A 55,514-nucleotide genomic window follows, 5' to 3' on the forward strand; every position below is an offset into this window, starting at 1 on the left:
CGCCGGCCGGCCCCCCGCGCGCCCGGCCCCCCCCCCCACCGCCTTTGCACCGGCGCATCTACCGGCGCCGATCCTCCTGGAGGATCGCCTGGCCCGACAGGAGGCTCTCCAGGACCTGGCCGTGCTCGGCGACCGGGGCGCTGAGCCTCTCCAGGGGCTCGGCGTGCGTCCGCAGGACCTGGATCCGTTCGTCGGTCCGCTCATCGGCTCGGCCGGAGACCATGACGCCGAGCGCATCGGGGATGCGCGTCATCGACCGGGGCTGCCCGGCCTGGCTTTTGGGGTGGCGTTCAGTACCCGGGCACGGGCCTGCGGGGCGGAGCGGACCTCCGCGCGGTCCCGGCCGGCGGTCACCGCCGCCGTCGCATTCGTCGCCGAGGCCTCACCGCGCAGGCGGCCGACCTCCGCCTCCAGCGTCAACAGCCGCGCCCGCAGGCCGTCCAGCGCGCTCTTCTTTCCCCATCTCCAGGTCTCTGCCCGGCCGTCCGTGGTCCTCTGACGTGCCGCTACTGCCCATCCGGATGCCTCAGAGCGAGCGTCAGCTCTGCCGGGTCCTGAGCGCGGCGACGCTCCGGGCGAGGTCGAAGGCGGTGACGGGATCGCGTTCGTTCGTCCAGGGTTCCGCGCCGCACCAGGGGCCGATGCGGCGGAACTGCTCCAGTGCGGCGTCGTAGCGTCGGGCCTTGACCAGGTAGTGGGCCAGGAGGTGCCGAGGGTGGTACAGGCTCTGGTCGTCGTCGGGGGCCTGGTTCAGTGATCTGGCGACGTTCTCCAGCAGATCCTTGGCCGTGCGTGAGGACGGGAGGGCCGAGGGGCCGGAGCGTCGGGTGAGTTCGTACAGCGCGTGCAGGTAGACCCCGGCGAGTGGGCTGCCGACCGGTGCCTTGTGCGCGGTGCGTTCGGCGAACTCCATCATCAGCTTGTCCGTGCCGGCCCACTTCGCGCACCAGTACTGGAGGGCCTGGCAGTGGCCCTCGTAGTGGTGCGGGGCACGCGTGACGAGTTCCCTCCAGAGCCGGCGGAACTCGTCGTGGTCGTACCGGAGCCCGCGGGCGGCGGTGACCATGACCACCCAGGGGCCGGGGTCCTCGGGCGCGAGCGAGGCGGCCTTCTGGACGGCCTCCATCGCAGCGTTCAGGCCCACGACCGAGCCTGCCCGGCCCGCGCCGGCTGGGGTGTCAGCCACGTCCGGCTGCGCGGTCAGCCACGAAAGGGGTCTTCCAGGACCGGGATGCACGGGGACAGCAACGGCTCCGCGTGCTCGTCGACCTCGCCCCGGACCATCCGGAGGACACGGACCTCGTTCCCGTGTACGGAGTCCTCGTCATCGCGCACATGCAGCAGGCCGTACGAACCCGGCGCCCGCACGCCGACCTCGCGGAAGAAGTCGAGGATCTCCGGAGCGCGGTGATTCGGCTGGCCCCCGAAGTGGACGAACACCGCGCCGTTCATCCAGCGCAGATCCAGGAGGTAGGGGCTCGCGATCTCGTCGATCCTCCGCTGGATGCCCTCCGCGACCATCCGCAGGCGCGCGTCCTCACCGGCGATGTCGCCGTCGTCGGCGCCGGCGGTCTCCAGAACGTTGATCCAGCCGTGGTACTCGAACATGGCACCGCAGCCTACGGGCGGGCCCGCCGGCCGTGCATCAGAGTTTCGTTCACCCCGATCCGATCACGCGGGCCGCGGGGTGCCGGCCAACCCGCTGCGGCCCGGCGCACCCGCGGATCCGGGTCGGCCAGCAGGGCGGTGGGCGGCTCGGCGAGGGTGGGGTTGGCAGCGGCCAGCGCGCGGACCTCCGGATCGCCGTGCCCGAGGAGGTGCCCCAGCCCGGTGCGCGGAAGCCGCGGCAGCATCAGCAGGTACGCACGCTGACGCGGCGTGGCGACGAAGGCGTCGAGCACGACCCCGGGCGGAGCCCGCGGATGGTTGTACACCAGCAGGTGGCGCACCTCAGGATCGGGGTCCTCGGCCAGACGGTGCGCCAACTCCCCCGGCAGCCGGGCCCACACCGCGGCGACCCGTCGCAGCAGGGGGTGCTCGAGGAACATCTCGCCGACCGGCCCGATGCATTCGGCCGCGTGGCCCACGACCCGGTCGATGGCGGCACGCTGCGGCCAGGTCCGCGGCAGCGGCTGCAGTAGGGCCCGGCTCCGTACGGTGGCGTCCGGGTCCTCGGCCAGCTCCGCCAGCAGCGCCGGATCCGGGTCGGCCCGGGCGGCCACCCGCTCGCGCACCTTCGGATCGGGCCGCGCGCCAGGCGGGCGACGACCTCGCCCGGAGTGTAGGGGTTGGAAGCGAGCGACCACAGGTCGCGCCCCTGCGCGAGGCACCGCTCGGCGACGGTGCGGGAGACGGTGTAGTTGATGAGCAGCAGATGGCGGTAGTGGCAGTCGCGTTCGGGCAGCTCCGCCTCCATCGCCGCCGGGTCCAGGATCCTGCTGTGCTCGCGCGCGGCCTCGGACACCACGGGGTCAGGGTCGCCAGGAGGGCGTCGCGCTGCGCGGGGCTGAGCCACTGTCACAAGCCGGTCGCCTGGGCCCGCAGCTCCGGATTCGGGTGGTGAACCATCTCCCCCGGCGGAATCGATTGCGGGATCTGCCGGGAGAACTCCAGCTCCTGCCGGATCTCGGCGGCGGTGAGCACCTGCCCGCCTTCGTCGTCCCGGGCGGTCAACAGGGCTTCCAGGACGGCGTCGGGCAGCACCTCGGTTCAGCCCAGATGCGGCCTCCGCCCCGCCGCCAGAGCCGCGCGCACGAGGAGTCGGGGTCGTCGACCAGCCGGCCGCGCTGCCCGGGATCGGCGTACCGGTTAGGGGCGAACGCGCGGCGGACCGCCCGCTCAGGGTGCTTCAGCACCGCTTCGACGACGTCGGAGGGAAGGGCACGCTCCCCGCAGAGGACCGGCCAGGCGGCGCGTCCCTCCGGGGCCAGCAGACGCAGCAGGACATCGGACGGCGCGGCGGGGTTGGCGGCGACGCCGCGCAGCCGGGCTTCTGTGAGCGGGGAGGAGGACATCGGGCCATCGTGCCAGCGACCGGAGCCACCGGTCGACGGCTGATCAAGCCGCTGGATTTTCCGCGGAAAATTCCGGCGGGACGAGGCAGATCACTTGTCCGCACTGTCCGCCCGGGCGGCCTCTCGCCGAAACCACTGGTTCGGCAGGCTCCAGCACTGCTTCGATGACCTCACGGCCTTCGTCGCGGAACCCACGTGATTGGAGCGGCTCCGCCGATCGGCTACAGGCCGACCCACAGAGACTGACTCGATGACAGACGCGCATTCCCACGCCAGGCCGAAACGACACGTCTACCTCGATCCCGACGGCTGCGGCGTGGGCTGGATGTTCGTCATCGTGGCGGCGCCCACCGGAGTCGTCTACCAGAACCAGTGCGGCGGCCACGCCTGCGCGCAGTACGAGCAGGAGGGCTACCTCGTCCCGCTCTACGGGGCGGACCTGGACGAGGAGATGAAGGAGATCTTCGTTGGCGAGCTGAACGGATGGGGCGTCCGGGGTACGGAGTGGACACCCGAGGTGCTGGCCCGGCTGCGAGCCGCCGTTGACTCCCTGGGCATCTACGGCTTCGGTCGCGAGGACGACCTCTATCCGCCGTCCCTGATCCTCGACGAATCCCGACTCGCGGAGGCGGCCGAAGCCTGGATCCCGGTCGTCACTCCCGACGGCCCCGGCGTACTGGTCTGGGAGAACTCCGATTAGCTCTGTGGCGCACGGCTTCGTCGGACTGCTCGATCGGGCGACGAAGGCAGTTGTCCCGTTCCGGATCCAGATCCCTCTACCGCTACGCCTGGAGCATGTCCGAGACGGATTCCGTGAACACGCGCACGGCACGGTGTGGCGATGACGGGCTGAGAGGGCAACTCGGTCGGCCGTCGGCGCTGCTCGACCGACTCCGCCGAGGCTGTCGGCTTTCCTGTAGCTGTGGGCGCTCCCCGGCCGCGGGAACCGACCGGCCGATTTTCCGCGGAAAATTCGGCGCCCTCGGACGGGAGTGCCATCGGCTTCCGTGCCACCGGGCCGGCCGACGCGAACGAGATTCCCGTGATGCCCCGGGCCCACCACGGAGAAGCGAACTCACCCCGCATGGACGTGGAAAGGTTGACCACCCGTTCCCGGTTCGATGGTCCAGTCGCGGCGATAGCGTCGGACCGTGGCGGAGCGCGCGTATGACAACATCACGATCGACCTACCCGACTTCGGCGCGACGGTCCGGAGACACCCGAGGATGTTCTTTGGGGCCGCCCCAGGCGACCGGAGCTTGGCGACGCACATCCTGGTCGCTGTCGGGAAGGACCTGCTGCATCCGCCGCCGTCCGTTGCCCCGGCTCCTGGGTTGCGGGCCCGGCTGGAGGTCACTGGCGACCGGGATATGACCGTCACCGTGAACCAACCCGGCGCATGGGAACCCTCGGTCGTGCCCCGCTCCGGCGGGTGGGCCACTGCCTTGCTGGGAGACGAGTGGTAGTCCTTGTGCGCGGCGGCGGCGTTGTCCGCCGAGGTGGCCGTCGCGCGGTGGTGTGGGGAACGGGCGTCCAGGCAGCGCCTTGCAGGGCCCCGACCGCTCGCCGCCGTCCAGGAGTTCCAGCCGTCGGACGGCGGCAGCGGTATGCGCGTGAGCCTCACCCTCGACCCGGCGTACGTCGGGACTGACTTCGTCCTCCCGACAGATCTCGCGGATCTGAACCTGCATGACCCGGACTGCTCCGACTCCCCCGGGACGGGGCATGTCCTGATCCGGGACCATCGGAGCGGCCCGGAGCCGGGGGACGTGCTCCACCGTTGACCCTGCAGGCCGGATGCGTTGCCTGGTCCTTGCCTGCGGGCTCCGGATTTTCCGCGGAAAATTTCGTGGTTCGGGAGCCGCAGACGGCTCACCGGCAAGGGCCCTCGCAGTGGCCGGTCTCTTCGCCGGAAGCCCGCCCCCGGAGACGGCTTCCGGTGGGCTCCGGATTTTCCGCGGAAAATTCTCCGAGCGGATCGCGGTCACTCCCGGCGGACCCGGTCCGGTACCGAGAGGAACGGCAGGTGCTCCGGCTTCCCCTCGAAGTCCACGAGCGTGCTCTCGAGGTAGCGGGCGCACTCCGCGTGCGCCTCGATGGTGAAGAAACCGCTCGGGTCGTAGAAGTCGACGAAGACGGTGTCGGAGACGCCGTTGGGGCCGGTACTCGGGGGTTTCAGTTTCAGCTGGATGTGGTCGGGCGCCGCCTGGGACTCGACCGTCCATCCTTGCGCGGTCAAGGCACCGCGGGCTCGCTCCAGCGCCTCCGCAGCCTGCGGGTGCTTGAGCCCGGTAACCGTCAAGCCCGCGCTGATCGCCGCCGTGCGGGGCTCGTAAGGGGCGGTGTCTTCCAGGTTGTCGAGGAAGTGGGAGAGCCCCCGCCCGTGGCAGTCATAGATGTCGGCCTTGATCCCGAGGCTGTTGCTCAGATTGAGCACCAGCCCGTTCGGCACATCGAGCGAGTCGTAGACGGCCAGTGTCTGGCTGTTCAGATGCTCAGCGGTGGCAGCCGGATCGGCCACCGGGAACGGAGCGCCCTCCCACACCCCGGTGACCTTCACCCCGCCGAGCATCACCGCACCCGCCACCGCGAGGACCGCGAGCGCGCGGGCCGCCCTGCGTCCCCTACTGCCTTGCCGAATGCCATTCCCCATGGTTCGAATCGTGGACGGTCCGTCCCGCCGCTTCATGAGCACCCGTACTCAACTTGGCTTCCGTACCCACTCCCCCACCGGTGCCGTGGCTTCGCATAGGACGGTCTCTTCGTCCTCGCCGACGGCGGCCATAGGCACACACGCGTCGCTAGCTCGTCAGCGCTGCCCGGCCGTACGGAAGGGCGGGATGTCAGTGGCGTCGGGGATGCTCGGTAGCTGCTGTCATCGAACCAGGGGGCCTCATTCAGATGCCGATTCGTATCGCCAGCCGTCGCCGTGGGATGGCGTCACTGACCACCGAATACCCCGGCGCAGAGATCATCGACGTGACGTCCAAGGCACCGGATCCGTGGGTGCGCTTGAGCCCCTTCTACCCGCACGGCGGCATCCCGGTTCCCTACAGCGAGGGAGTGACCAGCCAGTCCGTGGAAGGGATCTGGCAAGCCCTCAAGGTCTTCCAGGACGCCGATGTCGACCCCCTGAGGCTCGAGATCACCACGATGCGAGGGCTGAAGCGGACCGTGCGTCGATACGGACCCGTCCAAGGTCACCGGGCCGGTCTGCACGGTGACCGGCTACTGGCCTACGAGACGGCTCGGCGCCGGATCTATCTGCCCTCCTATCGGTGGATCCTCGAGCACTGCGTCGCCGATCTGGTTGAACTGCTCAGGGAGAAGGAGGACGTCGTGCTCCTGGACTACACCACCAACGGGGACGTCACCGATCACGCGAGCCCGCTCTCCCACGCCGCGCTGATCCAGCTCCACATCGAGGGGCGCTGGCCCGACGAGGACGACGAGGCCGAGGTCTCCACCGTAACCACCGGCTGGATGCCATGAGCGGACCAGTGACGGAGGTTCCGGGGAGCGGGGGGTTCCGTGGGCGCTCGGCCGTGGCCGAGGGATGGTGACCCGCTGATTTTCCGCGGAAAATTTCGGAGGAACGTCGGGCAGCCGAGGGTGGGCCATGATCGACCCCACCAGGCCGACCGGCCGGCCTTGCTTAACGACGGGCGCGGTGCCTGACACCGCAGAGGTGAGAGGGCGTCGCAGCACTGGTTGCCGGGGGCTCCCAGTCCTGCGGCACCCGGCGCTCGGCCGTCCCGAATTTTCCGCGGAAAATCCCGGGCACCGAACGGAGCCGGTGCAGATCCGTCCGGCTGCCGAGCGACAGCCCAGGGCTACCGACACGCCTCGAGCGCGTAGACACGTCAACGACCGCTATCGCCCGGGCTGACGGGAATCAGTTCGCTCTGCTGACCGCGCTCGGATTTTCCGCAGAAAATCCCGGGAGTCCTCGCCGGCTTCGAGCGCGCTGAGAGACCTCCACCGCCTCAGCCTCATCGACCACCTCACCGACAGCCCTCTCGACAGCGTCCGCATCCATCAGCTCGTGCAGCACGCCATCCGGGACACCCTCAGCGGCCCCGAGTTCACCCGCACCGCGCAGGTCGCGGCCCAGGCCCTCACCGCGGTATGGCCGGACGAGGACCACACCGACCGGGACCTCGCCGCCCTCATCAGCACCTACCGGAGGGCGGGCCTCTTCCGCGAGGCGGTCGATCTCGGGGAACGTACGGTGGCGGACTGCGAGCGGGTGCTGGGCTCCGGGCACCGCGCCACCCTCGTCGCCCGTGGCAACCTGGCGAGCGCGTGCAAGGAACTCGGCCTCGTCGATCGGGGCATCGCCCTGAGGGAGCGGACACTCGCCGACCGCGAGCGGGAGCTGGGCACCGATCACCACACCACCGTTACCACCCGCAGCAACCTCGCACTCGACTACATCGAGGCCGGGCGCTTCGACGAGGGCATCGCGCTCGGGCGGCAGGCGCTCGCGGACCGCGAACGGATCCTCGACCCCGACCATCCCGACACGCTCACCACCCGCAGCAATCTCGAGCTCGGATTGAGCCGGACCGGCCGGATCACGAGGCGATCGCGCTGGGAGAGGAGGTCCTCGCCGATCGCGAACGTGTGATCGGGGCCGACCATCCGGACACCCTGGTCACCCGCGGCAACCTCGCCGCCTGCTATCGGGCGCCGGTCGTTGGCAGAGGCCATCGTCCTCGGCCAGCGCGTTCTGGCGGACTGTCAGCGCGTCCTGGGCAACGACCATCCCAGTACCCTTCGAACCAGCGGGAACCTTGTCGCCAGCTATCGGAGCGCCGGCTTCCTGGGGAACGCCATCGACCTCGGCTGACAGACGCTGGCCGACCACGAACGCGTCCTGGGCACGCAGCACCGCCGCACCATCGACATGCGGCACGGATCTCGCGGCCTCTTACGACCAGGCCGGACACCCGGAAGAGGCCGTCATCCTCGGTCGACAGGTGCTCGCCTCCCGCGAACAGTTCCAGGGCACCGACCACCCCGACACGCTGCTCAGCCGCGGGAGCCTCGCTGCCTTCCACTTCCAGGCGGGGCAGTTGGATGACGCCATCGCCCTCGGGACACAGGCCACCGCCGACTACGAGCGCGCCTCCACGGCAGCGACCACTCGATGACGCTCGCGACCCGCTGCAACCTGGGAAGCTTCCACCACCACGCCGGGCACCGCGACGAGGCGGTCTCCCTGTTGACCGACGTCGTCGAAGCCCGGGCCCGCCTGCTGCCTCCCGACAACGGGGAACTGGTCGCCACGCGCGTCAGCCTGGCAGCCGTCCTGACGGCGCGAGGCCGCACCCTCCTACCGGAGGACACGGCCGGTGCGTGGCGCGACGCCGGGGCCGCCGTCCAGACCGTCGGCCCGTGCCTCGCCGACGCTCCCACCGCCTACGGCCCGGCGCTCGCGGACGCCTACCGGCTCGCCGCCGACGCCCTGGCTGTTGACGGCCAGCCCCAGGCGGCTGCCCCACCGCAGTCTCGCCGCGACGGCTCGAGCGGCGGGCAGCGTGGCGCAGACCGGGCTCGCGAAGGGCAGTGGATCGTGAGCGGATCAGTCTGTCCTCGGATTTTCCGCGGAAAATTCCCGTCCTCGGCTCCACATACGGACCGGTGAGCTCCTGACACGGGACGTCCTCGGGCCTCAGACGTCACGGCCCAGCGATCGCCGGCGAACCGGGCTAGTGCTGTGACCGCGAAGGTTCACCGGGTCAGTGACCGCCTCGCTGCCCTGGGGGCGTGTTGAGTCCCATCGGCTGGGCGGTAACAGCCCTGAGGAAAATGGATTGCCTTGGGACCGAGGCCCACGTTGGCTTGGCAACATGACTGAATTGCGTACCGATCGCCTCATCCTCCGTCGATGGCAGGACTCTGACCTTGAACCGTGGGCGGCGATGAATGCCGATCCCGAGGTCCGCGAGCACTTGGGTGACCTGCTGACCCGTGAACAGAGCGATGCCTCCGTGGCACGGTTCCAGACCGAGTTCGACGAGCGAGGCTACGGATGGTGGGCGCTCGAAGTACTGGCTACGGGCGAGTTCATCGGCTTCGCGGGCCTGGACCAGGTGGATGACGGCATGCCGTTCACGGGGGTGGAGATCGGTTGGAGGCTCGCTCGTTCAGCCTGGGGCCAGGGCTACGCTACCGAGGCCGCCGTGGCGGGTCTGGCCTTCGGCCTTGAGGCCCTTGGACTCCCCGAAATCCTGGCGGTAACGACAGCCACCAACCTCCGCTCCCAGGCGGTCATGCGCCGGATCGGCATGACCCGGGATCCCGCTGACGACTTCGACGACCCCGCCGCGCCCGAGGGGCCACTGCGTCGGAATGTGCTGTATCGGATCGCCCGGGGTACGAAAATGTGACGCTCCGCGCTCGGTCGCCTGATCACGCGGCGAGAGCGGGTCTGCCGCCCCAGCGGAGGCCTTTCTCGCTGCGGATGCGGGCGCGTTCCTTGCGCTGGGCGGCGAGGACGTCGGGGTGGCGGGCGTTGGCGTTGCGCCAGCGCAGGTAGCGGTGCAGTGCGCGGGTCTGGACCGTATGGTTCGGGTGGTTGGAGTTGGCGAGCGTGAACTGCCTCAGTGCGCCGAAGTGCGCCTCGATCGGGTTCGCCCAGGAGGCGTTGGTCGGGGTGAAGCACAGGTGGACGTTGTTGTTCTTCGCCCAGCGGAGGATCTTCTTGCCGTTGTGGGCGGAGAGGTTGTCCAGGATCACGTAGACCGGGGCACCGTCCGGACGGGCGGCCCGGATCGACCTCAGCGCGGCCAGCGTGTTCGCGATGCCCTTGCGGCGGCGGTTGACTCCCCACAGGGCGTCGTCGCCGACGGAGTAGCAGCCGTGGAAGTACGTGACGCCGTGGGTACGGTGGTAGGTCGCCGGGAGCCGGTCAGGCCGGCCCTGCTCGGCCCAACAGCTTCCCGCGGTGGGGCGGATACCGAGCGGGCCGAACTCGTCGAACGCGAACGTGCGGTCGGGGAAGTACTCCAGGACGTGTTCGATCCGGTCGAGCTTGGCATCGTACTCGGGGTCGGTGGACTTCTTCCAGGTCTTGGTGCGCTGGAAGGTGACGCCGCGTCGGGCGAGCAGGCAGCGCAGGGCCTCGCGGCCGATCCGGACCACCCGGCCATGGACCTTGCGCAGGTAGGCGAGCAGTTTGCGGATGGACCAGCGGGTGAAGGGCTGCCCGAGCTTGGTAGGTCGGGTGGTGGCCGTCTTGATGACGAAGTCCTCGTCGTCAGTGCTGAGCAGGCGGGGACGGCCTCCCGCCCACTGAGGGCCCAGGCAGGCCAGGCCGACCTCGTTGAACCGGTGGATCACGTCCCGCACGGTGTCCTCGTCCGCCTTCACGAGCTGGGCGATCACCGGGACCCGGTTGCCGCCGGCCGAGGCCAGCAGCATCATCGCGCGCCGATAGCGCACCGTGTTCGTGCTACACCGGCGCACGATCCGCTGTAACTGCTGCCCTTCCTGATCGGTCAACCCCCGGACCCTGACCGGCTCCGCCACCATGCCTCCCCGCACCGAATCGGATGTCCGTCTACATCCAACCGGTTCAGACATTGCCACGGCCAACCCGGCGAACCTATGCGGTCACGGCACTAGCGATTTGCTGAAGTCAAGGAACACGGACATCGTCCCACGCATCGGTTGCTAGGACCGACGAACTGACCGTTGACCGCTGGTACTGGGCACCGTGCTGGGCGTTGAGGGTGCGTCGGCCGTTGTCGGCACTTCTGCCGTGGGCGGGCGATGTGACGCTTCGACTGCGGCTCACGGCCCCGGCGGTTGTTCCCGGGCGGCGAAACGGATCCATGGCCTGTGCCCGTCGTCGCAGTTCCGGGGGTGGGTTCGGTGCGGGCCGCCGCGTACCCGCCGTCGAGCGTGCGCGGGTGTCTACCTCCCCCGCCCCCCTGCCAGTGCCGGGTAGCGCAGCTCCAGCCCGAGCACAGCCGCGGGCGGCTGCTCGTGGTAGCGGACCCAGAACGGGGCCGCCCCCCGCTCCGCCTGGGGGTGGCAGCGGTGGCAGAGGAGGCCGCGGGTGAGGCCGGTGTGCGGGTCGTGGTCCTCCGTGTAAGCGGGGCGGCCGGCCTCTGGGAGCGAGCCGCAGATGGCGCAGCGGCCCTGGTGGTAGGCGAGGAGGCGTTCGGCGGGCCGCTGGCGGTGGTCGTACGGCGGCACCGACCAGGACAGGTAGGCCGGGGCGCCGGCGTTCCAGCGCTGCTCCCACTGCGCCCACAGGCGTTTGCGGACGGCGCAGCGTTCGCAGTCGGCGGGGCAGCCGCCGTCGGCGGGTGGGCAGAGCGGGGCGGTGCCGAGGGCGTGGCGCAGGTCGAGGCGCAGGCGTTCGAGGGGTGGGGCGTCCTGCGGGGCCCAGCCGTCGGGGCCGGGGGGTGGGAGGGGGTGGTCGAGGAGGACGGCGGGGGCCATGGCGAGGCGGTCGGGGGTGACGGTGTTCGGTTCGAAGATGAGTTCCGGCACGCGGGCGGCGATGGCCTTGACGATGCGTCCGGGCATGGTATTGGAGTCCAGGCGCCGACCGTTGCGACTGGTGAGCAGGGGCCGGCGGCCGGTTTCGGGGTCGCGGCCGTCGACGCGGTGGGGGAGGTAGTCGGCGATGGCCTGCCACACCTCGCGGGAGGGCTGATGGGTGATGGTGCCGTCGCCCTTGGGAGCGGGGCAGGTGAGGGTGCGGATCCGGCGGTGCGGGTCCTCCTCGTGCAGGTCCTCCAGGTCGATCCCGACGGCCTGCCGGGGGCGCAGGCCGTCCAGGAGGAGGTGGACGAGCAGGCGGTCGCGGTGCGGGGCGGTGTCGTAGGGGCCGCGGCGGTGGAGTCCGGGCAGGACGTCGTCGGCCGCGTACTGCAGGGCGGCGGCCTGTTCGAGGGTGAGCGGCGCGGTGCGGGGCAGCGCGGTGGGCGCGGGGCGCAGGGCCGCAGCGTTGAACGGTGGTTCGGGGATGTGGCCGGCGCTGGCGGCGTAGGCGTAGAAGGCGGCGAGGGCGGCCAGGCGCCGGGCGGGGTTGTGCAGGGAGACGCGCGGGGCCAGGGGGCGGCGGGAGGGCCGGTCCGGGTTCGGGGGCCGCAGGGCCGGGGCGTACGCCCAGGTGGAGGCCGTCGACTCGTTGGCGTTCCAGGCGCCGATGCCGGTGGTCTCCTCGGTGAAGTACAGCCAGTCCCGTACGTCGGCCTCGTAGCGGATGGGCGTGGTGCCCTGCAGGGCGCGGCCGTGCTTGCCGAGGCCGGCGGCGAGCCACTGGGCGAGGACGTCGTACGGGTCGGGGCGGGTCACCGGGAAACTGTATGCGCGGGACGGGACAGGTTTGTTAGCTTGCCCGCCGACAGGTGGCCACGACCGCGCTGGCAGAGCCGGTCCAGGGGCGGGGTTCGGCCGCGGCGTCCCCAGGTGCGGGCCCGTGCCGGCGTCATCGAGACCCCGGCCTCGTCCTCGGACACCAGCCAGGCCCCGAGCGCCGCCGCTAGGCCTTTACCTGCGGCCACACCTGCTTCTTCCACACCTCGATCGCCCCGTCGTCGCGCTCGATGACCCGGCGGACCGGCTGCTGGCACGACCAGCCGTTGCGTGGCATCAGCTTCCACACGCCCTGGACGGTGTACGAGACGTGGAACCGGCGGCCGATCAGAGTCTTGATCCGCGCCAGCGTCCACCGCTGGTCCTCCCAGCCGTGAGCGAGCGGACCCTTCGATTCCAAGCCGGCCGAACCTCCCTGCCGCCAGGCCTGACGCCACCGCTCCACCGATCGCACGCTCACCCGGAGGTCAGCCGAACACCGTCCTGCACTGCGACATGAACAAGCGCCTCGACCTATCAGGCGTGACCATTCCCGGTCAGCGTGCCGCCGTGAGCGAGCGAGCCGAGGCGGACCCCGCCACCCGCTGAGCAGAATGATCACTCACCCAATGAGTAGACAGTGTCTATGAATGATGGTAGACACTGTCTATGACTGATGGGAGCTCCCTTCGGGAGCGGTTGATCGATGCCGGGGTCGACCTTGTGCTGACCGAGGGCTCCGCGTCCGTGGGCCTGCGGGAAATAGCCCGCCGGGCGGGGGTGTCGCACGGGGCGCCGCGTCGGTACTTCCCCACGCACCACTCGCTGCTCTCGGCTATCGGCCGTCGCGGCTTCGAGGATCTCGCGGCCATGTTCGAGGCCGCGGTCGCCGGCACGACCACACCGCGTGGCCAGTTGGAGGCTCTCGCGCGGGCGTACGTCGGGTACGCACTGGAACGCCGCGGCATGTTCGAACTCATGTGGCGGCACGACCTGCTCGACGGCGCGGCGCAGGCATCGGACCAACCGAGGCTGCGCGAGTCGACCCTCCCGCTGTTCGGACAGTTCACCGGACTCGTCGCCCGATGCCGATCGGAGCGGGATGCCGCGCGACGCGCCGACGGGCCGAACGAGGCCGGACCGCCGCCTGCGGTGACCGCCGCCGCCCTGTGGTCAAACCTGCACGGCATCGCCCAGCTGTGGGCCTGGGGCAGCTTGCAACTCGCCCTCGGCGCCCCACCGCTGGACGGCGACCCCGACGACGACCAACGCGACCGGCTCATCGCGGCAGTTCTGGACGCCCACCTCGGCCCGGTGACCTCATGACCGCACCCGCACAGCGGCAGATTGCACTTCTGGTCAGCGTGGTCGGCGCGGTGATCGTCGCACTGGACGGGACCATCCTGCTCATGGCGCAGCCCGGCATGCAGCGTGATCTCGGCGCGAGCGTGGCGCAGATCCAGTGGACGAGCACCGGCTATCTGGTCGCCGTGGCCGCGTTACTCGTGATCGCCGGGCGCCTCGGGGATCGGTACGGGCACCCGCGCCTGCTGTTCGTCGGCGTCCTCGGTTTCGGGGCTGCCTCGGCCGGGATCGCGCTCGCGCCGGCCGTCGGCTGGGTGATCGTCCTGCGCGCGGTGCAGGGCGGGTTCGCCGCGTTCCTGCAACCTGCGACGCTCGCGCTGCTACGGCTGGCGTATCCCGCGGACCGGCTCGGCAAGCCGATCGCCATCCGCACCAGTGCGATCGCGGTGGCGGCAGGGTCCGGTCCGCTCCTGGGCGGTGTTCTCGTGGCTCATCTGGGATGGCGCGCCGTCTTCTGGGTCAACGTGCCCCTCGCGTTCGTCATCGCCGTCCTCGCCCTCGCCGTACGGACGCCGGCACCTCAACGTGCCGACTCTCCACGGCTCAACCTCACCAGCGCGGGCCTGCTAGCGGTCGCGCTCGCAATCCTGGTCCACGCCTTGGCCGACGTACCCGCGCGGGGGTGGACCGCCGCGCCGACGCTGCTCGAATGCCTCGCCGTCATCGGCATCGCAACGGTGCTCACCTGCCACGAACGCCGCACCACACACCCGATCGTTCCGCTGGCCGTAGCGCGGTCCGTACCGGTGACCGCGTCGATGGCGATCCTGCTGGTCACCACCGCCAGCCTGTTCGGCGCGCTGTTCAGGGCCACCTTCTATCTCCAGGACGTACTTCGACTCGACCCACTCGACAGCGGTCTGCGCGTACTCCCGCTGACCGTGCTCATGGTCCTCGGCTCACCTGCCGCGGTTGCCGCACTGCGCCGGTACGGTGCGCGCCGCACCGCGATCGCCGGTACGGTCCTCGTCGTGGTCGGCGTCGCGGGGCTGTCCCGGCTCGGTCCCGCCAGCACATGGATGGCCATGGCTGCAGCCTTTGCCGCCATCGGTGCCGGGTTCGCCACCGTGATGGTCACCGCCACCGGGACCGTCGTCGGTGACGCGCCGCCCGGGTACGCCGGGGTCGTCAGCGGACTCAAGCAGACCGCCATGAATATCGGGCCGACCCTCGGCATCGCCGTCGCGGCCAGCGCAGCCGGCACGGCTGCTTCAACCATGAGCTCCACTCTGCTGATCCTGGCCGCACTCGCCGCTCTCGGCCTGCTGCCCGCGTCGCGGCTGCCCCGGCGTCAGGCCCACCAAGAAGGAGACGACACGACCGCCTCACGCCCGGCGCAAGCACCAACACCACAGGCAGCACCCGCTCGACACGCAAACAGTTGAGCAACCGCCGAACACACCCAGGCTGATCCGGTCATGTATCAGACCGATCTTCGGTGTCGGCAAACGATGGCAGGCTCAAAGGGTCAGTGCATCACACACCCCGTAAGTGACCATGTTTGGGTGGAAATGCACGTGCGTGACTGTGGTTTCGCGGCGGCTCAGCAGGGGGTCCAGCCAAGGTACGTGCAAAACGGGCCATGACGTGATCTTGAGGCCCTGGTCCGGTCCGCCAGACATGTACCACCGCCGACTGCCATCCGTCCTAGGTATCGGGTTTTCGATCTTCGACCGGGAGCCAGAGTGTGAGTATGCCCGCGCGGGCGGGGGTCGCCCGCGTCGGCTTCGGGTTGGGGTGCCGGTAACGACCGTGTCATGAGCCCCAAATGCGGGTGATCTTTGGTCGTTTGTCCGCGTTGACCTGGGGTTGTCCGGCATGATGCGGGGCCATGGGGCGGCAGCCGGTGGGCATGGACGAGCTGGTGGAGCACTGGACGGTGCTCGATGACGAGGTGGACCTGGTCGCGGGGAAACGCGGCGGGACGCGCGTCGGCTTCGCGCTGCTGCTGAAGTTCTACACCCGGCACGGCCGGTTCCCCCGGGGCCGGATGGACTTCCCGGACGAGGTGGTGGAGTTCGTCGCCCGGCAGATGGGTGTGCCAGCTGCCGACTTCGAGTCCTACCAGTGGTCCGGCAGCACGATCGAGTACCACCGTGCCCAGATCCGCGAGCACCTGGGCTTTCGGATGTGCTCGGTGCAGGATGCGGAGAAGCTGACGGCCTGGCTGGCCCGGCAATGTCGCGCACGCCGAGCGGAATCCGGACCGGGTGCGCGAGGAGCTGCTGAAACGGTGCCGGGAGGAGTTCATCGAGCCACCGGCGCCGGACCGGATCACGCGGATGATCCGCTCCGCGCTGCACACCGCGGAGGAGACCTGGTTCACTACGGTCTTCGCCCGGCTGCCCGAGCTGGTGCGGGAGCGGGTGCTGGCCCTGGCGGCAGTGGCACGCGAAGGCGCCGAGGTGCCCCGCCGGCGTCGACTGGTCGAAGTTCATCGGCCGCCGACTGGAGATCACCGACGGGTGGATGAACAGCGGCTTCCGCCCGGAGAGGTTCTCCGGGACTGTGGTGGCGAACACCGCCGGTACGCCCGAGGGCCACCTGACCTTCGACAACGGATTTGTCTTCGGCCCCGAGTACTGGGACATGTACGACCTGGACCGCGGGGACTGGGTGCGCTTCACCGCGGACGGCTGCGAGTGGTTGGCCGATGACGAGGAAATTCCGGGGGAGTCCGGTCCTGCCGACGGCGCACGATGACCGGCGCAGCAGGCAGGGCTACCGTCTGGGGGCCCGGGATCCGACCTGGGACACCGGGGCCGAGGAGATCGGGCTCTCTGGGTACACCGCATCCAGCAGACTGCGGACAAACTGATCGGGGTCGTCCAGGCCGGCGGCAGCCAACGTGCGGGGACCGTCCGCCAGCAGGTGGAGGATGGCACCGTGCAGGGCGAGCGTGACGCTTGCGGCCCGCTGCGGGGTGACGGGAAGCCCGGCCGCCCGCTGGGCCCGTTCGAAGCCCGTGAAGTCGGCGGTGGCGATCTGGTCGAGGATCGCTGACAGCCAGGGCTTGCGAGCGGCCTCGGTCTGCAGTTCCAGGAAGGCGAGCATGCGGGGGCGCCCCGGCCCGGCGAGGTTCGCGAGCAGCCCACGGAACATGGACACCAGGCCCTCGCGGTCGGTGGGCCCCGCTTCGGAGGCTGTCACCTGTGCCGTTATGGCGTGGTACTGCTCCACACACCGCTCCGCCACCGCGCGCAGCAGGGCATCCCTGGTCGGGAAGTAGTTCTTCGCGGTCCCCAGTGGCACCCTCGCGGCTGCGTCGACGGCCCGGTGGGTCAGACCGCGCCCACCAGCCTCTGCCAGCACCGAGATGGCCGCGTCGCCCAGCAGATCACGACGATCCTGATTCACAGTCAATTCCCTTTGTCTGTCGACACCTTGTATGCGCCACCCAAGTGTGCTACCACAGATGTGGTAGTCGGCAATGCGGCGGCGAGTACCAAAAAGTCGCGGTGACCGCCTATGGGCCCCGCTCAACTGCGGAGGGGCCCCATCCACGCGGACAGTTGGAAGAATGGGAGAACGATGGAAACACGAGACCACGGCGCCCCCTGGGGAGCCACCCGCATGGCGCCGTATGCCGAGACCAACCCGGTTCCCCTGCTTACCCCGGTGATCGACCCCGAGACTCAGATCGCCGTGATCATCGACGGGGCCGGCCACATGGTCGAGCTCGGCAATTACCTGGCTACCAGTAGCCCCTCGAACTCCACAAGCACCAACGTCAGCAGCAGCACGCAGAACTCTACGAGCACGAGTGGTCCGGATAGCTACGACTCCGACAACAACTCCGACTCAGACAACGATTCGGACTCGGACCACAACCCCAGCGGCTGGTGATGACAGACCCGAGTGGGTCGGTGTTGGTACTGACCAACCACCATGACGTGACGGCTGACGTGGTCCTGCGCATCCTCGCGGAACGTCAGGTCTCGGTGGTGCGTCTCGACCCCGGGGTCGACCTGCATGCAGGTGCTGCGCTGACCGCCACATATCGCACAGGCGATCAGCGCGGCACCTTGCGCACGCCAAGCCGAGAAATCGTCCTCACCGAGGTTCGCTCCGTCTGGATACGCCGCCCCTCGCCCTTCCAAGGTCCAAGCGGCCTGGATGAACAAGACCGTCGGTTCGCCGGATCACAATCCCAGTGGGGCGTCGGCGGGATCCTGGCGTCGCTCCCCGGAGCCCACTACGTGAACCACCCATGGGACAACCGGGCGGCGGAGTACAAGCCGGCCCAGCTCGCCACCGCACAGCGCAGCGGTTTCTCGGTCCCCAGCACCTTGATCACCAACAACCCTGACCAAGCGCGGGAGTTCATCGCCCATCAGGCCGGTGGAGTGGTCTACAAGCCGCTATGGAACACCCCGTACAAGGTTGACGGCCAGGCGCAACAGGTGTGGGTGCGGGAGGTGCGGGCGGATGAGATCACGGCTGCGGTGGCTGCCTGCCCCCACCTGTTCCAAGTCAAGGTGGAGAAGGAATGCGACGTACGGGTCACGGCTGTTGGCAACCAGCTGTTCGCGGTCCGGATCGACAGCCCTGATCTCGACTGGCGGCAGCGCCAATCCTTGATGGAGTGCGCCCCGATCGACATCCCCGCCCGGGTCGCGCGCTCAGTTCTCGCCTATCTCGCCACCTACCGACTCGCCTTTGGCGCGTTCGACTTCGCCGTCACGGCTGCCGGCGACTGGTACTTCCTTGAGTGCAACCCCAACGGACAGTGGGCATGGCAACCCGACTCGATCACCGACTCGATCGCCATCGCTATCGCTGACCAACTTCAGAAGGGTCCCGAAACGTGAACCGGCCTGCCATCTGAATGTCGGCCGTAGCCAGATGAGTCGGCCAGAAGTAGGTGAGCCTGGCTTGCTTACTCTGCGGTTGAATGGCGCCGTGGGGGCGGAATTGGTCGATTCCACCCCCTCTCGCAGATCCAATCGGCTCGGCCCGTCGACCTGCCGGAACCGGCCGCCGATCCAATCGAATCCGGTCCACTGTTCCGCCTCCCCGTTCCGCCCCCGCTAGGGTGGTCCGCGGACACCGCTGGGCCCCGCTCGGCCCACCCGGGGAAGGCGAAGAGCACATGGCCGACCGGCTCTACCTGCGGCACTCCACCGACAAGCAGACCGACGCCCGCCAGCGCCACGCCCTGGCCCCGCTGCTGGCCGCCGGCGCCCCCGTCTACGAGGACCCCGCCACCTCCACCCGGCAGCTCTCGCTCGACCGCGCCGGTTTCACCCGGCTGCTGAACGAGGCCGCCGTCGGCGACACCATCCGCATCGCCGACGCCGCCCGGCTCTTCCGCTCGGTGGCGGACATCCTCGCCCTGCGGCCGGTGCTGATCCGCCGCGGCCTGCACCTGCGGGTCGAGTCCGGACTGCTGTCCGGCATCGACCTCGCCTCCGACGACCCCGGCACCAAGATGATGGTGAACGTGCTCGCCGCCGTGCTGGAGTTCCAGCGCGACATGATCTCGGAGAACACCCGCGAAGGCGTCGCCGCCGCCGAAGCCGCCGGCAAGACGCTAGGCCGCCCCGCCGCGCTCGACCCGGACCAGGCGGCGAAGGTGGTCGAGGCGTTCGGCGAAGGCACCGCCGTCAAGGCCCTCGCCCGGCAGTACCAGGTCGATCCGAAGACGATCCGCCGTGTCCTGGATGCCGCCGGAGCCCGCGAACTGCCCGAGCTGCTCGACGTCCTCACCGTCCCGGCCGCCGAGCAGCAGTCGGAGCCGGACCCGGTGATTACCCTCGACCTGCCCGGCCTGCTCGCCGACCACCTGCTCGCGGGCGGCGACGAGACCGTCCGCACCGCGCTCGCCTCCGGCCGGACCATCCGCCGCGGCCAGGGCCACTCCCTCCGGATCACCGCGCCGCTCGAACTCCACCGCACCGCGCTGCAGCAGGCCGCCGCCCTCGCCACCGAATCCGCCAGCTCCGCCGAGCGCAAGGCCCACCGGGTCTACGCCACCCGCATCACGGCCGTGACCTGATCATCAGGGGCTTACCGCTAACCACGTCCTGATTGATCCCCGAAGCACCGAGGTTCCCGGATTCACCCGCGCCAGTGAGCTGCTGGACGCCGTGGCCCCGGACTTCGTGGTCGTCGCCGTCCCGCACCACGCCGGCCGGGAGGTCGTCCAGGAATGCGCCGCCCGAGGCGTCCACGTCCTCAAGGAGAAGCCGTTCGCCACCTCCGTGTGGGAGGCCCGGGATCTCGCCCAGGTCTGCCAGGCCGGGCAGGTCGAGCTGATGGTCACCCTCCAGCGGCGCTTCAACCCGATCCACGCGAGCGTCGCCGGGATGCTGGACCAGATCGGCACCCCGTTCCTGATCGACGGCCAGTACACCTTCCACACCGACGACCCCGGCGCCGGCTGGCGCGGGGACATCCGGCAGGCCGGCGGCGGCTGCATCATCGACATGGGCTACCACCTCATCGACCTGCTGCTGTGGTACTTCGGCCTGCCCAGCCGGGTCGTCGCCGAGTTCTCCACCACCGCCGTCCCCGGCGGCGGCTACGACGCGGAGGACACCGCCGTCATCCAGCTCGGCTACGACACCGACCTGTACGGCTCGGTGCTGCTGTCGAGGTGGGTGGCTCCGAAGACCGAGCGCCTGCACGTGGTCGGCACCCGCGGCTCGGTGCTGCTGACCAAGGGCACGGTCCAGCGCCTCGACCTGCACGGCGCCGTGGTGGAGGAGCTGACCCGCCCCCACGCCCCGGCCTCGGCGGCGACCGCGCAGATCGACTACTTCTGCCGGGTCCTGGATGGCGAGCGGCCCAACACCTCCGGCCCAGACCAGCACCTCGCGCACGCCGCCTTCATCGCCTCCTGCTACCAGTCCAAGGCAGCGGGGCGTTACATCGACCCGAAGGAGATGCTGTGACCAGCGTCCTTGCCCTGCTCGGCGGCAAGCCCGCCGTCACCGCCGACGGCCCGCACTTCAGCTGGCCGCCGATCGACGACACCACCCGCGCCAAGGTCGCCGCCCAGCTGGACGAGTCGATCTCCGTCCCCGGCCGGTCCGGCATCGTCGCCGAGCTGGAGGACGGCCTGCAGGAGTACTTCGGCGTCCGGCACGCGGTCACCACCAGCTCCGGCACCGCCGCCCTGCACGCCACCTACTGGGCCGCGCGGATCAAGCCCGGCGACGAGGTCATCGTCCCGGCCTGGACCTTCCACGCCACCGCCTCCCCGCTCTTCCACCTCCGCGCGGTGCCCGTGCTGTGCGAGACCCGGCCGGACGGCAACATCGACCCGAACCGCATCGAGGAGCTGATCACCCCCCGCACCCGGGCCATCATGGTCACCCACCTGTGGGGCAAGCCCGCCGACATGACCGACCTCGTCGCCGTGGCGAACGCCCACGACCTGGCGGTGCTGGAGGACGGCTCCCACGCCCACGGCGCCAGCATCGCCGGGCAGAAGATCGGCACGTTCGGCCTCGCTTCGGCCTTCTCCCTCAACGGCCCCAAGCCGCTGTCCGGCGGTGAGGGCGGCTTCGTCCTCACGGACGACGACGACATCTACCACCGGGTCATTACGCTCGCGCACTACAACAAGCGGGCCAAGACCGAGATCCCGGAAGGCCATCCGCTCGCGCGGTACGCGGTCACCGGGGCCGGCCTCAAGCTCCGCATCCACCCCCTCGCCGCCGCCATCGCCCACGACCAGCTCGCCCGCCTCGACGGCTACCTCGCCGGACGGGCCGAGGTCGCCCGCTACCTCACCGGCCAGCTCGCCCGGATACCCGGCCTGGAGGTCACCGAGATGCCTGAGGGGGTGATCCCGTCCTGGTACGGGTTGACGCTCACCTACAAGCCGGATGAGCTCGGCGGCCTGCCGATCGAGCGCTTCCACCAGGCGCTGATCGCCGAGGGCGCCACCGAGTTCGACCGGCCCGGCTCCACCTGCCCGATGAACCAGCTGCCGCTGTACCAGCAGCCCAGCATGCTGTTCCCCGGTCACCCGCACTCCCACCGCCGGTACAAGCCAGGGGACTTCCCCGTCGCCGAGCACGCCCACGCCCACACGATCAAGCTCCCGGTCTGGCATCGTGAGCAGGATCGGGAAGTGGCCGAGCAGTATGCCCGCGCGGCCACCAAGATCAGCGACCATCACAAGGAGCTGCAGTGACTGTCACCTCCCCCGAGTTCGTGGCTGGCCTGGCGGCCGACGCCGACGCCGCCGGCATCACCGGCTTCGTCGCCGCGGCCGTGATCAACCACGACGGTCGGGTCCTGCTCGTACGTCGCAACCCCGACGACTACATGGGCGGGATGTGGGAGATCCCCTCCGGGACGGTCGAGTTGGAGGAGGAAGAGACCATCCTCGACGCCCTGTACCGCGAGACCGCCGAGGAGACCGGGCTGGCCATCAAGGAGGTCACCGGTTATGTCGGCCACTTCGACTACCAGAACAGCCGCGGCGGTACGACCCGCCAGTTCAACTTCGCCGTCACCGTGGAGAAGACCGAACCGGTCGTCCTCACCGAGCACGACGCCCACCAGTGGGCCCTGCCCACCGAGCTCCCCGAGGTCAGCGACGCGGTTCGCAACCTGATCGCCCCCTGATTCAGAGCCGTACCCCCCGGCGGCTCTGCAGCGCGGCCCGTCTCTCGAATCACCGAGAGGCGGGCCGCAGCCAGTTCGAATCCGGCGGGGGCGGGGTCCGGAGGAGCCCCCGCCGGGGCTTCCGCGCGGCTGGAAGCTCAACACGCCCGGCGGAAGGGCACTCTCGCCGCCGTCCGGCCAGACGCAGCGAAGCGGGCGCGGCACCGCCGGATCGGCCGAAGGTCGATGGCCCAGCCGAAACGAGAGCTCTACCTACCTCACATGACCTGACTTTAACCCCCGTTCTGCAGCCGCTGGAGCAGGTCGGCGTCGCCCTCCATCCGCAGCGAATCATTCGGGATGCGCATGTACATGAGCAGAGCCATCTCGCTCGCCGTGCCGTAGATGGCGGCGGTGGGCTTGCTCTCGGCGGCCTCCGCCGCGGTGAGGCGGGTGAAGCGGGAACCGGCGGCGTCCACCGTCTGGCGCCAGGAGCCGACCTCGGCTGCGTGGTAGTCCATGGTGGCGGGCTCGCCCGGCCACGGGACCGTGACGGTGCAGACGGTGGCGAGGAACTCCTCGATGGCGTCGACCGCCTCGGTCGTCGGCAGCTCCTGCGGGGTACCGGAGGCCAGCTGGGCGTCGTAGGTGTGGATCAGCGACTCCGGGACGCGGCGGCGGGCCACGGCGGCCACCGTGTGCGGCGAGGCCAGCGGCTCCCACCAGGCCCAGCAGCCCCGGTCCGGGCCGGCCTCGCGCAGAGCAGTAAGCAGCTGCTCCGTCGAGTCGGCCAGCCAGGTTATGAGGGCCTCGCGCTCCCTGGGCGCCGCCAGCCCGTCCTTGCTCGGCCGCTCGTCGCCCGGCGCGGTGTTCAGCACGATGTAGGCCCAGAAGCGGTCCCCCTCACTGAGGTGGTTCGCCAGGTCGTACAGCGTCCAGCCCGGGCAGGACGGGACGTCGGCGTCGAGGCTGGGGGCTGCGGCGACGGCGGCGCGGAACGCGGCGGACCGCTCGTCAATCATCTGCAGCAGGGTGGGGAAGGGGAGATGCTCAGTCACGCAGACCTTGTATCACCCGGACCGGGACTCTGGCACTCGATTAACGGCTTGGGGAGCGATAAGAATCTGGGCAGGCTCGGCTGAGCAATCCGCCTGGGATTGATCAGCAGGACGTCGGGCGGGCGTCAGCGGCGAGTTCGGCAAGATGCTGCCGGGATATGCCCGATAGGGCGTAATGAGACAAGGCCGCGCGGGCCGATGACTTCACATCCACGGGCGCCGCGCCTCGCGCCGCCTACGCCTGCCGCCGCTCCCACTGCTCCTTCGTGATCTCGTACCGCACACCCCCGTGCTCGGAACCCTCGACCGCCATCATGTCGTCCGGCGTGGGGATGTTCTCCGCGAGCGTCATCCCGAGCTTCTCCATGACGTTACGCGAAGGGCGGTTCACGGTCATCGTCTCGGCCCAGACCATGCGGATGCCGAGCTCGGCGAACCCCTTCGCTAGCAGCGCCTGCGAGACTTCGGTGGCGTAGCCCCGGCCCCAGGCCACCTGGCGCAGGCGATAGCCGAGTTCGGCCTCCTCACGCGGGCCGCTGCGCAGCGGACGCAGGCAGAACCAGCCGACGAACGCGCCGCCGTCCTTCTCGTGCGCGGCGAACAGGCCGAGGTCATGATTCCAGCGCTCGTAGCCGGCGAGGATGCTGGGGATGGCGAGGTCGCGGACCTCCTCTGGCGGGGTTGGAGCGCCGCCGGTCAGGTAGCGCATCACCGCCGGGTCGCTGTCCAGCTCGATCAGCAGGTCCGCGTCGGCGGCGGCGAAGGGGCGGAGGGTCAGGCGCTCGGACTCGAGGTAGGTGGTCACGTGAGGATCATGGCCGAGACGGGTCGGACGGGCCAGGGAGTTTTCGGGCCGCGTCTGTCACCGGATGGCGTGCTGGAGGAACAGCAGCATGACACGGCCGCCTTCACGTCACGCCCGAGGACCCGCCTGTATCGCTCCCCAAGTCGTAACTGATCGTTTCAGGATGGGTTGAGCTGTGGGTCTTGCGTTCGACGATCTTGGTCGGCAGGGGGTCCGGGTGCGTGCTGATCGTGTTCCGGACGACCTGTGGGAGCGGGTGGCTCCGCTGCTGCCACCCGCTCCCGACCGTTCCTGCCGGCGACGCGACCACATAGCCCAGGAGAGGCTGTCCCAAGCGGGACAGCCTCTCCATCAGCAAGATCTACATCAGACTTCTAGGCGTGCGCCGTGGCCCGGCGTGGGAGCTCCCGGCCGGGTGCGGGCGGCAGCCCGATCCGAGCCAGGTCGGTGCGTTCGGCGTTGGGCGCATCGAGGGACTTCGCGTGCTTGGCCGCATCGACGGAACCGGGTCCGTGGATGGTGAGTTCGAAGTCCTGGTGCGCCTTGACGTCCGGAGCGAACGGCAGGCGGATCCGCCCGTCCGCGACCAGACGGCGCACCTCGGCCCGGCTCAGGCCGAGACCGAGCTGGAGCAGCCGCTCTACCCGGACCGGCGCGGGCAGCTCGAAGCGCACCCGCACCGAGAGCGGGTTCGGGTCGTCGAGCGCGTACAGCGGCATGCGGGTCTCCAGCTCCCACGTCCCGGTCCAGTCGAGCCGGTACCGGTTCTTCGCCGCGAGCGACGCACTCATCACCAACTCCCTTACCACTGCCGGGTCGTTGATCTCGTACCCCACCAGCCGGGCCGGCTCCAGCGTCGAGACGTGGACGCGCTCGTGGACGGGCACCTTCGAGGTCCGGTCGCACGTCGCGCAGCTCAGCAGCAGCCAGACGTCGAGCAGCTTGCCGTTCCCGTTGACGCGGACCTTCCCCGAGGCGCGGTGCCGCATGCCGGGACAGTCCGGGCAGGACCGGACGACGGTGGGCAGGGCGGACTGACGCACGGCCCACAGGGCCTTGCGGTCGGTATTCATGTGTGTTGGGTGCTTTCAGGACGCAGCAGGAGGGCATGCCGAACTCGCTCGGCGGCTCCCGCTCTCTGACGGATGCTCACGAGGGGCGCGACCCATCGCCCCGGGGCTGGGTCGTCAGGCTCCGAGGTCGATCGCGCGACAGGTACGTACTACGTGGCAGTCATCAAAAGTCCATGCGGGCGATCATGATCGAGACGGCGGCCCGCGGCAACCGAATTCCCCCGTGCTCTCGGCCGGTGGTCGCGGCTTATCTCATGGAACTCCAGCCCGCTGCCCCTCCAGCCCGGTCGGACTCCCAGACGCTCTGCCAGGATCTCGATTCGGGCACTTGCCTGACGCAGGAGGGTCAGGACGCGACTGTCGAAACTCCTGCTCACGCCCTATGGATGATCGGCCGGACAGCTCCTAGCGGGCAGGTGAAGTAGGCCAGCGCTTGAAGGACGCGCCCGCACTCACAGGTTCGCAGCTCGGCCGTCTGGTCCTCGTTCAGGCGCGTGCGGGCAACCGGGACCGATACCCAGCCGCACTCGGGACAGTCGACCATGCGATCCTCGCGGATCCACTCGCCGTAGGTCTTCCTCTTGGGCCATGGGCTCAGCTTGGCATGGTGGCGGTCGTCCTATCTGGGAAACGGCTGCACCGTTCGATCAACTTGCCTTACTTGAATTACGCGACTGTATCGCTCTGATCTGCACAGTCAGTTGACACCACTAGATAACGGGGCACGATCGTTAACGGCACCCCTTCTTCGGGTGACGAGCAGACGGGTAGGCCGGCTGCCAGGAAGGCGCGGTGGTTGTCGGAGAACCGGATGCCGTACTCCTCCTCGATGCGCTCAAACTCGTCATCGCTGACTAGCCGTTGCTCTATCGATCCTGGTGAGCGTGAGTTCGAGTCTGCCGACTCGGTCGGGTGATCTTCTGGTCGGCAGGGCATGAAAGTGGGGCCTCCCGCACAGCTCGTGGGGTCGAATCCAGCCGAGCAACAGGAGGCCCTGGTGCCGCAGTCTTCCGTCTCCGGGGCGTGGCCGTCCAACTCCGCACCCCTGTCGTGTGGTTGCCTCGCTCACCGGTTCGGGAACGCCGGGGACCGGCCGCACAGGCGTCCGAGGTACCCCTCGGACATGACCGACGCGGAGTGGGCCGTCGTGCGCGACGCAATGCCCGTGCCCGCCTGGCTGGAAGGCCGCGGCGGGCAGCCGGAGGGCTACTGCCACCGGCAGCTGGTCGACGCGGTGCGCTACCTGGTCGCGGGCGGCATCGCCTGGAGGGCGGTACCCGCGGACTTCCCCGCATGGGACCGCGTCTACGCCTTCTTCCGGCGCTGGCGGGACAAGGGCCTGATCGCCGAGTTCCACGACCGGCTGCGCGACAGGGTCCGCAAGGCGGCGGGCCGTGATCCGGAGCCGACCGCCGGGATCATCGACGCGCAGTCGGTGAAAGGGGCCGCGTCGGTGCCGGCCACGAGCCGGGGGTTCGACGGCGGGAAGAAGGTGAACGGCCGCAAGAGGCACATCGTCGTGGACACCCTCGGGCTGCTGCTGGTCGTGATGGTCACCGCCGCATCCGTCACCGACCGCGAGGCAGGCCGCACGCTGCTGGAGCGGCTGCGTGAGCGGCACTGGCGCATCTCGCTGGTATGGGCCGACGGCGGCTACACCGGACGCCTGGTCGACCTCGCCCGCGATGCCCTGCGGATCGCGCTGACAGTGGTCCGACGCACCGACGACGCCACGGGCTTCGTGGTGCTGCCGAAAAGGTGGCTGGTGGAACGGACGTTCGCATGGCTGATGCACTCACGCCGCCTGGCCCGCGACTACGAGACCCGCACCGACACCTCCGAGGCGATGATCCGGTGGTCGATGAGCATGGTCATGAGCCGCCGGCTCGCCCGGCGAGCACGCTGAACATCCCCGGCCGTTCCTCGACGAGCCAGCCCCGCGCGGCCAGGCGCTTCACCTTCGACCGCACTCCCTCCACCTTCGCCGGAACCGGCTCCAGCCCGAGTGCCGCCGCGAGCTGCCGACAGTCCATCTTCTCCCCGCTCCCCGCCAGGACCTCCACGAGCCGCTGGTAGTCGGGCGCCAGCGCACCCGGATCGAGACCTTCCCTCCAGACGGGAACCACCGATCCGGGCCCTGCTCCGGCGACCCGCGCAGACCGTTCACCGGCCACCCCGGCCGGCGATGCCTCCTCGCCTGCAGGAGGTTCTGCCAGGACCTCGGCCACCGTCTGACGGGTAATCACGAACCGTTCCCACGCGGCTTCCGCCTCCCGCAGCTCGGCCTGCAGAACCTCCACTCGCTGCCGGGCAGCACGCTCGCGCTCCTCCAGTAGCCCCATCACCGACGGCATCCGGCACCTCCACCGAAGAGACGACACGACACCCCGTCTCTGCCACCGAGGCACCAGCACTATGCCTGACCAGCGGAAACGCACCCATCACTATCGGAAAGACAACGGCTTCTGAGGCCAGGTTCAATGGTGCAGCAGTCGGCCTGCCGCAGGCGGCGGGCGGCGTCGGCTCCGAGACGGGCTCCGTCGATGTTGATCACAGCCGAACAGGAGTGCCCTTGTCGGCCCAGAGGTTCAGGTGGGGCCGCTCGGACTATCGCGGGCAAGAAACCGTGAACCATGGTCGCGCAGGATCACCATCAGATCGCGACGGCGGATGAATTCAGAGCCCCAGATCACAGACTCCTACCAGTGCTGGACTCCCGAGAGGGGACATTCGCCGCCGAGGGCCGGGACGACAGGTTCTCGGCAGCAATGCTTTAGACAATCGCCGAGGCATTCCACCCGCCAGGCTGCAGGGTGGCCGGTGTACGTGGGGAAGGTGGGGGGAGGGGCGCGCGCGATTCTTCTAGGAGGGTGGTGGGGTTTGCAGTTGTCTAAAACAAGCCTCAGGGTATTCTGAGTATCGGGTTCCTTGCCCGAGTCCCCCTCGGGAGGATCGCCAGCGCCACATTCGCCGCCCGCGAGAGCGAGCTGTGGGGCGCGGGTTCGACCGCGGTGGCCTCGGGCTCCACGCACTTCCGCTCCTGGGACCAGAACCTGTTCACCGAGTGGCACTCGCGCTACGGCGGCCGGGGCGTGCTGGTGTACTGGCACGTCGAGCGCGGCTCGGTGGTGGTGCACTCCCAGACCCTTCGCGCGTCCGCGTCGGAGGTCGCGGCGATGGTCGAGGGGGGCGATCCGGCACGGCACGACGATGAGCGTGGAGGGCAACTGGGGTCCGGCCAAGGTGCCTGCGAAACCCACATTGAGATGATCTCGTAGGCCGATCCGCCGTCAGTTGGTCTGAAAGGCGGCGAAGTCGGCATGGGCCGCTTCGACGGCTTCGGGGTATGCCTGGCGCTTCTCGTGCTCGGCGAGCGCCCGGTAGATGCTGGCCAGGCCGGGGTTCTGGCCCTTGCGCTTGCCCGTGGGGATGATCAGGTCCGGGCGGATCTTCTCGACCGACTCGCCGGCCGCCCGACGTCGCAGCACGGTGTGCAGCATGTCGTCGGTGATGACGGGCGGCCGGCCACCGTGCTTGCCCTTGCGGGCGGCGGCATCGAGCCCTTCGAGGGTGGCCTCGCGGATGCTCTCGCGCTCCGTCTCGGCCATCGCGGCGAAGAACCCGAACAGCATCCGGCCGGGGCCGGACGGGTCGTAGATGCCGGGCAGCGGCCCGGCCAGCATCTCCAAGACCAGGCCGTGGGCGGTGAGGTGGTCGGCCAGCGCGGTGAGCTCGGCGGCGTCGCGGCCGAGCCGCTTCATCTCGTAGACGGTGAACAGCACGCGGCAGTGCGGGGCGTGGGCCTTGATCTCGCGGGCGAGGGTGAGCGCGGCCTCGAACTGGGGGCGGACCCGGATGCGGGTGCTGATCTTCTCGGAGAAGATCTTGTCACGGGGGATGCCGTGCGCGCTGAGCGCGTCCAGCTGCGACTGCAGCTCTTGCGTGAGGTGGCTGCAGCGGGCGTACCCGATGCGGATGTCCGCGCCAGGGGTGTCCGTCTCGGGCGCGGCCGGCGGCGGGGTGCCGGGCCTCCAGGGTTGTCCGGGGCCGCGGTCGGCCGGGGTCGGCACCCGCAGCAGCTTGGCAAGCCGGGCCACCTTCTTGAACCGGCCGGTGTGGTAGATCCCGGCGACCGCGCCCGAGCGCGAGCGGCAGGGCGAGCCGGGCTGGACGCCGCAGCGCGGGCAGTCGTGGCGCTCGACGTCGTCGGCGTCGCTCTCGATGGCGTCCTGAGGGCCCGTCACACCCGAAATGCTCTCACGAACCATTCCCAGAACAGGGGTCCGGCACCACTTGGGTGAGAACGAGTTCTGAGAACCGATTGGGCGCCCGGGTCACCCCTGGTGACCCTTTCCGATCTTGCTCCCGGAAAGGACCGTTTGTGCGAATCAAGGCGGGGGCGACCGTGCGGCTTCATAGGCCCTGCCGTCGCGCTCACCCCCTTCGGTAGGGTCGCGAAACCTTAATGAGTGCAGTGTTTGCCTATAGGTTGTAGGTAGATGCATACTGACTATAGGCAAACTGAGAGAGTGGGTGATGGTTGTGGTTCGGGCAGGACTGAGCCCGGAGCGGCTGACGCTCGCTGGTGCGGAACTCGCCGATGAGGCCGGTTTCGGCCAGGTGACCCTGTCCGCGCTCGCCCGGTGTTTCGACGTGAAGCCGGCGAGCCTGTACGCGCATGTGAAGAACTCCCACGAGCTCAAGACCCGGATCGCGCTGTTCGCACTGGAGGAACTCGCCGACCGGGTCGCCGAAGCCGTGGCCGGGCGCGCGGGCAAGGACGCCCTGACAGCCTTCGCGAACGCCTATCGGGACTACGCCCGGGCGCACCCCGGCCGGTACGAAGCCGCGCGGTACCGGCTCGACCCGCAGACTGCCGCGGCCAGCGCCGGCGTCCGGCATGCACAGATGACACGGGCGATCCTGCGCGGCTACGACCTGGCTGAGCCGGACCAGACGCACGCGGTCCGCATGCTGGGCAGCGTCTTCCACGGCTATGCCTCCCTGGAGGCGGCCCGCGCTTTCGACCACACGGACGTCGCCGCTCAGCAGTCCTGGGCCTGGACCCTTGACTGCCTCGACACCGCATTGCGGAGCCGGTGCACCCCAGAATCAAGAGTTTGAGGCAATGAGCACCGAACAGAACCTGATCACCACCCCCGTCACCGCCGACTTCCTGCGCGGGCACCTCGACGTGGAAGAGACTGCCCACGGCCTGCTGCCGCACCGGCTGCCTGCCTGGGCGCGCCGCCAGATCCCCGACGACCTGCTGGCCGTGGCCGAGGCCCAGCCCTCCGGTGTCCGGCTGGCCTTCCGTACTAGCGCCACCACCATCCGCCTGGAGACCCTGCCCACCAAACGTGTCTACCGGGGCTTCCCGCCCCCGCCGGACGGCATCTACGACCTTCTGGTCGACGGCCGCCTCACCGCCCAGGCCACCGTGGACGGCGGGAACCTGCGCACCATCACTGACATGCAGACCCAGACTGCGGAATTCACCCCGGGCCCCGTCGGCACCGCCCACTTCACCGACCTCCCCACCGGCGAGAAGGACATCGAGATCTGGCTCCCGCACGCGGAGATCACCGAGGTCATCGCCCTGCGCACCGACGCCCCCGTCGAGCCCGCCCCGGACAAGGGGCGTCGGGTGTGGCTGCACCACGGCAGCTCCATCAGCCACGGATCCAACGCCGTCTTCCCCAGCACCATCTGGCCCGCGCTGGCCGCCTCCGCAGGCGATGTGGAGCTGATCAACCTCGGATTCGGCGGCAGCGCACTGGTCGACCCGTTCACCGCCCGCGCGATGCGCGACACCCCCGCAGATCTGATCAGCCTCAAGCTCGGCATCAACGTCGTCAACAGCGACGCCATGCGCCTGCGCGCCTTCGCCCCCGCCATCCACGGCTTCCTCGACACCATCCGCGAGGGCCACCCCACCACCCCCTTGCTCCTGGTCTCCCCCATCCTGTGTCCGACCCACGAGAACACCCCCGGACCTCTCATGCCGGACCTCTCCAGTGGAACCCTGAAGTTCAAGGCCACCGGTGATCCGGCCGAGACCGCCGCCGGACGGCTGACGCTCACGATCGTCCGCGACGTCCTGGCCGACACCGTCAAACAGCGGGCCGCCGAAGACCCCAACCTCCACTACCTCGACGGACTCGACCTCTATGGCGAGAGCGACCACGACGAGTTCCCCCTGCCGGACGCGATCCACCCCAGCCCCGAGGGACACCGCCGCATCGGCAAGAACTTCGCCAAGCTCGTCTTCGCAAACAACGGGCCCTTCGCCATCACGACCGGCTGCCCCGGATAACCCGTGCCCGGCGGGGAGAGCGTGTCGTGATGACGGTGACCGCGCCGATGGTGCTCGTGCCCACCGGCGACCCGACCCCTGTGGAGAAGGCCGTGGCCGACGGCATCGCCGCCGACTTCGACCCCCCGAGACCTTCCTGTGGATCGTCTTCCACCGCCCCGACGGCGGCGCCCGAATCTGGTACGCCTGGACCGCCGGCGGACACCCGCTCGGCGACCGGATCGACCACGCCGCGCTCGCCGCCGGGTACGACTGCTCCGACGGATCGGCAACCGCCACCTGACCAAGCACACCGGGGCCGGATCACGATCGGCGCCTACCCACTGTGGCTCATCGACGCCGATGTCCGGAGCGGATGCGCGCGCCCGAGACCGAGCGGGACGGCCTGCGCCGGCTCATCGACCGCCTGGTCCATGAGCGGCCGTCCCCGCTCCGAGCCGACCATCGACGTCGGCCGCTGGCTCGGTGTAGGCCCGGCTCTGCTCGCCCGGCCGTAGCCGGGAGCGCCGGGGTGGTCGAAGCCGCACGCCGCGGCGTCGACCCCGCCCCGAAGCACGTGCGGCTACTGCTCGGCGCCGACCTGGTCCTGCGGGCCGAGCTTGGCGAAGTCGACATCCGGGTGCTGCTCGTACGCCTCCGGCGCCAGGTCGAGCTCGTGGGTGGAGTACTCGCCGAACCGCATGATCTTCTCGGTCAGGTAGGGCGAGACCTCCGCCAGGTCCTCGGGCTCGACCTTCCAGCCCTCGGCCTGCAGCTCGCGCACCGCCTGGGCGATGTCCAGGGTGTTGTGGAAGATCAGGCAGTTGCTGAGCAGAGCGTTGAACTTGACCGCCCTCTCCTGCTCGACGGGGTCGTTGTCGGCGATGACGCCCCAGTTGCCGAAGCGCACCCACTCGGAGAAGCCGTTGAACGCCTCCTTGTTGGTCGCGGCCGTCACCCGCCGGCGCATCTGCGGGTCGGTGAGGTAGCGCAGCAGCTGGATGGTGCGGATCACCCGGCCCACCTCGCGGAACGCCGCGTAGTGGGCGTTCTTGCGCGACCCGGAGCGCAGGCGCCGCAGCAGCAGCACCGAGGACACGGTGCCCTCGCGCACCGACAGTGCGACCCGGCATCAGGTCCTTGAAGTGCTGCTCGATGAGGTCCCAGTCGATGACGTTGCGCCCCGCCTCGCCGAACAGCGCGTCGATGTGGACGTAGGAGGTCTGCCGGGTGGGCCGGAAGAACACCAGGTCTTTCCAGTTCCTGATCCTCGGCATCAGCTCGAACCCCAGCAGGTGGGCCAGGCTGAACACCGGGTAGCTCTGGCCCTGCGTGTCCGCGTGGATCGTGGCCGGCTGGATCTCGGACTCGTTCTTCAGCAGCCCCTCGATGATGTACACCGCCTCCCACACGCCGCAGGGGATGAAGTGGGTGAACAGCGGGATGTAGGTGTCGGCGACGTGGTGGTAGGCGATGCCGCCGGGCCGGCCGTAGCGGATCGAGGTCCCGGCGACCAGGTTGTTCAGGTAGGTGTCCATGTGGGTGCCGTCGGCGGCCACCGCCGTGCCGTCGCCCCAGGCCCGGGACATGTCCAGCTGGCCGTGGGCGTTGACCACGTCGGTGATCGCCTGGTTCAGCTTGGCGACGCCCGAGGGCCACCTGACCTTCGACAACGGATTCGTCTTCGGCCCCGCGCAAGTGGTGACGCCGCCGCCGATCCGACTGGGGCCGGCAGCTGACCCCCACAGAGGGTGCGGGGAGGGCCTCCAGGTGGCGGCCGTGATGCCCGCATCCTCCGGCCGACCCCCACAAGTGCGGGGAGGATATGCCGTCTGCGGCGGAACCGGAGTAACCGCACGGCTGACCCCTGCGGATGCGGGGAACCGCGGGCCGGCACCATCACCTCGGTGTCCGACGGCTGACCCTCGCGGCGAACCTAATCAGCGACTTCATGTCAGGCGGCTGACCCCGCGGGTGCGGGGAGGACGTCGGGGCTCGACCAGGTGACGTCGGCCGGCGTCCGGCTGACCCCGCGGGTGCGGGGAGGACACTTCCCGACGTGCAGCGATGTAACGCCTTTGCAACTTCTTGACCATGTCTGCCGGGCCAAACGCGATCAGCCAGCCCACACCAGCCTATTGGGCCGTCAGACAACACTGGGACATAGTGCCATGCGCCCCGGCCTCCGGGCATCGAACACCTCAAGTCCCGAACCCTCACAACTCCGCATCCATTGGGAATCAAGTGACTTCGCGAACGCCATACCGTCCAATCACAATCGCGAGCCAGCGGTTCTCGAGCATCCATTCCCCCCTCTGCAGCCCAGGCATCGCCACACACCGGAAACCGAAAATTCAGGAAGCCCGCCAGACGAACAGCAGCGTTTCTCCGGAAAACCAGGCGCGTGGGGGCGCCAGTCGTGCTCCAACACACGCGGGTCGCGTCAGGCTCCGAGTCGATCATCTGGAATGCTGTCCCAGTCCGCCGCCCACGGCTTTGAGCGGCGGGCATCCGCAGTACCGGGCGAACCGCCCGGGAAGCCCACGGAGAGAACGGAACATCATGAAGCCATCTGTGCTTGTCGTGTCCACCGACCCCCAGGGGTCCGCGGTCGTCTGGGCCGAGCGGGTGGGGGACAACCTGCCCTTCGATTTCATGGCGGCGCACGACCAGGCCGATCAGCTGGTCCACCTCAAGAAGACCGGCGCGAAGATCCACGTGATCGCCAACCAGAAGGGCGGCGTCGGCAAGACCACCACCACGGTCAACCTGGCGGCGTGCACTTTCGACGTCCTCGGCGCGAAGGACGAGTACGAGCACATCTTCATCGACACGCCGGGCACCCTGGCCGACGAGGAGATCCTGCGCCGGGCACTGGAGATCGCGGACGACGTCCTGGTCCCGATGATCACCGAGCCGCTGTGCTTCGACCCCACGGCGCGGACCATTCAGAAGGTCATCGAGCCGATGAACATCCCGTACCGGGTCGTCGTCAACAACTGGGACCCCCGGGACGGCCGTGCCGACCTCGAGGACACCGAGGCGTACATCGCCGCGAGGGGATGGCCGCGCGCCAAGACCGTCCTGCGCCGGTACAAGATCCACTCCCGAGCGGTGGCCGAGGGGACGGTCGTCACCCAGTACAAGGAGAGCGGAACCGCCTACCGGGCCCGCGAGGACTTCTTCCGGCTGTCCCTCGAGCTCGGTTACGGGGGTCGCTGATGGCAGGCCGTCGCGTCTCCTTCGCCTCGATGGCCGCCGACCCGGTCGTCGACGCCCCGGGTGTGGACAGTGCCAAGGACGCCCCGGCCCGGTGGATCCCCACCGCCAACTGCCTGCCCAACCCGCGCAACCCGCGCGACGAACTGGGCGACCTCTCCGACCTGGCGAGCATCAAGGACCGCCAGTTGCAGAGCTGCCTCGCCGTCACCCCGGCCGCCTACCTCCGGCTGTGGCCCGAGGACCGGCAGACGCTGGGCGCGGGCCCGGACGACGTGGTCGTCGTCAACGGCAACCGCCGTCGGGCCGCCGCTCAGCTGTACGGGCGCGAGCAGCTGCTGGTCGTCGTCGACGACTCGGTGGCCGAGTCCAAGGCGACCCTGCTGCGGGCGGCGCTCGACGAGAACATGGCGCGCAAGGACTTCGACCCGATCGAGGAGGCCAACGCGGTCCTGCTCATCGTGGCGCAGTACGCGACCGCCAAGGAGGCCGCCGAGGCGGAGGGCTGGTCCCAGAGCTGGATCTCGCACCGCAAGAACCTGCTGAAGCTCCACCCTGAGCTACAGCGCCAGGTGCGGGCCAAGGCGCGCGGCGAGGAGGGCGTCTCCATCAACGTCGCCCGCCGTCTGGGTTCGGTGAAGGGCATCGAGGAGATGTCCCTGGCCGAGCAGACGGCGGAGCTGGAGCAGCTACTCCAAGCCGACGCCGACGCGGTGACGGCGAAGCGGGCGGCGAGACTGGAGGCGAAGGCCGCGGCCAAGGCAGCCCCCGCCGACGTGGCTCCTGCTGCGCCGGCTCCACAGCCGGTGCTCACACCTGCGCCCGCTGCCCAGCCGGTCGCCGAGGCGGTCGCCGAGGCGGCGGAGCCGGTGGCTCCCGCGGCACCCCGGCCGGAGTCCGCCGCCCCGCAAGCTCCGTCCGCGAGCACTGAACCCGCTTCGAGCCCCGACCGATTTTCCGCGGAAAATTCCGAGCCGCTCCCGATGCCGGAGCAGCGCGAGAAGCCGGCAGCCGCCGCCCCGCAGGCGGGCCTCGGAAACGTCGACTGGCACAACGTCGAGGAACTGGCAGACGCCATCTGCCGCACCCTCTCGGCCGACGAGGCCTACCGCCTCGCCGACGCCCTGGCCAACCGTCTGCTGACGACCAGCAGCTGACGCATCCGTGGGTGTCCCACCCCTCCTGGATGGTGGGGTGGGACACCCACGGCTCTTCGAGGCCTTGAGGGTCAAGGGGACCCGCAGCTCTCCTGCTTACCGCGCTGGAATCGGAAACGATCCGCCCGAGGACGCTGTCGGGTGCGCGTGGCACGATGTCAGTTGGTCCTTGACTCCTCAACAGCTCAACGGTGTCAGCGATGACACATTTGGCCACCCGTAGCACCCGCCAAGCCGACATTCCATCAGTCAAGAAATGGCAAAGCCGCTGCTACGTCGCAGGTCAGGAAGCCTCCTCCCCGCACCTGCGGGGGTCAACCCTCGTCACCCTGCTCCAGCGCGCCGGATACCTCCTCCTCCCCGCACCTGCGGGGGTCAACCCTCGGCACTGGCGTACGAGCGGTCGATCGGGCCCTCCTCCCCGCACCTGCGGGGGCCAACCGCCCGCCGTCCAGCCCTGAAAGGCCCACGCCTTCGGAGCACCCGCGCCCCGATGACGGGTCCCGCAGCAAGAGGAGGACGTTATGAGCGGCACGATCCCGCCAGACGACCAGGGCCGGTGGCGCGCCCAACGCGGCCGTGGGACCCGCGGCCCGACCCGGGTGCCGATGCACCCCGTCATGCCGCTCCCAGACGACATCCCGGCAGCCGAGGAGGCGGAGGAGACCACGAGCGACGACGGCCAGGACCCGGCGTCCGACGGAAGCGGTGGAATCGGCGGCCCAAAGGCCCAGCCGACCGGGCTACCGACCCCGTCACCGAACCCGCCGGAAAGCAAGTAGGGATGGTTCCTGGCCGACCGCACGGCGGTGGCCTCCCCGCACCAGCGGGATCAACCGCCTCCTGCGCTGCGGCGGACGAAACCGTCGCCGTGCGGAAGGACCTGCTGGACTTCGCGCCGCCAGGTGCGCTGGTGTATGGCCGACGGCCGCAGCCGTGGAGGCGGCCATCTCCATCTCGCATGAGAGGGATGCGGAAGCGGTCCGCCCATGCCCTGGACGGACCGCTTCGGCGTCATCACGGGGAGGTCCTCACAGGCCGACTTCCGTCGAGCACCGCCGGAACGGGATCGGGGGGAACCAGCCGACGGTGTCGTTTCCGCAGACGTGGATGCTCGTGATCCGCTCGCCGTACTTCACCGCGCTGGCCTGGTTCTTCCCCAGTTGCAGCTCCCGTACCTGGCCGGAGGCGGTCTTCGCGTAGGCGGTGGCTCCGCGGAAGCGGGTGCCGGTGTACATCCATACCCAGCCGTCCGAGCAGTTGTCCACCTGGACCTGGACGTCGTAGAAGCGCAGGGCGCGGGTGCAGCCCGCGGTGGCGGCCGTGCTCGCCGAGGCCGGGGTGGCCGACACGGCGGTCAGCGCGGCCACGGCGAGGCCGAGGGTGGCGGCCGTCTTCGGCAGCTTGCCCGACAGGAACTTCATGCATGACTCCAAGATTTCGTTCCGGCGTTTCTGCTCGCGCAGTGATGCAACTGTTCTCTATGCGGTGCACGTGTGCGTCAGTCATTTGACTGCTGGTTGCACGTACGTATGTCTGCTTCGACGGCTGGTGGTGGCGACCACCACACCCCGGGCCGTGATGGGCGGGATAGTTCGGCGAACAGTCAGATCGGGCGAAGCCGACGGCCGGTCAGTTCGAAGTCGCAGGAGGACCGTCACCTGTGACTCATCGGTACGCGACCCATCACCGACGCCACCGCGGGCCGATTCGGCGAGCTCGACGTCGTCGCCTGGGCCACCGATCTCAGCCATCTGCACCGCTGGAACCCAATAGCTCGTGATACCGGCAACCGCTATTGGCGAGTGCGAGTGCTGTCGCTCCTCGTGAGCATCGAGCACGCTGCGGTCCAGGTGGTTCCCGAAGCACTGACCAGCTACTGCCTACGCCAGCGGGCGAAACCGCTTCGGCACTGAGCTCGGCCAGTGCGCCTGACGGTCAGCCCGTCTCCAGTTGCCGCGCGATCCGGTCTCGTGTCGCTGCCGCTCGCGGGTCGTCGTAGCCGGTCAGGAGGGCGAGTGCGTCCTCCCGGTGCCGTCGCGCCGCTGGCGGGTCGTCGGAGACCAAGGCTGCGGCCAGGGCCTCAAGGGACAGGGCTTCGTGCCAGGGGTCGCCGAGGTCGTGGTGGGCGGCGGCGGCCCGGCGGAGGAGGGCGGCGGCTTCGGCGGGGCGGTCCAGGTGGCGGTAGGCCTCGCCCGCGCCGTGCCAGGCCTGGGCTTCGCGGCTGCGGTCGCCGAGGCGGCGGTGGAGGACGGCGGCGCGCTGGTAGGACTCGAGGGCGTCGGTGTGCTGTCCGTCGGCGCGTTGGGCGTCGCCGAGGGTGAGGAGCCAGAAGCCTTCGAGCCGGTGGTCCCGCAGGCTGAGGGCGATGTCGAGGGCGGCCTGGGCGGCGGCGAGCGCGCCGGCCGGGTCGCCGTCCTCGCGGCGGATGTCGCTCAGCAGGCGCAGGGCATTGCCCTCACCGCGCTGGTTCTTCAGGGCGCGGTGGGCGGTCAGCGCCTCGTCGACGGCGGCCGCGGCCTCGGGCAGGCGGCCGGCGCGGTAGTGAGTGCCGGCGAGGTTGGCGAGGGTGGTGGCCTGCCACTGTGCCTCGTTCTGGAGCCGGAACGCGGCGAATGCCTGCTCGAAGTGGTGTGCGGCGTCGGCGAGTTGTCTGCGATGCAGGTGGACCAGGCCGATCAGGTTGAGGGAGTGCGCCTCGTTGAGCCGGTCACCGAGGCCGCGCCAGAGCGCGAGCGCCGCACGGTGGTGTTCCAGGCTGTCGTCGAGGGCGCTGGTGCGGGTGGACGCCATGCCGAGGTCGGTGAGCAGCAGGGCCCGTGCGCGGTCGTCGCCGAGGTGTTGCGCGGCTGTGAGGCCGGCGCGGCCTGCCGGGGGCCAGTCGGTGCCGGGTGCGGAGGGGGCCTGGGCGTTCCAGAGGACGGCGGCCAGCTGCCATGTGCGTCGGTCCTCGCCCGCGGCGGAGGCGGTGTGGACGGCGTGGAGGAGGTTGGCGCGTTCGCGTTCGGCCCAGTCCACGGCGGCGTTGTAGTCGGCGAAGGCGGCCGGCTGGACTGCGTCCGCCGGCGGGTCGAGCGGCAGACGGGCCTCGGCCGGGCGCAGCCACTGCTGGGCGGCGTCGGCGGTGTGCAGGTACCAGTCGAGGACGCGGTGCAGGGCTGCCTGGCGCTCGGCGGGAGTGTCCTCGCGCTGGGCCTGGTCGGTGGCGTAGGCGCGCAGGAGGTCGTGGAACTGGTAGCGGTCCGGTGCGCTCTGTTCGACGAGGTGGGCGCCGACGAGGGAGTCGAGGAGTTGGCGGGTGCGGTTGGGGGTGAGGCGGGCGAGGGCGGCCGCGGCGTGGAGTCCGAAGTCGGGGCCGGGGTGGAGGCCGAGGAGGCGGAAGAGGCGGGCGACCTGGTCGGGTAGGGCGCGGTAGGACCAGGCGAAGACGGTGCGGACGGCGTCGGAGTCCTCGTCCTCGCCGACGCTGAGGGCGTCCCAGAGTGCGGATTCGTCGCGCAGGTCGGCGATCAGGTCGTCGAGGCCCATGTGGGGCATGCTGGCGGCGCGTTCGGCCGCGATGCGCAGGGCGAGGGGCAGCTGGGCGCAGAGGCGGGCGAGTTCGGTGAGCTGGTCCGGGTCGTCCTGTGGGCGGTGGTCGGCCGTGACGGCGCGCAGCAGGGCGACGGCTTCGGGTTCGGGGAGGGTGCCGAGGGTGAGGCGGCGGGCGCCGTCGCGGACGGCGAGGCCGGACAGGCGGCTGCGGCTGGTGACGAGGACGAGGCTGCCGGCGCTGCCTGGTAGCAGGGGGCGGACCTGGCTCGCGGTGGCTGCGTTGTCGAGGATGACGAGGACGCGGCGGTCGGCGAGGAGGGAGCGGTAGAGGGCGGCGGCCGCGTCGGGGTCGGTGGGGACGGAGGGGGCGGGGACGCCGAGGGAGGTGAGGAAGCGGTGGAGGGCTTCCTGGGCGGTGACGGGGCGTCCGGGGTCGTAGCCGCGGAGGTTGACGTAGAGCTGTCCGTCGGGGAAGCGGTCGCGGGCCCGGTGGGCCCAGTGCAGGGCGAGGGAGGTCTTGCCGGCGCCTGCGGTTCCGGCGATGACGATGACGGCGGCTGGGGGACGGTCTGCGGCTTCGCCGGTGAGGGCGGTGTCCAGTGCGCGGAGTTCGTCGACGCGGTTGACGAAGCCGCGGACGTCGGCGGGCAGCTGGCGGGGCTTCGGGGCGGGGCTGTCGTGGCCGGCTGCGCGGTGGAAATGGATTCCGCCGCTGATGTCCCGTGCCTGGACGAGGTCGTGGGTCGACGACCCGGACACGGCGGAATGCGTGCGTCCGGGGCCGTCGGTGTTCCCATCGTTCCCGTCTGCCACGGTACTCCGATTCTGTGTGGGCGGAGGGAGGTGTGCCACTTCGCTGTCGAAGTAGGTCGGCACGTCCTCGCCGGTGCGGTAGAGATCCTTGATGTAGTCCTCCCAGCGGAGGACGAGATCGGGATCGGTGTAGCGGACCGCGCCGACTGGAACCCCTGTTTCCGAATACAGGACCTGATAGAGCGTGCGGCCGCCGAGAATGACGATTTCCGGCAGCGGACCGAATTCCTCGTCCCCGGAATCGGCGAGTGCCTCGGCGCCGACGATGCGGATCCGCTCGCCGCATTCGGCGCGGATCCGCAGCGAGTGCAGCTCCCACTGCACGTAGGCCGTCAGCGGCTTCTGGACCACTCGGACGCGGTGGAAGAACGACCGGCGCTCCTCGTCCTCCCGCCCCATCTCGAGCAGCGCCGCGCGCCGGCCCTCGAGCAGGCGCAGCGCCTCGGTCCAGTCACCCCTGCGCACCGCTTCCCAGCTGGCACTTCCCTGCTCCTCGAAGTGCTGGCGCCGCTCCAGCTTCCAGGAGTCCCGACCGCGGACCCGCGCGTCCCGCTCGCGGAAGTCGCGCTTGTAGTCCTGCCGGGCGAGGATCTCGCCCCACTCGGACCGCAGCTCGGGGACCCGCCGATCAGGCATCCGCGATGTCCGCTTTCGCCGTGCTCAGCATGAGGCCGGGAATGACGACGAGCCGCTCGCCCGGGCCCAGGACGACACCGTCGGGGAGGCGGCCGCTGTAGTCCTCGGTGAGGTCGCGGCCGATCACGGCGATATCGCCGTTCGAGAGCTGCCAGATGTCCGGGCATTCGTCCCGGCCTTCGGACGTCCCGAGTTCTTTCGCGGATTTCCCCAGACGCTTCTCGAGCGAAGCGGAAGGATCGGCTTCCCATCCACGAGCCATGCCTGCCCCCATTGATATTGCTCCCGGCACGTAGCCGCGGGTTCAGCATCTTACACCTGACGGCAGGTCAGGGGAATATTCAGTACTTTCGCCATGTACTCCTAAATGATCACCATCGCGGCATAACCGGCCTGATTTGCGCCGATATTCGGCCATGGTCGGGGCGCGCGCCGGCAGCGCCGTGAGCGGCGACGGCTGCGCACCCGGGCCCACTGCCGAACACGTACGCCGCGGACGCCTCGTCGAGTGTCCGCACGGGTGGAACCCGGCCGCCACCGCACGGGCTTCCTGCCGGCCACGAGGGCTGCCATGGGAAGCGCAGCGGATCGTCTTGAGGCGGACCCGGCGCGATCGTCGTGCCTGCGGGCATGGCAGGAGCCGTAGACGCGGGCCTTTGGCGCGTTCGCCCCGCACCTGCGGCGGCCGGCCGTACCCCGCGTTCGGGCCGCCCCTGCCCGCGCCTTGGAGTCGGCCGCCCGCTGTCGCACGCCGCCGAGCAGCGCGGTCCTGCTCGTCGGTGGCGGTCCGCGCGGATCGGTCATGATCGCGGTCTGCTACGTTCACCTGTACGAATGACTCGCTTGGACGTGCGGTCATGTGCACCGCAGTGCGGCCACGACAACGCCGATCCATGGGCGGGCGCAGGCCGGCTGACAGGGGGGACCGTAGTCCATGAACGCGTACTCAGGCTCGGACGGGCCGGGAGGGCCCTACGCCGCCCCCTCCGCCGCGCCGCCGCTCGGACCGACGTTCGGGGTCAATCCCGCGGACCTGGACCTGGCGGCCAAGGCCGCCAAGGAAAGCGGTGAGGCGATGCCCGGCGAGCTCAAGGCGATCCATCAGCCCTCCGACACGGCCGTCGCCGCCCTGTCGGGCTGGCAGGTCGGCGCCTCGCTGCACAACTGCACCGCGGCGTGGGAGGACCTGCTGAACAAGCTCGCCTCCGAGATCGACGGGGTCGGCCTGAAGCTGGGTCAGACGGCCACCGACTACCGCAACGCGGACAAGAACAGCGCCACGAATCTGAAGCCGTACGGCCTGTTCCCGCAGGGGACGAGCTGATGGTCACCCTCGCCCAGCTGCGCGACACCGACCTGTCCGGCCTGGCGCCGGCGGCCACCGCCTACGACACCCTCTCCACCAACTTCGGCAAGCATGTGCAGAACATGCAGCACGAGGTCCTCAAGCACGTCTTCAACGCGAACTGGGTCGGCAACGCCGCCGGCGCCGCCAACGCCTCACTGCAGCGCACCAGCAATCGGCTGGACGCCGCGCACACCGAGATGTCGGCGGTCTCCGGGCTCCTGCGCGAGGCCTCCGAGAGCTTCCTGCTGGCGCAGTCCAAGCTGCAGGTGGCGTTGCAGGAGGCCGGGAACCTGGGGCTGACCGTCGCCGATGACGGGACAGTGTCCTGGCCCGCTCCGTCGAAGGCCGAGAAGAACGACCCGGGGTACAACATCCCCGAGCAGGCGAAGGCGCTGGCGAACCGGATATCCGGCGCCGTCACCGAGGCCGGCAACGCCGATCAGAAGATCGCGGGGCTCCTGGACGCCCTGACCGAACGCGCCCGCAACGGCACGGGACTGGAGACGGACAAGGCGGCCGCGGACCTGAAGGCCGTCACTCAGCAGGGCGTCGACCTGATGGCCGCGGGCTTCCCGCCCGCCGGTGCCTCGGCCACCGAGGTCAACTCCTGGTGGAGGGGCCTGACGTCAGCCGAGCAACAGCGGCTCATCGAAACCCATCCCGACCTGCTGGGCATGCGCGACGGCATCCCGGCCGTGGCCCGGGACCGGGCCAACCGGCTGAACCTCGCCAACCTCATCACCAAGTACCAGCAGAAGCCCAACCCGACGGACGACGAGAAGCTGAAGCTCCAAGGCTTCCTCGCGATCAGCACGCGTCTGGAGACGGACAAGAACCAGAAGCCCCCCAGGCTCCTGATCGGGATCAGCGAGGAGGGCCAGGGCCGCGGCATCCTGGCCTTCGGGAACCCGGACACCGCGCAGAACGTCAGCGCGTACGTGCCGGGGCTGGGAACCAAGCTCAGCGACGTCGGCGGCAAGGACGGCGACCGAGCCCTGAACGTGCTGAACGCCGCGCAGAAGGCCGATCCCAACTCCACGTTCGCGTCGATGGTGTGGCTCGGCTACGACCCGCCGCCGGGCCTGGAGAAACTCCAGGACGGCGACACCCGGCCCCTGGAGGTGATGGGCACCGACCGCGCCGCCAAAGGCGGCGCCGCCTACGACAAGTTCATGGCCGGGTTGCGCGCCACCCACGACGGGCCGCCCGCCCACCTCGTCGCCCTCGCCCACAGCTACGGCTCCACCACCGTGGGCCTGGGCGCGCAGATGAGCGGCGGCACCGGCGCAGACGACATCATCCTCGTCGGTTCCCCCGGCACCGGCGCGCAGCGGGCCTCGCAGCTGCACATCGACCCCAGCCACGTGTGGGTGGGCGACGCGGAGAACGACCCGGTCAGCCACCTGCCGTCCAAGGGCCGTGTGGCCAACGACATCCAGGGCGTGCAGCAGGGGGGCATGATCGCCGGTCCGATCGGCAGCGTCGTCAACGGCTACGTCGCCGACAAGATGTACGACTGGTTCGGCCCCGAGAACCAGCTGTGGTTCGGTAAGGACCCGGCCAGCGGGGACTTCGGTGCCAACCGCTTCGCGGTCGCCGACGGGCCGGAACTCTCATTCGACTCCCATTCGAACTACATGACCAACCCCACGGAGAAGGATTCGAAGACCCTGGAATCGGTCAACAACATCGGCCAGATCGTGGCCGGACGGTACGACCAGGTCACAAGGCAGGACCACCGATGAACCAGCGTTCCCGCCCCGCCCTGCGCCTGTCGGCGGCCCTCGCCGTCCTCGCCCTCGGCGCTACCGCCTGCGCCGCCGGTGCCGGGGCGGGCGCCGGCCAGGGCGGGGGGAAGACGCCCGGCCCTCTCATCCCGCCCGCCCAGGCCCTGCAGGAGCTCGACTCCCTGCTGGCGGAGACGACCTCGGGCGTGCAGCCGGCGCTGCGGTACTGGGACGCCTGGCCGCAGGCCACCGTGCAGTACTCCAAAGGCCTCGACGAGCACTCCCTCGGCTACGCCGCGGCCGCCCGCGAGCGCCACGTGATGACCAAGATCGCCCCTGGCAAGTACGACGCCCTGATGGCCGCGGTGCGCGGCACCTGGCAGGCCAAGGGCTACCGGATCGCCACCGGGCCCGCCAACCTGAAGGCCTTGTTCGCCACCACGGCGGAGGGCTACGGCGTCAGCATCACCATCTATCCCGCCGGGAACATCGACATCGGAGCCACCGTCAGCCCCGTCCCGGTACCCGAAGGCCGGGACCTGTTCGGCACCCCCACTCCAGACCCGGTCATGGCCAACGGCAACCCGGACGTCCTGCCCAAGTACGACGACCCGTACTGGTCGGTCTGACCGCCGCGCCCCCGCGGGACCGTTCTCCGTCTCCTCGTTCCGAAAGCCTCCCCATCCCCATGACCCCCGAACAGGCCGTCCACGCACTCGACGCGCTCCTCGACGAGGCGATGTCCGCCATCCGTCCCCCGCTGAGGTACCGGGACGGACGGCCGTGGTCCACCGAACGGACCGCGGGCCCGGACGACCACTCCCTGGGCTACGCCACCGCCACTCGCGACCGGTACGTCATGACCAAGGTCGCCCCGTCCAAGTACGGCGCGCTGCTGGGCATCACCGAACGCGGCTGGCAGGCCCGGGGATACCGGATCACCGCCGTCAACCCTCGCCAGCCGGCCATGTTCGCCTCCACACCCGCCGGATACGACGTGTGCCTGCTCGTCGGCGCCGCCGGCAACATCACCTTCCAAGCCGCCGTCGGCCCCGTTCCCGTCATCCGCGACCGCGACCCGTTCGGCACCCATGCCCCCGAGCCGACCCTGCCCGACGGGCGCCCCGACATCCTTCCCAAGTACGAGGACCCCTTCTGGTCGCACTGAACCACCGCCCGGCGGTGGGCCGGCAGGGGGTCCTCCTTCCGCCTGCGGAGGTCAGCTCTCGCAGGCGGGGCCGCAGCGCCGTCTCGGCGCCCGCTCCTCCCCGCGCCCGTGGGAGGAGGTGAGCCCAGTGTGGAACCAGTAGCGGTGCGGAGCGTTGCCCCAAGCACCCGAGCATCGGCGCGGGTGATGGCCGCCGTGCACTTCACCAGGGCACTACGCCGGCGTCCTCGAAGAACTGGCCCGTCGGGCCGTCGTCGGGCAGGGTCGCGAGTTTGATGGCGATGGCCGCGCCCTGTTCGGGGGTGCGCACGCCCCGGAAGCCGTTGAGGTCCGTCGCGACGTAGCCGGGGCAGCCGGCGTTGATCAGGATGTTCGTGCCGCTCAGCTCCCGGGCGTACTGGACGGTGACGGCATTCAGGAACGTCTTCGACGGCGAGTACGCCACGGCCACTGGACCTGTGGTCAGCTCACCAGCGGTCCCTGACTGCCGGGTGAGGGAGCCGACACTGCTGGACATGTTCACGATCCGCGGTGAGGCGGAGCGGCGCAGCAGCGGCATCATCGCGTTGGTGACGCGGATGACGCCGATGACGTTGGTCTCCACGACCGTGCGGATGGTGGCGGGGTCGACGCGGGTGGGCTCCTGGGGCGTGCCGCCTGTGATGGCGGCGTTGTTGACGAGCACGTCGAGGCGCCCGGCCTGTTCCTCGATCAGCCGTGCGGCGGCTGTCGCGCTCGCGTCGTCGGTCACGTCCAGCGGTACGCCGAACGCGTCGACGCCGGCCGCGCGCAGTCTCTCCACCGCGGCCTTGCGACGCTGATCGTCGCGGGCGCCGACGCCGACGCTCCAGCCGAGGGCGCCCAGGCCTGCGGCGATCTCGTAGCCGATTCCCTTGTTCGCGCCGGTGACCAGCGCAATCGTTCGTTCGCTCATGGGGACCATGCTGCTCTCGGACCCCGGCGGGGGTCCAAGACCGATTGGGTGGGCGACGATACCTTCCAGGTATCGATCCGGAGTACCGTGGCCGGATGGAGACCAGGGAACTGCGCTACTTCGTCGCTGTCGCCGAAGAGTTGCACTTCGGGCGCGCCGCGCAGCGGCTCGGGATCGCACAGCCGCCTCTGTCACGGGCGATCCAGCAGCTCGAACGCCGACTCGGGGCAGCCCTACTGGATCGGACCGGCCGCACCGTCACGCTGACCGAAGCCGGCTCGGTGCTGCTGGCCGAGGGCCGGGCGGCCCTCGACGCGGTCGAAGCGGCCGAGCGCCGGACCCGCCGCGCCGCCCTTTCCTCGACCGGCCGTCCCGGCCTGGTCCTGGTCACGAAGGCCAGCGCGTCCCGCGAACTGCTGGCGAAACTGCTGGACGCCTACGCCGCCGAACCCGGCGCGGTCCCCGTCGACGTCATCCTGTGCGGCCCGGCCGAGCAGGAACGATTTCTGCGCGAGGGCCGGGCCGACGTGGCGCTACTGCACCGGCCGTTCGACTCGACGGCCGGGTTCCACACCGAAGAACTCAGCACGGAGGGCCAGGTCGTGGTCCTGCCGGCCGGGCATCCGCTCACCGTCCGGACCCATGTGCTCATGGCCGACATCACCGGGCTGCCCGGTCTGCCCCTGCCACGCTGGCCCGACCCCGACGGCACCTACCCGCCCGGCCCCGGCCCGCAGGTCCGCGACCACGCGCAGTTGTTGCAGCTCGTCGCGCTCGGCCGTGCCTGCGCGGTCTCACCGGAGTCGTGCCGAGCTCAACTGCACGGTGACCTCGCCGCCGTGCCCGTGCTGGACGCGCCGAAAGTCACCACCGTGATCGCCTGGCCGCCGCACAGTCGGTCCAGAGCCGTCGCCGACCTTGTCCGGACTGCGACCCGTCTCCGGTAGTTCCAAAACGTCTGGCCGGGTTCCACCCCTCGTGTCCCGGCGCATCAGTGTCGGCTGCCGTCTGCCTCGGGCCGCCTCACCCACCCGCCTCAGCGGCAAGACACGTTTCCGTCGGCCTACGCCGGTGTCCAGGACAGGCGGTACGGACGCTTCCGGTGCAACGCTCAGGAGTGGGCCTGGCAGGCGAGGGCCTGTTCGGCCAGTGCGCGAAGCTCCCGGTCATGATCGACCATCAGGTATCCCCCCTCCGCGCCCAGGCGGCGGTCCGACCGTTGGACCGTCAGCAGCGCGGCCCGGATCGCAGGGCTGATCTCGCCCATCCGGATCAGCGCCTGGAGTGCTTCCCGGAAGTTCCCGAAGCCGTCGCCGCCGTCGGCGACCGGCAGCACGAACTCCTCCAGGACCCGCATGGTCGGTTCGACCTGGCCCGTGATCGACCAGAGCGTGGCAGCGGCGTTGAGGCGCGGCCAGTGGGTGCTGTTCTCCATGACGTACCGGACCCGGTCCGCGTACGGGGCCGCCTCGGAACCGAAGTCGGCCAGGGCGCCGATCGGCCCGTACAGGGGTTCCTCCGCCGTCATGACCGCATCGCCGACCAGCCGCAGGACCGCTGCACGGTCCCCACCGATGCGCGTGGCGACCGAGGCCACCAGCGCGTGGTTGCCGGGGTAGTCCAGGACCTCGCAGGTCCGCAGCGCCGGTGCGGCCGAGGCGGCGGCCGGCCCGAGGGCCTGCAGGATGTGGAGAACGTAGACGGAGGTCCAGGTGTCCGCGAGCAGCGGCAGGAGGTCGGGCAGGGCCGGCAGCGCGTCCTCGCCCCATGCCTCCAGCACCGCGAGGAACGGGCGGGTCGCACCGCCCCGGGCCCCGCCCTGCCGGATCGCCTCCCGTATCGCGGGCAGCAGGACGTCCGCGTGGGCCCGCAGCGGGACCAGGACGTCCGTGACCTCCGGGCGCCTCGGGTCGGCCAGGCAGTAGCCGCGGCCCTGCTCCTCCTCCTGCGCGCGGAGCTGTTCGATCAGGCCCGGTAGGGCGCGCGGGTCACCGATCCGGGTCAGGGCCCAGCGGGCGATCTCGCCGACCGTTCCGTCGAGGTAGTCGTCGGCCCCGTCGTCGTCGAGCAGTTCGGCGAGCCGGTCCGCGTACTCGGCCGCGGCCGGGCCCAGCACCGCGAGGATGTTCGCGGCTCGAAGCCGTACGGCGGCGTCCGGACTGGTCAGCAGAGCGCCCGCCGACGGCAGCAGGGCCGCTTCCACGGAACGCCGTTCGGTCAGGAGCCGCCACGCCACGTCCAGCGCCTCCCGGCACAGTGCGGCGTCCCCGATGCGGTCCGCCGTCTCGACCAGGCGGACGGCGAAGCGGAGTTCGGCGTCGGGGTCGTGCGCGAGAAGCCACGCCGTCGAGCGGACCAGGTCCTCGCGGGTCCAGGGCCCCTCGACGGCCGGAGTGAACCAGACCTCCTCGAACCGTGGCCGCAGCGCGGGATCGGAGAAGACCTCGATCAGCCGGTCCATCCGGCGGACCGGGAGGTCCCGGTCGAGTTCCGCCCCAGCGTGCACGGCCGCGACCCACAGCACCGGGTCGTCCCCCTCCAGCACCTGCGCGAGGAGCGCCCGCGCGTCGTCGACGACGCCTCCGGTCCCGCCCGTCCCGCCCGTCCCGCCCGTCCCGCCCGTCCCAGCCTCCCCGGCTGCCGCCTCGCCGAGGGCGAGCAGGAGCGGGAGGCGTACCGCCGGGTCCGTCTCCACCCGCCACCGTTCCAGTAGCCGCTGGACCCCGCCCGCCAGGGGTATCGCCGCCCGCCGCACCGCCGGCGCCGGATCGGCCAGCAGCACGCACGCTCCCGTCCAGTCCTCGTCGGCCAGGGCCGGCGCGTGCAGGGCCACCAGCAGCTCGACGAGGGGCACCCGCGCGCCCATGGCCGGGTCGGTGGCGAGCGCGACCACGAACGGCAACGCGACCGCCGCCGCGGACGGGGTCTCTCCCTCCCTCGTGACCAAGGAGTACAGCGGGTAGCAGTCCTCCTCCGTCGCCTCCGCACCCGCGAGAGCGAGCTGACGCAACGTCCGCGGTATCACCTCGACCGGGTCCGTCGGGTGCCCCGTCTCGAGCCCCTCCCACACCACGGCGTCCAGCGCTTCCAGCGACATTCCCGCCATCGTCACCCCGTTCACCAGCCATCGTCCTGCTCACCGCCAGCCGCCATCGTCCATGAAACACGCCGCCGTGTCGCATGGAATTCGCTCGTCCTCCGATGCGGGGTACCTCACCCTGTGCGGCCGCGCCCTGCCGGCGACCTTCCTGACAGCCGCCCACATCAAGAAACGCGCCGTCTGCACCGACGACGAGAAACGCGACTTCGCGAACATCGCCATGCTCGCCTGCAGCCTCGGCTGCGACAGCCTCTACGAACGCGGCTACATCACCGTCACCGACACCGGCCGCATCCAGGTCAGCCCCCTCGCCCACACCATGCCCAGCGTCCACGAACACATCCAGCAGCACCTCACCGATCGCACCGTGCTGGTGGACCCAGGAACGCGAGCCCCACTTCCACTGGCACCGCACCCACACCTTCAAACCCGACCCGCCCACGTAACGGCCCACGCGGCCTGCCGGAACACCTCCCAGCGCAAGCAGATGGCGGCCAGACAACCCGCCTGGAGGCCAGCGTCCGCCCACCACCCACCTTGCCGGGCGGCATGGCACCATGGGGCCCGTTCCTTGACACCACAACAGCTCGCCAAATCCGCCATCTCGCCGGCGATCCAGCACGGCCAAGAAACAGCAAAGGCCGCGCTACGCCGCAGGTCGGAAAGCCTCCTCCCCGCACCCGCGGGGGTCAGCCGGACCCTTACACCGCCATGACGGACGCCATCCCGCCTCCGCCCGCTGCCCGGCACGCCGGCCGCGACGCCCTGGCCGGACTGCTGGTCCGGCACGCTTCGCCGAGGCGATGCGCGGTCCTCCCCGGTGTGGCGGCGCAGCGGGAGGAGGAGCGGCGCCTGCGGACGGACCGGCAGGGGCGCATGAAGGCCGTGGACGACGGGGGTGCGCGGAGACGCCGCCGTTTTGACCGTCGCCTCGGTGATCTTGTCCAGAACAAGGATTCGTGAACAGAGCCACCCCAGGGCGACGGTGTCGGACTACGTGCGGCCGAGCAGTGCGAGTCCGGCGACGGTGGGCGTATGGAGGGCGGTGTTGTGGTGGCGGAGTGCGGTGATCAGGCTGGTCTCGCGCAGCACGGTGGCGTGCTGGCTGGCGCTGGAGGGGCCGATTGCCAGGGCTGTGGCGATCTCGCCGGTCGTGCAGCCGGGGCGTTGGACGATGACGCGCAGCCCGGCGGCGCGGGTGCGGCCCAGCAGCGCGATCAGTGGTGCCGGTGTGCCGTCGGCCGCGGTCGGGGTCGTGAGGGTCAGGGGGGTGAGCGTCTCGTCGCGGCGGGCGGGGTGGGTCAGGATGGGCTGGGGTTCGGCGTCCGTGTTCACCGCAGGTGCCTGGGTGGCGAACACGGAGGGCACGAGCAGCAGGCCCCGGCCACCGAGGTGGACGTCGCCCTCCAGTCCTGGCATCAGGTCGACCTCGAGTACGGGTGCCCGCCACCGGATGCGCGGCGGGTAGAGCCCCTACAGCAGCCGCTCGACGCCGCTGTGCAGGAGCTCATGGGAGTGGTCGGCCGCGACCTGGGCGGTGACCTGGGCCAGTACGGGGCCGGGACGATCGCGTGGACCTGGCGGAGGGCGTAGACGAGTTGCCGTAGCACCTCGAGACTGTCGCTCAGCCGGGCATGCGCTGCCGCTCGGCGATCTCGGCCAGGGACGCCCGCAGCCGTGCGGTCGGCGTGGCGGCACAGCAGGCCAGTACGCCCCAGCGCTCCCCATACAGCCCCGGTCGTCATCCCTCGAACCCACTCCCCCCACGTACCGACCGGACTCGCCATAGCGCGTCGCCGACTTGGCCTGCCAATCACGTTCGACGCCTCGCGAGTGCCGATGGGCGTCCCAGTTCAGGGGTGCGCCGAACTCAAGACCAAGGCCCTCGCCGCCGAACCGCAAGTTGCTGCCGGGAGCCTCTCATCCGACGTACAGGACTCGGGTGGGGCAGAGGAGAAGGGGTCGTGGTGCACGCCAGGCACCACAGCCCGGGTTGTTTCCGCGGACGGAAGCTTGGCATGGAACTGTCGTCCGCAGTTGCCTGAACCGAGGGATCCTCCACACCGCAGAAGGCATGTCTCCAGCTGCGGACAGTCAGGAAGTGGCGACTCTCCTACCGCAGTTGACCGTTGATGTGTCATTGGATAACTTCCCGGTACACATGACGCAGCGTCAAAGAGACGCGCGCCGCCGAGGGAGAGAGTGTGTCCATAGCCACGTTCACGAAGCCGGTCACCACCGGCTTCCCCATCAAGCTCTTGGTCGTTCGCGAGGGAGTCATGGCGAACGCCGTCATCGACGCGGAGAACCTGCTCCACCTCGTCAACGACCCGGCGAAGGTCGAGGAGGACGCCAAGCGCGCCGCGAAGGCCGGCTACGAGGTCGACCCCTACGCCCGCATGCGCGCCGAGGTGCAGCGGCCCATCGGCACTGCAGCCAGCAAGAAGGCGAAGAACGTCGGCGAGTACGCGGACTACATCGCGGCCGGCTTGCGGGGGGACTTCGACAGTGCCTGGTCGGTCCCGCAGATCACCCTCTGGTCCCCGCGCCCTCTGGGGCCGGACGAGAACGGCACCTGGTACCTGCCGATCCGTGACGGCCTCATCGCCCTCGACGCCGAAACCCAGGTCACGGCACTGCACCGGATCCGGAAGAACCCTGCGGCGTACGGCTTGGAGGACTTCGACTTCGGCGAGATGAAGCTCTCCATCGAGATCTTCCACGGGATCAGCGTCATGGCCGCCCGACAGATCTTCCATGACCGCAACCTCAAGGGCGTTCCGGTCGACAAGTCCCTGGCCATGTCCATGGACGGTCGCGACTTCGGCACCACAGTGACGCGCAAGCTGATGGAATCGCTGAAGGTGCCGCTCGACGAGACCACGGTTCCGCTGTCCAGCCTGATCCTCACCGGGAAGCGCCAGGTGTCGGACAAGGCCGCCGAGTGGATGACGATGTCGGTCCTGCGGACTCTCATCTCGACGGCGATGCTCGGCAAGGCTGGGATCCACGCCGCCTCGACCGGCATTGAGCACGAGGACATTCCCGCCGACAAGAACAACGACCGTCCTGACCAGGCTGTTGTCCAGCGCGAGATCATGGAGACGGTCGGCGCCTTCCTGGTGAAGAACGCCGGGCTGTTCCACGCCAAGACCGCCATCACCGCCCCCGCTGTCGTGGCCGGCCTCGGCGCGACCATGAACCGCACCATGTCCTGGTCCACCGACCCGATGCCCGAGGGCATCACACTGGACGCCCTCCTGGAAAACGTCCAGTGGGACCGCGAGGCGAAGTACTGGGGCGGCGTTGCAGCCAAGGTCACCGACAAGGGTGCCGTCAGCTGGGCCGGTGGTGCCCGCGACTCCGGCCACAAGGTCTACGACGCGCTGAACAACCCGGACACCGACACGGGCATGCAGATTCGCGGCCGCTTCTAGCTCGCGGGTAACGACGGCTCCTCCCCAATCGCAGTGGGGAGGAGCCGCTCGGCATTCTCGCACGCAGGCCGGTTCCCAATGGGCGTGACTTCTGGCGGGGCCAGGTGGGGGTCGTCGGTGGAGTCCCCGCCGTCTGCCCGTACGTTTCAGGACCTCCGGGAGCGGTGCGTCGGTCGTGCCCGTATGATCCTGGCTGCTGTCACGTCAATGGATGGGGGATGACGTACATCGTGGGGATCTCGGATCATTCGACCACTTCGGATGTCGACGATGCGGGCGGGTCGCGGCGCCGCCCGAGTCGGCGGGCGTTGCTGACGGGAGGGGCCGCGCTCGCGGTGGCCGGCGGCGCCGGGTGGATGCTGTCGCGACGCCACGGTGGGAAGCCGGAGGCCTCCGCCCCGACCGATCCGCCGACGCCGTTGCGGGATTCGCCGGCGCCGATGGTGCCCAACCCGGATTCCGGTGCGCCGAAACCGCTGTGGTCGTTCACCCCGGACGAAGACCTCGTGCCCGCCTCGACGCTGGTCTCGAACGGCACGCTCTTCACGTTGAGTTCTCATCTGACCGCGGTCGACACAGCGACCGGAACCGTGAAGTGGACCGGCAAGGGCGTCAACACGCTCTACACCGCCGCCGGAGCCGGGCGCGTGTTCGTCGGCTCGTTCCAGGGTGCCACCGGGTACGACGCGGCTACCGGCGCGGAGACATGGAATACCGTCAACCGCGAGAGCAACGCCGACGACCTCTCCAACGTCTACGCGCTCCGTGCCGACGACAAGGTGCTCTACGCACTCGCCGACGCCAAACCAAATGGGGCCACCACAGCACCGAGGCCCGTCATCTTGGCCTTCTCGATCGACACGCACGAGAAGCTCTGGTCCGTGCCGCTGGAGGTGGGGGAGCGAGCGCAGTACATCAACAACGCGGTCGTGGGCGGCAATCTCTACTACACCAACGGCAGGTGCGACCTGGTTGCCCGAAGCGGCCGGGACGGTCGGCAGCTGTGGCTCGTCGAGACCGGCGCCACCGACACGATCCCGCCCGCTGTCGCGGACGGCCAGGCCTACTGCCTGACGGGCACGAACGGCCTGCGCGCGGTCAGTCTGGCCGACGGCAGGCGGTTGTGGGAGGCCAAGCTCGTCGACGGTGCGACCGGGACGTTTCCACCGGTGACGGCTGCGAACGGCGTGGTCTACGGCGGGAACGGGACGACCGCGGTCTGTGCCTGGGACGCGCGGACCGGACGGCAGATCTGGACCTGCCCGGTGCCCTTCCGGCCGTCCGCGACCGAGCCCGTGCTCGTCCAGGACACCCTCTTCGTGGCCGGTCAGGGCATTGAGGGTGTCCACGCAGTGGACGTGAAGACGGGCCGCCTGCGGTGGACGTTCGCCGTGAACACCTACCAAGTGACCCTCGAGAACCGAAATTGGGCCCTGGCCACCGACGGCCAACGACTGCTCGCAAAGCTGGGCTCGACCGTTTTCGCTCTGCCGCCGACGTGACGGCGGCCTGGCCGGGCTGAGGGCGTACACGGGCTCCAGGAGACCGCGTCCGTCACGGTGGCCGAGGTGTCGGCCACCGACAGCCTGCTACTCAACACCACGTCGGCCTTCCCTTGACGATCGCTCGCCGGACGAAGTCCCAGGCCACCGGGTCGACAGCGGTAAGGGCCCGCTCGCCGACCCGCCCCACGAACGCTCCCATCCGGCGAGATCAGGCTGCGCTGCCTCCGGTGTCTGCATCGTGCGACCCTTGATGCGCCCTTGATCTGCGAGGCCCGCACCAAGACCGTCGGAGGTCGAACCAGCGGATTTTGATCAGGGGGACCTATGGGATCGGGAGACATCGCCAGTCCGTGGGCCACGGAGGTCTTCGGCGAACTCGCCGCTCGAATGACAGCGATCGTGCCGGCATGCATCCTCCGCGCGCACGAGCGGGCCCGCGGTGGCCATGAGGGCGTGCACACCCAAACCCACGAGGCTTACGGGCACGGCCTCTACGCGGCGCAGTACGAGGAGCTCGCGACCGGGCTACTGGTTCTCCCCTACTCCGAACCCGTCCGGCTTCAGGCGCGAACGGTCGTGGTGATCGCCGGCCACGTCATCTACCCGATCCGTTATGCGAAGAAGGACGTCCCGGTCACAACGGCCAGACTCCGCCGGGCCTCCGGGCTCCGTGCGGACCTCATCCGTCGTCACGGCCCCGAGCCCCGCCAGTTCGCGCTCGATCTCGACATCGAGCTACCGGAGGAAGACGAGCCGCACGCGGACCTTCTGCGTCTGTCGCCGGGGACCAGGCTGGTGATCGTCGCGTACGCGTGTTCCCTGGCCAGCGGGGTGGTTCGGCTGGAGTGGGGATCAGCGGAACTTCGCCGCGAGGACCGATCGCTCCTCTGGCACCATCACGAACCGTTGCCGATCCCCGGCGGGTCACCCGCGGGCTGATCACGGTTCGCGGTGGCGGAGCCTCGTCGCCCCTGCCTCCGAACGCCTCGCGGGCGAAGCCGACGACGTGCTCTCACGCGGCCACGCCGACGTCCGCGTTGCCGGATCACGGACTGGACACCCGACCCCTTCGCCCCCGACAACTACAACCCCGCCAGCGACCACTACCACCTGCGCTTCGGGCGCGACCCGATGAACCCGGCCTTCGGTGCCCAGCACCTGCCGTCCCAGAACACCGACCACGACCACTACTGGAACAAGGGCACGCCGTCCTGTAAGGCGTTCGGCCAGGTCATCGCGGGAAGGCCGGTCTCATGAGCCGATCCCCACAGCCATTGCCGCGACGCGGACGGACCGGCGAACGCGGCCGGTCTGGGCGCGTCGTCGTCCTGGGCCTGCTGCCCGCGGGCATCCTCGCCCTGTCCGCCTGCGGAAGCGACACCCCGTCCATGAACCTCGGACAGGCCGAGGACAAGGTCAAGGCCTACGCCTCCGCCGCGCTCGCGG

The 55,514-nt window shown here is 70.0% G+C and carries 54 protein-coding genes and 3 pseudogenes (1 of these 57 running past the window's edge); 34 read left to right on the plus strand and 23 right to left on the minus strand.

The window, feature by feature from the left end; genetic code table 11:
• Positions 1–58: 58 nt before the first annotated feature.
• The 5 genes from ACWCYO_RS11290 to ACWCYO_RS11310 all read right to left on the minus strand — a co-directional run bounded on the left by ACWCYO_RS11290 (position 59) and on the right by ACWCYO_RS11310 (position 2,703).
• Entirely contained in the window at positions 59–253 is a 195-nt protein-coding gene (locus ACWCYO_RS11290) for a hypothetical protein (RefSeq protein WP_449784067.1), read from the minus strand.
• A gap of 285 nt (positions 254–538) precedes the next feature.
• Complete coding sequence (locus tag ACWCYO_RS11295) at positions 539–1,144, minus strand: hypothetical protein (RefSeq protein ID WP_449784068.1); 606 nt, start codon at positions 1,142–1,144, stop codon at positions 539–541.
• A gap of 56 nt (positions 1,145–1,200) precedes the next feature.
• A complete protein-coding gene (locus tag ACWCYO_RS11300; RefSeq protein ID WP_449784069.1) occupies positions 1,201–1,608 on the minus strand; it encodes an Imm7 family immunity protein in 408 nt (135 codons plus the stop codon).
• A gap of 11 nt (positions 1,609–1,619) precedes the next feature.
• Positions 1,620–2,234, minus strand: coding sequence for a hypothetical protein (locus ACWCYO_RS11305; RefSeq protein ID WP_449784070.1), 615 nt, complete (start codon positions 2,232–2,234; stop codon positions 1,620–1,622).
• Between the two features lie 283 nt (positions 2,235–2,517).
• On the minus strand, positions 2,518–2,703 hold the full coding sequence (locus tag ACWCYO_RS11310) for a hypothetical protein (RefSeq protein WP_449784071.1): 186 nt from the start codon (positions 2,701–2,703) through the stop codon (positions 2,518–2,520).
• A gap of 561 nt (positions 2,704–3,264) precedes the next feature.
• Between ACWCYO_RS11310 and ACWCYO_RS11315 the strand changes: the two genes are divergently transcribed.
• A complete protein-coding gene (locus ACWCYO_RS11315; RefSeq protein WP_449784072.1) occupies positions 3,265–3,714 on the plus strand; it encodes a DUF6210 family protein in 450 nt (149 codons plus the stop codon).
• A gap of 1,284 nt (positions 3,715–4,998) precedes the next feature.
• On the opposite strand, the gene ACWCYO_RS11320 is transcribed toward ACWCYO_RS11315, so the two are convergent.
• On the minus strand, positions 4,999–5,709 hold the full coding sequence (locus ACWCYO_RS11320; RefSeq protein WP_449784073.1) for a hypothetical protein: 711 nt from the start codon (positions 5,707–5,709) through the stop codon (positions 4,999–5,001).
• 206 nt (positions 5,710–5,915) lie between these two features.
• Between ACWCYO_RS11320 and ACWCYO_RS11325 the strand changes: the two genes are divergently transcribed.
• The 6 genes from ACWCYO_RS11325 (at position 5,916) to ACWCYO_RS11350 (ending at position 9,409) form a co-directional block, all read left to right on the plus strand.
• The gene (locus ACWCYO_RS11325) at positions 5,916–6,506 is read left to right on the plus strand and encodes a DUF6939 family protein (protein WP_449784074.1); all 591 of its coding nucleotides are present in this window, start codon (positions 5,916–5,918) and stop codon (positions 6,504–6,506) included.
• A gap of 553 nt (positions 6,507–7,059) precedes the next feature.
• Positions 7,060–7,644, plus strand: a complete 585-nt coding sequence (locus ACWCYO_RS11330) for a tetratricopeptide repeat protein (RefSeq protein ID WP_449784075.1) — start codon at positions 7,060–7,062, stop codon at positions 7,642–7,644.
• Between the two features lie 69 nt (positions 7,645–7,713).
• Positions 7,714–7,866 carry a tetratricopeptide repeat protein gene (locus ACWCYO_RS11335; protein WP_449784076.1) on the plus strand — a complete coding sequence of 51 codons (153 nt, stop codon included), beginning with the start codon at positions 7,714–7,716 and terminating at the stop codon, positions 7,864–7,866.
• Positions 7,811–8,170, plus strand: coding sequence for a tetratricopeptide repeat protein (locus tag ACWCYO_RS11340; RefSeq protein WP_449784077.1), 360 nt, complete (start codon positions 7,811–7,813; stop codon positions 8,168–8,170). The genes ACWCYO_RS11335 and ACWCYO_RS11340 overlap by 56 nt, the downstream gene beginning before the upstream one ends.
• Positions 8,167–8,664, plus strand: coding sequence for a tetratricopeptide repeat protein (locus ACWCYO_RS11345; protein WP_449784078.1), 498 nt, complete (start codon positions 8,167–8,169; stop codon positions 8,662–8,664). The genes ACWCYO_RS11340 and ACWCYO_RS11345 overlap by 4 nt, the downstream gene beginning before the upstream one ends.
• 205 nt (positions 8,665–8,869) lie before the next feature.
• Positions 8,870–9,409 (plus strand): GNAT family N-acetyltransferase, encoded by a 540-nt coding sequence (locus tag ACWCYO_RS11350; RefSeq protein WP_270151829.1) that lies wholly within the window; start codon positions 8,870–8,872, stop codon positions 9,407–9,409.
• Positions 9,410–9,431: 22 nt separating this feature from the next.
• Here ACWCYO_RS11350 and ACWCYO_RS11355 read toward each other — a convergent pair whose 3' ends face one another.
• The 3 genes and pseudogenes from ACWCYO_RS11355 to ACWCYO_RS11365 form a co-directional block, all read right to left on the minus strand.
• Positions 9,432–10,550: an IS630 family transposase gene (locus ACWCYO_RS11355; RefSeq protein ID WP_449784131.1), complete on the minus strand. Its 1,119-nt coding sequence runs from the start codon at positions 10,548–10,550 to the stop codon at positions 9,432–9,434.
• 387 nt (positions 10,551–10,937) lie between these two features.
• Positions 10,938–12,332, minus strand: a complete 1,395-nt coding sequence (locus ACWCYO_RS11360; RefSeq protein WP_449784079.1) for an endonuclease domain-containing protein — start codon at positions 12,330–12,332, stop codon at positions 10,938–10,940.
• A gap of 47 nt (positions 12,333–12,379) precedes the next feature.
• Positions 12,380–12,945: pseudogene (locus ACWCYO_RS11365) on the minus strand (winged helix-turn-helix domain-containing protein); the annotation flags it as partial.
• A 56-nt stretch (positions 12,946–13,001) separates the two neighbouring features.
• Between ACWCYO_RS11365 and ACWCYO_RS11370 the strand changes: the two are divergent.
• From ACWCYO_RS11370 to ACWCYO_RS11385, 4 genes are all read left to right on the plus strand, one after another.
• Entirely contained in the window at positions 13,002–13,658 is a 657-nt protein-coding gene (locus ACWCYO_RS11370) for a TetR/AcrR family transcriptional regulator (protein WP_449784080.1), read from the plus strand.
• Complete coding sequence (locus ACWCYO_RS11375; protein ID WP_449784081.1) at positions 13,655–15,082, plus strand: MFS transporter; 1,428 nt, start codon at positions 13,655–13,657, stop codon at positions 15,080–15,082. Before ACWCYO_RS11370 ends, ACWCYO_RS11375 begins: the two co-directional genes overlap by 4 nt.
• A 467-nt stretch (positions 15,083–15,549) precedes the next feature.
• Positions 15,550–16,170: a DUF4158 domain-containing protein gene (locus ACWCYO_RS11380; protein WP_449784082.1), complete on the plus strand. Its 621-nt coding sequence runs from the start codon at positions 15,550–15,552 to the stop codon at positions 16,168–16,170.
• A complete protein-coding gene (locus ACWCYO_RS11385) occupies positions 16,167–16,400 on the plus strand; it encodes a hypothetical protein (RefSeq protein ID WP_449784083.1) in 234 nt (77 codons plus the stop codon). Before ACWCYO_RS11380 ends, ACWCYO_RS11385 begins: the two co-directional genes overlap by 4 nt.
• 18 nt (positions 16,401–16,418) lie before the next feature.
• Here ACWCYO_RS11385 and ACWCYO_RS11390 read toward each other — a convergent pair whose 3' ends face one another.
• On the minus strand, positions 16,419–17,054 hold the full coding sequence (locus tag ACWCYO_RS11390; protein WP_449784084.1) for a TetR/AcrR family transcriptional regulator: 636 nt from the start codon (positions 17,052–17,054) through the stop codon (positions 16,419–16,421).
• Between the two features lie 216 nt (positions 17,055–17,270).
• Here ACWCYO_RS11390 and tgmA point away from each other — a divergent pair, with 216 nt between their 5' ends.
• From tgmA to ACWCYO_RS11420, 6 genes are all read left to right on the plus strand, one after another.
• Positions 17,271–17,543, plus strand: coding sequence for a putative ATP-grasp-modified RiPP (gene tgmA, locus ACWCYO_RS11395; RefSeq protein WP_449784085.1), 273 nt, complete (start codon positions 17,271–17,273; stop codon positions 17,541–17,543).
• Positions 17,543–18,508, plus strand: a complete 966-nt coding sequence (gene tgmB, locus ACWCYO_RS11400; protein ID WP_449784086.1) for an ATP-grasp ribosomal peptide maturase — start codon at positions 17,543–17,545, stop codon at positions 18,506–18,508. Before tgmA ends, tgmB begins: the two co-directional genes overlap by 1 nt.
• A gap of 281 nt (positions 18,509–18,789) precedes the next feature.
• The gene (locus ACWCYO_RS11405) at positions 18,790–19,695 is read left to right on the plus strand and encodes a recombinase family protein (protein ID WP_449784087.1); all 906 of its coding nucleotides are present in this window, start codon (positions 18,790–18,792) and stop codon (positions 19,693–19,695) included.
• 31 nt (positions 19,696–19,726) lie between these two features.
• A complete protein-coding gene (locus ACWCYO_RS11410; RefSeq protein ID WP_449784132.1) occupies positions 19,727–20,593 on the plus strand; it encodes a Gfo/Idh/MocA family protein in 867 nt (288 codons plus the stop codon).
• Positions 20,590–21,843, plus strand: a complete 1,254-nt coding sequence (locus tag ACWCYO_RS11415; protein ID WP_449784088.1) for a DegT/DnrJ/EryC1/StrS family aminotransferase — start codon at positions 20,590–20,592, stop codon at positions 21,841–21,843. The genes ACWCYO_RS11410 and ACWCYO_RS11415 overlap by 4 nt, the downstream gene beginning before the upstream one ends.
• Complete coding sequence (locus ACWCYO_RS11420) at positions 21,840–22,280, plus strand: NUDIX hydrolase (RefSeq protein ID WP_449784089.1); 441 nt, start codon at positions 21,840–21,842, stop codon at positions 22,278–22,280. Before ACWCYO_RS11415 ends, ACWCYO_RS11420 begins: the two co-directional genes overlap by 4 nt.
• 272 nt (positions 22,281–22,552) lie before the next feature.
• Here the strand turns inward: ACWCYO_RS11420 and ACWCYO_RS11425 are convergent, their stop codons facing one another.
• From ACWCYO_RS11425 to ACWCYO_RS11435, 3 genes are all read right to left on the minus strand, one after another.
• Entirely contained in the window at positions 22,553–23,317 is a 765-nt protein-coding gene (locus ACWCYO_RS11425) for a maleylpyruvate isomerase family mycothiol-dependent enzyme (protein ID WP_449784090.1), read from the minus strand.
• A 235-nt stretch (positions 23,318–23,552) separates the two neighbouring features.
• Entirely contained in the window at positions 23,553–24,122 is a 570-nt protein-coding gene (locus ACWCYO_RS11430) for a GNAT family N-acetyltransferase (RefSeq protein WP_449784091.1), read from the minus strand.
• A gap of 374 nt (positions 24,123–24,496) precedes the next feature.
• On the minus strand, positions 24,497–25,195 hold the full coding sequence (locus ACWCYO_RS11435) for a DUF1062 domain-containing protein (RefSeq protein WP_449784092.1): 699 nt from the start codon (positions 25,193–25,195) through the stop codon (positions 24,497–24,499).
• Between the two features lie 1,123 nt (positions 25,196–26,318).
• On the opposite strand from ACWCYO_RS11435, the gene ACWCYO_RS11440 reads away from it, so the two are divergent.
• Entirely contained in the window at positions 26,319–27,101 is a 783-nt protein-coding gene (locus tag ACWCYO_RS11440) for an IS5 family transposase (RefSeq protein WP_449784093.1), read from the plus strand.
• Here ACWCYO_RS11440 and ACWCYO_RS11445 read toward each other — a convergent pair.
• Positions 27,067–27,549: a hypothetical protein gene (locus ACWCYO_RS11445; RefSeq protein WP_270151482.1), complete on the minus strand. Its 483-nt coding sequence runs from the start codon at positions 27,547–27,549 to the stop codon at positions 27,067–27,069. The two genes, ACWCYO_RS11440 and ACWCYO_RS11445, sit on opposite strands and share 35 nt — an antisense overlap.
• A 597-nt stretch (positions 27,550–28,146) precedes the next feature.
• Here ACWCYO_RS11445 and ACWCYO_RS11450 point away from each other — a divergent pair.
• A pseudogene (locus ACWCYO_RS11450) lies at positions 28,147–28,426 on the plus strand (Tn3 family transposase); the annotation flags it as partial.
• Between the two features lie 59 nt (positions 28,427–28,485).
• Here the strand turns inward: ACWCYO_RS11450 and ACWCYO_RS11455 are convergent.
• Positions 28,486–29,439 carry a recombinase family protein gene (locus ACWCYO_RS11455; RefSeq protein ID WP_449784094.1) on the minus strand — a complete coding sequence of 318 codons (954 nt, stop codon included), beginning with the start codon at positions 29,437–29,439 and terminating at the stop codon, positions 28,486–28,488.
• A 298-nt stretch (positions 29,440–29,737) separates the two neighbouring features.
• On the opposite strand from ACWCYO_RS11455, the gene ACWCYO_RS11460 reads away from it, so the two are divergent.
• Positions 29,738–30,319 carry a TetR-like C-terminal domain-containing protein gene (locus tag ACWCYO_RS11460; protein WP_449784133.1) on the plus strand — a complete coding sequence of 194 codons (582 nt, stop codon included), beginning with the start codon at positions 29,738–29,740 and terminating at the stop codon, positions 30,317–30,319.
• A gap of 4 nt (positions 30,320–30,323) precedes the next feature.
• Entirely contained in the window at positions 30,324–31,511 is a 1,188-nt protein-coding gene (locus ACWCYO_RS11465; RefSeq protein WP_270151812.1) for a GDSL-type esterase/lipase family protein, read from the plus strand.
• Positions 31,512–32,073: 562 nt separating this feature from the next.
• Here the strand turns inward: ACWCYO_RS11465 and ACWCYO_RS11470 are convergent.
• Positions 32,074–32,610 (minus strand): Tn3 family transposase, encoded by a 537-nt coding sequence (locus ACWCYO_RS11470; RefSeq protein WP_449784134.1) that lies wholly within the window; start codon positions 32,608–32,610, stop codon positions 32,074–32,076.
• A 70-nt stretch (positions 32,611–32,680) separates the two neighbouring features.
• Positions 32,681–33,079 (minus strand): annotated as a pseudogene (locus tag ACWCYO_RS11475) (Tn3 family transposase); the annotation flags it as partial.
• 1,066 nt (positions 33,080–34,145) lie between these two features.
• On the opposite strand from ACWCYO_RS11475, the gene ACWCYO_RS11480 reads away from it, so the two are divergent.
• Entirely contained in the window at positions 34,146–34,712 is a 567-nt protein-coding gene (locus ACWCYO_RS11480; RefSeq protein ID WP_449784135.1) for a ParA family protein, read from the plus strand.
• Positions 34,712–35,866, plus strand: a complete 1,155-nt coding sequence (locus tag ACWCYO_RS11485; protein ID WP_449784095.1) for a ParB/RepB/Spo0J family partition protein — start codon at positions 34,712–34,714, stop codon at positions 35,864–35,866. Before ACWCYO_RS11480 ends, ACWCYO_RS11485 begins: the two co-directional genes overlap by 1 nt.
• Positions 35,867–36,897: 1,031 nt before the next feature.
• On the opposite strand, the gene ACWCYO_RS11490 is transcribed toward ACWCYO_RS11485, so the two are convergent.
• From ACWCYO_RS11490 to ACWCYO_RS11500, 3 genes are all read right to left on the minus strand, one after another.
• Positions 36,898–37,290 (minus strand): hypothetical protein, encoded by a 393-nt coding sequence (locus tag ACWCYO_RS11490; RefSeq protein WP_449784096.1) that lies wholly within the window; start codon positions 37,288–37,290, stop codon positions 36,898–36,900.
• A gap of 514 nt (positions 37,291–37,804) precedes the next feature.
• Complete coding sequence (locus ACWCYO_RS11495; protein WP_449784097.1) at positions 37,805–40,849, minus strand: ATP-binding protein; 3,045 nt, start codon at positions 40,847–40,849, stop codon at positions 37,805–37,807.
• Complete coding sequence (locus ACWCYO_RS11500; protein WP_270151888.1) at positions 40,842–41,111, minus strand: hypothetical protein; 270 nt, start codon at positions 41,109–41,111, stop codon at positions 40,842–40,844. The genes ACWCYO_RS11495 and ACWCYO_RS11500 overlap by 8 nt, the downstream gene beginning before the upstream one ends.
• Before the next feature lie 672 nt (positions 41,112–41,783).
• On the opposite strand from ACWCYO_RS11500, the gene ACWCYO_RS11505 reads away from it, so the two are divergent.
• Genes ACWCYO_RS11505 through ACWCYO_RS11520 form a run of 4 tightly spaced genes read left to right on the plus strand, consistent with a single transcriptional unit; the run spans position 41,784 to position 45,092 of the window.
• Complete coding sequence (locus ACWCYO_RS11505) at positions 41,784–42,173, plus strand: hypothetical protein (RefSeq protein WP_270151805.1); 390 nt, start codon at positions 41,784–41,786, stop codon at positions 42,171–42,173.
• Positions 42,173–43,942 (plus strand): alpha/beta hydrolase, encoded by a 1,770-nt coding sequence (locus ACWCYO_RS11510; RefSeq protein ID WP_270151803.1) that lies wholly within the window; start codon positions 42,173–42,175, stop codon positions 43,940–43,942. Before ACWCYO_RS11505 ends, ACWCYO_RS11510 begins: the two co-directional genes overlap by 1 nt.
• Complete coding sequence (locus ACWCYO_RS11515) at positions 43,939–44,553, plus strand: hypothetical protein (RefSeq protein ID WP_270151802.1); 615 nt, start codon at positions 43,939–43,941, stop codon at positions 44,551–44,553. Before ACWCYO_RS11510 ends, ACWCYO_RS11515 begins: the two co-directional genes overlap by 4 nt.
• 59 nt (positions 44,554–44,612) lie before the next feature.
• Entirely contained in the window at positions 44,613–45,092 is a 480-nt protein-coding gene (locus ACWCYO_RS11520) for a hypothetical protein (RefSeq protein ID WP_449784098.1), read from the plus strand.
• Between the two features lie 202 nt (positions 45,093–45,294).
• Here ACWCYO_RS11520 and ACWCYO_RS11525 read toward each other — a convergent pair whose 3' ends face one another.
• Entirely contained in the window at positions 45,295–46,026 is a 732-nt protein-coding gene (locus tag ACWCYO_RS11525) for an SDR family NAD(P)-dependent oxidoreductase (protein WP_270151798.1), read from the minus strand.
• Between the two features lie 95 nt (positions 46,027–46,121).
• Between ACWCYO_RS11525 and ACWCYO_RS11530 the strand changes: the two genes are divergently transcribed.
• On the plus strand, positions 46,122–46,973 hold the full coding sequence (locus ACWCYO_RS11530; RefSeq protein ID WP_270151797.1) for a LysR family transcriptional regulator: 852 nt from the start codon (positions 46,122–46,124) through the stop codon (positions 46,971–46,973).
• 164 nt (positions 46,974–47,137) lie between these two features.
• Here the strand turns inward: ACWCYO_RS11530 and ACWCYO_RS11535 are convergent, their stop codons facing one another.
• Complete coding sequence (locus ACWCYO_RS11535) at positions 47,138–49,123, minus strand: hypothetical protein (RefSeq protein ID WP_449784099.1); 1,986 nt, start codon at positions 49,121–49,123, stop codon at positions 47,138–47,140.
• A gap of 61 nt (positions 49,124–49,184) precedes the next feature.
• On the opposite strand from ACWCYO_RS11535, the gene ACWCYO_RS11540 reads away from it, so the two are divergent.
• Positions 49,185–49,841: a hypothetical protein gene (locus ACWCYO_RS11540; protein WP_449784100.1), complete on the plus strand. Its 657-nt coding sequence runs from the start codon at positions 49,185–49,187 to the stop codon at positions 49,839–49,841.
• 278 nt (positions 49,842–50,119) lie between these two features.
• On the opposite strand, the gene ACWCYO_RS11545 is transcribed toward ACWCYO_RS11540, so the two are convergent.
• Positions 50,120–50,545 (minus strand): winged helix-turn-helix domain-containing protein, encoded by a 426-nt coding sequence (locus ACWCYO_RS11545; protein WP_270151792.1) that lies wholly within the window; start codon positions 50,543–50,545, stop codon positions 50,120–50,122.
• A 785-nt stretch (positions 50,546–51,330) separates the two neighbouring features.
• Here ACWCYO_RS11545 and ACWCYO_RS11550 point away from each other — a divergent pair.
• The 5 genes from ACWCYO_RS11550 to ACWCYO_RS11570 all read left to right on the plus strand — a co-directional run.
• Complete coding sequence (locus ACWCYO_RS11550) at positions 51,331–52,563, plus strand: DNA sulfur modification protein DndB (RefSeq protein WP_449784101.1); 1,233 nt, start codon at positions 51,331–51,333, stop codon at positions 52,561–52,563.
• A gap of 218 nt (positions 52,564–52,781) precedes the next feature.
• Positions 52,782–54,065, plus strand: a complete 1,284-nt coding sequence (locus ACWCYO_RS11555; protein ID WP_449784102.1) for a PQQ-binding-like beta-propeller repeat protein — start codon at positions 52,782–52,784, stop codon at positions 54,063–54,065.
• 390 nt (positions 54,066–54,455) lie between these two features.
• On the plus strand, positions 54,456–55,007 hold the full coding sequence (locus ACWCYO_RS11560; protein ID WP_270151788.1) for a hypothetical protein: 552 nt from the start codon (positions 54,456–54,458) through the stop codon (positions 55,005–55,007).
• A 192-nt stretch (positions 55,008–55,199) separates the two neighbouring features.
• Positions 55,200–55,325, plus strand: a complete 126-nt coding sequence (locus tag ACWCYO_RS11565; protein ID WP_270151786.1) for a hypothetical protein — start codon at positions 55,200–55,202, stop codon at positions 55,323–55,325.
• Positions 55,322–55,514, plus strand: the beginning of a protein-coding gene (locus tag ACWCYO_RS11570; protein ID WP_449784103.1) for a hypothetical protein. It continues 359 nt past the right edge of the window; the window shows 193 of its 552 coding nt (coding positions 1–193); the start codon lies at positions 55,322–55,324; its stop codon lies beyond the right edge, outside the window. Before ACWCYO_RS11565 ends, ACWCYO_RS11570 begins: the two co-directional genes overlap by 4 nt.

This window comes from Kitasatospora sp. NPDC001683 (assembly GCF_053596495.1).

Excerpts from the sequence above, each read along its gene's own strand:
- ACWCYO_RS11290 (WP_449784067.1), bottom strand. The coding sequence starts at position 253 with ATGACGCGCATCCCCGATGCGCTCGGCGTCATGGTCTCCGGCCGAGCC.
- ACWCYO_RS11300 (WP_449784069.1), bottom strand. The coding sequence starts at position 1,608 with ATGTTCGAGTACCACGGCTGGATCAACGTTCTGGAGACCGCCGGCGCC.
- ACWCYO_RS11315 (WP_449784072.1), top strand. The coding sequence starts at position 3,265 with ATGACAGACGCGCATTCCCACGCCAGGCCGAAACGACACGTCTACCTC.
- ACWCYO_RS11325 (WP_449784074.1), top strand. The coding sequence starts at position 5,916 with ATGCCGATTCGTATCGCCAGCCGTCGCCGTGGGATGGCGTCACTGACC.
- ACWCYO_RS11345 (WP_449784078.1), top strand. The coding sequence starts at position 8,167 with ATGACGCTCGCGACCCGCTGCAACCTGGGAAGCTTCCACCACCACGCC.
- ACWCYO_RS11350 (WP_270151829.1), top strand. The coding sequence starts at position 8,870 with ATGACTGAATTGCGTACCGATCGCCTCATCCTCCGTCGATGGCAGGAC.
- ACWCYO_RS11370 (WP_449784080.1), top strand. The coding sequence starts at position 13,002 with ATGACTGATGGGAGCTCCCTTCGGGAGCGGTTGATCGATGCCGGGGTC.
- ACWCYO_RS11375 (WP_449784081.1), top strand. The coding sequence starts at position 13,655 with ATGACCGCACCCGCACAGCGGCAGATTGCACTTCTGGTCAGCGTGGTC.
- ACWCYO_RS11380 (WP_449784082.1), top strand. The coding sequence starts at position 15,550 with ATGGACGAGCTGGTGGAGCACTGGACGGTGCTCGATGACGAGGTGGAC.
- ACWCYO_RS11385 (WP_449784083.1), top strand. The coding sequence starts at position 16,167 with ATGAACAGCGGCTTCCGCCCGGAGAGGTTCTCCGGGACTGTGGTGGCG.
- tgmA (WP_449784085.1), top strand. The coding sequence starts at position 17,271 with ATGGCGCCGTATGCCGAGACCAACCCGGTTCCCCTGCTTACCCCGGTG.
- tgmB (WP_449784086.1), top strand. The coding sequence starts at position 17,543 with ATGACAGACCCGAGTGGGTCGGTGTTGGTACTGACCAACCACCATGAC.
- ACWCYO_RS11405 (WP_449784087.1), top strand. The coding sequence starts at position 18,790 with ATGGCCGACCGGCTCTACCTGCGGCACTCCACCGACAAGCAGACCGAC.
- ACWCYO_RS11435 (WP_449784092.1), bottom strand. The coding sequence starts at position 25,195 with ATGAATACCGACCGCAAGGCCCTGTGGGCCGTGCGTCAGTCCGCCCTG.
- ACWCYO_RS11440 (WP_449784093.1), top strand. The coding sequence starts at position 26,319 with ATGACCGACGCGGAGTGGGCCGTCGTGCGCGACGCAATGCCCGTGCCC.
- ACWCYO_RS11445 (WP_270151482.1), bottom strand. The coding sequence starts at position 27,549 with ATGCCGTCGGTGATGGGGCTACTGGAGGAGCGCGAGCGTGCTGCCCGG.
- ACWCYO_RS11465 (WP_270151812.1), top strand. The coding sequence starts at position 30,324 with ATGAGCACCGAACAGAACCTGATCACCACCCCCGTCACCGCCGACTTC.
- ACWCYO_RS11480 (WP_449784135.1), top strand. The coding sequence starts at position 34,146 with ATGGCGGCGCACGACCAGGCCGATCAGCTGGTCCACCTCAAGAAGACC.
- ACWCYO_RS11485 (WP_449784095.1), top strand. The coding sequence starts at position 34,712 with ATGGCAGGCCGTCGCGTCTCCTTCGCCTCGATGGCCGCCGACCCGGTC.
- ACWCYO_RS11490 (WP_449784096.1), bottom strand. The coding sequence starts at position 37,290 with ATGAAGTTCCTGTCGGGCAAGCTGCCGAAGACGGCCGCCACCCTCGGC.
- ACWCYO_RS11495 (WP_449784097.1), bottom strand. The coding sequence starts at position 40,849 with ATGCCTGATCGGCGGGTCCCCGAGCTGCGGTCCGAGTGGGGCGAGATC.
- ACWCYO_RS11500 (WP_270151888.1), bottom strand. The coding sequence starts at position 41,111 with ATGGCTCGTGGATGGGAAGCCGATCCTTCCGCTTCGCTCGAGAAGCGT.
- ACWCYO_RS11505 (WP_270151805.1), top strand. The coding sequence starts at position 41,784 with ATGAACGCGTACTCAGGCTCGGACGGGCCGGGAGGGCCCTACGCCGCC.
- ACWCYO_RS11510 (WP_270151803.1), top strand. The coding sequence starts at position 42,173 with ATGGTCACCCTCGCCCAGCTGCGCGACACCGACCTGTCCGGCCTGGCG.
- ACWCYO_RS11515 (WP_270151802.1), top strand. The coding sequence starts at position 43,939 with ATGAACCAGCGTTCCCGCCCCGCCCTGCGCCTGTCGGCGGCCCTCGCC.
- ACWCYO_RS11520 (WP_449784098.1), top strand. The coding sequence starts at position 44,613 with ATGACCCCCGAACAGGCCGTCCACGCACTCGACGCGCTCCTCGACGAG.
- ACWCYO_RS11525 (WP_270151798.1), bottom strand. The coding sequence starts at position 46,026 with ATGAGCGAACGAACGATTGCGCTGGTCACCGGCGCGAACAAGGGAATC.
- ACWCYO_RS11530 (WP_270151797.1), top strand. The coding sequence starts at position 46,122 with ATGGAGACCAGGGAACTGCGCTACTTCGTCGCTGTCGCCGAAGAGTTG.
- ACWCYO_RS11535 (WP_449784099.1), bottom strand. The coding sequence starts at position 49,123 with ATGTCGCTGGAAGCGCTGGACGCCGTGGTGTGGGAGGGGCTCGAGACG.
- ACWCYO_RS11540 (WP_449784100.1), top strand. The coding sequence starts at position 49,185 with ATGAAACACGCCGCCGTGTCGCATGGAATTCGCTCGTCCTCCGATGCG.
- ACWCYO_RS11545 (WP_270151792.1), bottom strand. The coding sequence starts at position 50,545 with ATGCCAGGACTGGAGGGCGACGTCCACCTCGGTGGCCGGGGCCTGCTG.
- ACWCYO_RS11555 (WP_449784102.1), top strand. The coding sequence starts at position 52,782 with ATGACGTACATCGTGGGGATCTCGGATCATTCGACCACTTCGGATGTC.
- ACWCYO_RS11560 (WP_270151788.1), top strand. The coding sequence starts at position 54,456 with ATGACAGCGATCGTGCCGGCATGCATCCTCCGCGCGCACGAGCGGGCC.
- ACWCYO_RS11565 (WP_270151786.1), top strand. The coding sequence starts at position 55,200 with ATGAACCCGGCCTTCGGTGCCCAGCACCTGCCGTCCCAGAACACCGAC.